We start from the raw sequence: 56,861 nt of genomic DNA on the forward strand, positions 1-56,861 counted from the left end.
ACCCAGGCTTGGGTGGCGCGGTTGAGGGTGTCCAAGGTCAGCCCCGGCTCGCCTTCGAGCATCGCCATCAGACGGCCTTCCACGCGCCCCCAAAAGGCCTCCTGCTTGGCGTTCTGGTACGGTGAATAGGGCAGCGTGGTCTGGTGCAGGACGCCCAGTCGGGCCAATCCGGCGACGGTCTCCTCGGCCAGCATCGCCGCGCCGTTGTCGGTCATCAGGGCACGCGGCAGGCCGCGCTTCATGAACGCCTGCGACAGTCCGTGCACCAGCACCTCGGCGGTCTCGTTGGTGTACCACTGCAGGTGACAGACCAGGCGCGAGCGGTCGTCGATGACGCCGAACAGCAACGGCGTCAGCCAGGTTCCGGACGGCGTGAGCACCTTGCGCGAGCCGTGGTGGAAATCCAGGTGCCACAGCGCGGAGACGTATTCGACCTCGAAGCTGCGCACCTCGCGCTGCTCCAGGCGATCGCGTGCGGCCAACGCGCCGGCGGTGTCGCGCTTGGGGGTGGCGCGGCGAACCATCCCGTGGGCCTTCAAGTAGCGCCGCACGCTCGGATAGGACGGCACCGGGGTGGCGGTGCCGGCGAGGGTCGCGGCCAGGTTGTCGCGATGCAGCTGGGCGGTCCAGCCGGGATGATCGCGGTACTGCGCCTGCAGGGCCTCGCGTGCGGCGGGCAGCACACTCGGGAAGGCCCCGCGGTCGGCGCGCACGCGATTGCGCAGCACCGCCACCGGATCGGCGGCAGCGCGCGCGGCGTAGTACCAGCGCTCGAGGGTCGACACACCGAACCGAACATCCAGGCCGGTGACGGGATGGCGCCAGGTCTTGGCGGCCAGGGTGGCCAAGGCCGCCTGCAAGTCACCGTCCGGCGGCGGGGCGGCGAGTAAGGGACCAATGATCGCAAAGCGCACGCGGGCCCAACGCTCGCGTTGCGGAACCTCGATGGGGATCGACATAGGGGTCTCCCGGCTGCGGCGCCGGGGGTTCCGGCACCTTCGCGATCAGCCTAGCGGGGTGCCCCGGCGCCTTCGAGCTGCATCCTCTGCGTGGCGTCAGCCGCCCTCGTGCAGCCTGCACGAACGACTCGTCAAGGGGCTTAAAAAGCGCAGCAACGCCACCAGGGCGTCCGCGGCATCCCCGAGGAAGCGCTCGAGCAGACTCCCCGGCGCCTGCTGCAGATCCACCGGCGGCACAAAGCCCCCCTGCGCGCCGCACCACAGCGGGGTCTGCGCCAACTGCTCCCGCCACCAAGTCTGCCAGCGCCGCAGGGTGCGGATCGGGACCGCCAGCGTCGCGGCCAAGGCGTCCGCTTGGGGGTGATGCCCGGTATGGCGCACGGAGGCCACCACGACGACCACGCCCAGATAGACCCGCCGGCCCAGGAACCGCACCGAGCGCGGCGTCAGGCGCCGCCGACACTGCGCACAGCAGAAGCTGCGACGCGTCGCGAACGCCGCGCGCCATGGCTCCGGACAGCCGCGGGGTTTACGGGGGTAGTCGGCCTGATGCAGCGTGCCGCCGCAGGCAGGGCAACCGGCCTCTCGGGCGGCCTCGGCGAGATCCTCGTCGATGTGCAGCAACACGGCGAAAAACGTGGGGCTTTCAAGGAAGGCGTGGCACACTGATGGCGTCTCTTTGTCTTCGCAAACAAGAGACTCTCCCGACGGGTGCTGTTGTTCAAGCACCCCGAGGGAGGCCCACCGCTCTCCCTCATACAAGTTGACGATTTAAGAGGAAAAACCCATCAGGGAAGGTGGCCGTACTCACATAGAGACACGGCGGACGGATGCCCAATCGCGGCGGACCTTGCGCCTGTGGCGCTTGGCGAGGTTGCAGGCCCGTTGTGGGTTGTCGGCGGAGGGGATCTCGGCTCTGAGCACGGAGAAAGGGTTCTCACCCCCTGTTCTCTCCCTCTGTCCCCGGCAACATGACGTGTCTCAAGCACGTCGACATCGTCGGGCCGCTGTTCGGGTGTAATGACGAGGGGCGGAAATTCACCCTGGAGAGGAACCATGCCGAGCGTCGCTTGGCCCCTCTGTCGTGAACACCCGCTGATCAACGAGCTCTCTTGGACTGTTGCTCGTGGGCCTGATCGACCAGCGCCCGGGTTGCCGCATAGGCATCTCGGCAGAATGCCGCAAAGCCGGTTTCAAGCTCCGGTCGGGGCCAAACGCCATACGCCGGTCTCGGCGGTCCGAGCGCCGACTGATACTCGGCCAGGGTATCCATGTAGCGCTTGCGGTCCTTCACGTCGATCACCACCGGCAGATGATCCGATCGCAAGAGCGGGAGGTTCGCAACCAGTCGTGCCAAGCGTCCGTTGCCGTCCCAAAAGGGGTGGATGTGCACGAACCCGAGCGAACTTGGTCTCGCCCAGGGTCAGGGTATTGCCCTCGATTGCGGTCGAGCCGTGGGTCCAGAGATCCCGGATCTGATTCAGGAGGGCGGATCTGATGTCCGGATCGAGCCCTCGAAAGGCGTGGAGGTCGGTGATGTTCATGCCAAGCCCCAAATCATCATGAATCTCGCGCCCGGCCACTGTTCCGCCGGCGTCCCTCCCGGCGACACGGGGGAGGAGCCAATCGGGCAGGTGCCTCGATGTCCATGCCGGACCGGACGCCGTCCGCGAGCGCGTCGCCCGACATTGCACCCAGCTAATCGATTGCCCAGTATGCAATAGGTGCCGGCGGTGTGAATCATCAACAGCAAGCGGGTCTGGCCGGACGGGACCATCGTCCAGATGGTCGCCTGGCAACTGCGGGGTCCAACGCCGGACCGCCCAGATGGTTTCAAATATCGCCTGTATGCGGCCGTCATGGTGCGTGCCTCGTCCGTTACGACAATGAGACGGGGAAGGGCGATCACAAGCACGTCGGCGACCTGGAAACCTCATACCGGTTCCGCTCGCTGCAAGCCCTGAGCACGGACTTCCGTACCGACGTGCGCAACCTCGCAGGAGCATCTTAGGGCTAGAGCCATCATCGAGATCCCCGGCCCGAGCGCCTACTTCGACCAAGCGCTGGCCAGCGCGGCACGCGCGGACGCGGGCGGATGGCTGCCGGAGACCGACTATCACCTCGGCTTTGCCGACGCCGCCCACCTATTCGGCGAGCTCACACCGGCGCGCCTTGCGCTGGTGGACGCGCTGAAGCGCCTCGGACCGGTCTCCATCCGTGCGCTCGCCAAGCATCTGAAGCGCAACGACAACAATGTCCACCGCGATGTCACGGCACTGCTCGACCTGCGCTTGTTGGCGCGCGACGATGCTGGTCTGATCCCTGTGCCCTGGGATGCCGTGGAGATTCGTCTGGCGCTAGATGGCGTCAATGCCGCGGCCTGATTTGCTACGTCGGTCTTCCGGATCCAACATGAAGGCTAAAGCGGCGCGCGCCCCTGATGACGCTGAGAGTTAGCACGACGTCCGTGGCGCACGCTCGCTCTTGGCCAAAGGTTAGGCCGTTTTCTGTTTTCATAATTGAGCCCCTAATTCCTGTGACCCCTTATCCCTATTTCCTTTCTGGTTTCAACTCGAACGCCAGCCTTCGCGCTATGCCCCGCGTCTCGGGTAGCAACGGAAGGGCGTAACTACCTTTTGTGATTCGGTATTCGAGGCGCTTTGCCTCATAGTCGTACGACAGGAGGTAGATGACACCTGCGTCAATCGGCTCAAGCTCAACAAACCGCTCGATCCCCTTCGCTCGCGCCTCGGCCAGGAGCGCCCTCAAATTGTGCCCGTATCGTTTCTTTCGAAGCTCTGAAATAGGTATGCCTTTGTGCAGCAAGAATGCCTTCAACGACAACTCGACCGAGCGCCCAAGGAGAAAATAGCCGGGCAGAGACAGCTCTTCCGCTTCTTTTAGTACCAGATCCGCCGCGGCCCAGAATTCCTGAGCATGCTTAAGAAATCCTTCCGGTGTCTCCTTTGGCACGGTCATAGCGTCCAACGACAAACCTAAAGCGAACCAAACCGCGCGCAAGTAGGACCGTGCAGGTTAACGCTGAGACTAGCGCGCGGTTTCGGGTCGCTTTCTTTAGGGTGCGGGTTAGGCATTTCAATTATTTGTTTCTCCGAAAACCATGCTCTGTCCCCGGTATTTCTCACTCTCTTCGCTCTTCAAGCTAAAACAGCCTCTGAACCAACCCATCCCTTTCAGTTTCTAAATCGCCGATTTTTGCTTGTAGCTTTGGTAACTCGCGCTTTGCAGCGCTCCGCTCTTCAATTTTGCGATCTAGCAACACTTTAACATTATCCAACTCGACCATGAGGGAAACCAAAAAAGCGCCTATGAGCAATCCTATAAGCAAAATTCCTCCACCACCGTGGCTGCGGAAAACTAATAAAACTTCCCGAGCTCCAAACAAGGCCGATATCCAACCCAATGCTCCGGCTAATATACCTGCCAGCATGCCGCTAAAAAGAAAATACAAAAAGGTCGCTACTATTATAACTGGCCAGCGCAGGTTTTTACTGATCTTATGCTCCAGAGGAGCGTCCAGTATTCTATGCTGTTCCCGAATCCGTTCCTCCAATACGCGGATTTCTTCGCCTAGCCTCTGAAAACGTCTCCAGTTGCTCTGGGAATTATCTACTGCAAATATTTCTCGATTAAGGTGGCGAACCTTTTGTACAGCTCGCTCTACGGCAGAAAAGCCTTCAGGAATGTGAAAGAGCTCTTGTGGCTTACGGCCGTCACCGACAACCATGCGACTTTCTTCTAACAGGTAATGAAGTAGGTGTTCTAAAGTTCTACTCGATGCATTTTCGTTGCATTCCCATGTATGAAGTGAGTTTTCTTCAGCCTGCAATTTGTGTCTGCGACAGTAATCTCTCATGCGGCTTCTGGGATCCCGCCCATGCCCGATTTTATAAACCGGTTGGTTGGCAAGTTTCCAGGCATAGAGGTAACTCATGGTTCTATGTCCTAATCTTTGACTATATTCAGTCCGACTGAAGCCTTGGATATTGGATAAGCGGCATGGATAAGGGGCCAGGCTCGTTAAAAAAAGCGCTGACGGAGAAATCTATTGAGCCCGGCCCCTTTCTTTTCTACCTAGTTCCTCTTCTAGTTCACCTTGTTGAACTTCAGCGCATGGGAAGTTCAATATCGCGCGATTTTCCGCTCTCTCCGGGAAAATCGTTAAACAACGCGTCAAGTAGAGTCGGCATAACAGCAGACAACTGTCCCGTGCTTCCAGCACTGCGAACCTCTCCTTCAAAGACTTTTTGGACTCTACCGGCGGCAAGCTCTCGGTTGTCCAGGATCTCCAATCGAACAACTCTCGTGAATTCTGTGCGCGATCCTGAGCCCATGCCTACAACTCCGTAGGTAGGCGTGTATGTCGTCGTGCCGGAGTAGGTAGCTAAACTCCCGTAGGTACTTAAAGTACCGTGTGTTTGCGCCGACGAGATGCCGGTTTGGCCGAAGATCGGATACGAGTATGCCACTTCCCGACCGTCATCTATAGCATACTGAAGAAAAACAGCGTATATTGCTTCCTCTATCGAGGACGCGATAAAGCCTCTTGCCACAAGTTCTGAAGCAATACGGTTCTGGTATGTTTGAAACTCTGCACTGCCCTTCTGCCAGTCGAAAGGTACAATGGCGAACGTAACTCCGTTAACAGATTGTGGTAGAGTATGAAATGACGTAACTCTGGACTGCACCATACTGCATCCGACAAGCAGCCCCGCCAGAATATAGACCAAGAATCTCATTGTTTGTCCTTTCGTCCTTCAAAGTCCGAAGTTTCAGCTAATCCGGAACTAGCTGCATGCAGCTAAAGGTGCGGATCAAGCGAATGAATAGGCCGGATCGTCCTCGAAACCCAACGCATTAGTGTAGAACCATCTGTGGAATTCTTCCATTCGTTCGGTTGGTTGCAAGTCAAGTCTGCGGTAGTTGTCATATGCGCGTACCAAGAGCCTTAAGGCTTCCTCCTTTAGATCTGCCTCAATTTTCATTTCGTCAGGCGTGGGCATGTGTTTCGCTGCATTTCGGACGCGGTTCTTCTCCTTAATAAATACCTTCCACTCTAACGGTCGCCGCATTAAAGAATCTTCAAATGGAGCTATAATTGCGTACTCCCATTGCAGTGTTGTCTGCTTGGCGACGCGTTCCAACGATCTGCCGAGAATTTCCTCGGCTGCACCAGCCAACGTCAATACTGAGACATCGCTTCTCCCGTTAAGGAACAATTCCAGTGCTATATCGAGCTGCTCCGCCGCAAGCTCTACTCGGTTGTGAATCGCTGATGCCATGCCGTCGGTTCCTGCGGGAAGATTCGGGTCGGTGAGATCGGGGTCGCGTCTTTCATTCAAGCATTTCACCATTCCTTTTTCTCGACTGTGGCCAACCTCCTTTTACTTTGAGCCCGCGCCGTTCCGTCAACTCCCGAAAGGGAGTCGCTGGATGGCCGTTTCAGACATCTTCCCCGATGACATGCAAGGGCACACCCCCTTGCTGCTTGGCTGCCACACGGAGCTACCCAAGAGTCGAGGTCCAAACCCCAACGGCTGACGGAAGTATTGCGTTCCTGCATCGGCTGCCTCTCGGAATTAGCTCATAGCGATTCGTGTGCGTCAAGCTCACCCAGGTGGGTTAGGGTCTTGGCTGGAGAACGAAGGCGAAGAGACCGCCGTCGCCGACCGGAGCTTCTCCCTCACATTCATGAGTACCTCTCCATAGGTGTTGGGTCCACGCCCGTCTCGGCCGCGGCCCCAGTAGTAATCGTAGAGACTGCTCTCGATGATGCGTTTGTCGCCGGTTTCGAGGAGGGCGCGTGCTGATGCGGGGTGGCTGAGGCAGCGGGTGTAGATGGCGCGGGTCATGTAGATGCGTCGCACCGAGTCCCAGTCGTTGCGGATCTTGCGCTTGTGACGCTTGACGAGTTTGCGGGCTTGCTGCGGGTCGAGTGCAGAGCGGATCTCGGCCCTGAGCGCGGGATCTTCGAACTGCATGGCCAGCACATAGTGCTCGGGGGTCGGCCATTCGGCGTCGTCGAGCGAAAATGCTTGAGGCGAGGCGGCGGAGAGCGGATTCTCCACGTCCGTCATCGAGACGTAAACGCTGTTTTCAGTGCGCATTAAACCGCGTCTCCCTGTGATATGCGCTCTCTGCGCGTTGGCCGATCGTCGGAGAAACCAGCCACTCACGGCGCGGACGCTGTTTAAATCGATGATGCCTTGTCCGCAACTCCAACCATGGTGGTCCGTGGCGCAGAGCGCCGCGGGCATGCGTGACACCGCGGAGCGGGTGTCACGAGCTCCTTGAGTACTGGGTGCCCGGTCTAATGAGCGAGTCCAACAGCTGATTCTAAAATCTTAAACCGCGTGACGCAGAGGACATTTGATGCATCTATGGCTGGCGTCCGCTCAAACCCGGTAAATGACGACCAAAACGCGGTTTAATCCCAATTCAACGCCCCCCCCGTTTGATACTCCGTCACCCGCGTCTCAAAGAAGTTCTTCTCCTTCTTGAGATCAAGCACCTCGGACATCCAGGGGAATGGGTTGGACGCGCCCGGATACTGCTCCGGCAGTCCGATCTGCGCGCAACGCCGGTTGGCGATGAACTGGAGATATTCCTCGAACATGGGAGCGTTGAGCCCGAGCACGCCACGGGGCATGGTGTCGTGGGCGTAGCGGGATTCCATGGTTACTGCATCGCGGATCATCGTGACCAGCTCTTGCTTGAACTCCGGGCTCCAAAGATGCGGGTTCTCGATCTTGATCTGGTTGATCACGTCGATGCCGAAGTTCATGTGCATGGATTCGTCGCGCAGGATGTACTGGAACTGCTCGGCGGTGCCGGTCATCTTGTTGCGCCGGCCCATGCTCAGGACCTGCACGAATCCGACATAGAAGAAGATGCCTTCGAAGATGACGTAGAAGGCGACCAGCTCGCGCAGCAGCTTGCGGTCGTTCTCGGGCGTGCCGGTCTTGAAGTGTGGGTCGGCGAGGTGCTGGGTGAAGGGCAGGGCCCATTCGGCCTTGCGCGCCACTGCGGGGACCTCGCGGTACATGTTGAAGATCTCGCCTTCGTCCAGGCCCAGGCTCTCGACCACGTATTGATAGGCGTGGGTGTGCAACGCTTCCTCGAAGGCTTGGCGCAGCAGGTACTGGCGGCACTCGGGGTTGGAGATGTGGCGATAGACGGCGAGCACCAGGTTGTTGGCGACGAGCGAGTCGGCCGTGGAGAAGAAGCCGAGATTGCGCTTGATGATGGTGCGCTCGTCGTCGGTCAGGCCGTTGGGATCCTTCCAGAGCGCGATGTCCGCGTTCATGTTGATCTCTTGCGGCATCCAGTGGTTGGCGCAGGCGTCGAGATACTTCTGCCAGGCCCACTCGTACTTGAAGGGGACGAGCTGGTTCAGATCGGCGTGGCAGTTGATGATCTTCTTGTCGTCGACGCGCACGCGCCCCGCGCCCATCTCGAGCGACTCGAGACCGGTGGCGCCGCCGACGATGCCGTCGTTCGGGTGCTGCGTCTGCATCCTCGGCTCGGTCGGCAGCAGGGTGTCGCCGATCGGCAGCTCGCTCTGATGGGCGGCGTAGGCCGGGAACGGGTTGGGGTCGACGACGGGGGCCGCGCCGGCAGTTGCCATCAGGTCGGCATTGCTGACCAGGCCATGGCCTGGGCGCACGTGTGCGGTGTCGAGGGTTGCACGGGGTGCGGTCGCCGTCCGTGTGTTCGGCGTCGGGTCGGCCGACCAATCCTCGGCGGTGTCGGTCGGATCAACGACGAAGGACCCCCGGGGGGCGCGGGCGGCGGGTCCGGTCGTGGCGAGTGGATCGTCCCAGTTCAGCATCGTGCGTCTCCTCGATGATTCGGTTGACGGCTTCGGCGTGCGAGCGGTTGCCGAAGGCCGTCAGCCAAGAATGTCGGTGGTCGGTCTGGTGACCTCGTAACCCCTGAGTTTAGGGCTTTCGTCACGGATGTCCAGTGCCTGGACACAAGATATTGTGGGCGATCTCTAAATGCAGGGCCTTATGTTGTGTTGGTGGCTCCGGAGGATTTCAGGCCGCGGACGAGGTGCTGGTCGCTTCGACCCAGAGTCTGAGCGGCGCCGACGCTGTCGTGTCGCTGGGTGGGTCGGTTTCCGCGCGCCGGTTGTTCGTCGCGCCGCCGACGGGGATGTCCGCGGCCTCGGCGACCGGGAGGTAGGCGGCGATCAGGTGGTAGAGATCCGCCGCCGCACTCTTGGCGCGATCGAACGGCAGACGATCGAAGCCGATGAGCGTGGCCTTGACGCGGAGATAGGACTCTGGAATGGCGTAGCGATCGAAGATGGCGCGGGCGTCTTGCTCCAAGGCGGGCAGGTTCTCCTGCAGCGACGCGTCGCACTCGGGCGGCAAGGTGATGTAATCCCAGAGGACATCGGCCGAGTGCTCGCCGCTGCGCACCACGACGAAGGGCGTGCGGGTCTCGCGGCAATGGTGGAACCAGTCGCTGTCGATGAAGCTGTCTTTGGCATCGACGAGCTCGAACGGGGCGTCGGACATGAAGCGTCTCCTGCGTTTCGCCTGAATCTTGAGGACCGCGTAAGGTACACCGACGGGCGTGATTCGTCAGGCTCGCGTCCATGTCCGCATCATTGCGCCATGGCGGCGTGCGGCGTAATCTTTGCGCCCGACGCGCGCGGCCCGGGCCGCCCAACGAATCTGAATACGGATTGCTCGCACTTATGATCAGTAAAATCGAGGTTATCGACGTCGCCTGCATCGGCTGCGGGACCTGTTGGGTCGCCTGCCCCCAAGCGTTCAAAGAGCACGATATCGGGGATGATCTCAAGGCACTCCCGACGGGCGGACTGGGTGACCAGCACATCATGCGTGCCGCTGCCGAGGGCTGTCCTACTTTGGCGATCTCGCTGATCGACGAGGCGGGCGTGGTGCTGTTTCCGAGCGAGGAGGCCAGGGCTGCACTGAGTGCGTCGTCCGACTGGTGAGTCTTAGCTTCGCGCCTCGTGCCGCGACAGGTCTAAGGTGCGCGTTGCGGGATGCTGCGCAGGGCCGATTAGCGAAATAACCGAAACAGGTCGGTCGGGGCTCGCTCTGCTCAGGTGATTTGCGGGTATTAGCATACCGATTGCGTCCGGCTGAGAATCTTGTAGGGGCGACTGAAGTCGCCCCTACATCGCCCCTACATAGCCCCATGTCGCGATAGGTCTGTTTTCGGAAATCACCTCATCCCGCTCGACCGAGAAAACCCTGCCGGGCTGTGCTCAGCCGCTTCGCATCAGCTTCAAGCCGACCTTCAGGATGCGGTCGCCTTCGACCTCGCGCACGACCAGATCGACCGTCTTGAGTTGGAGTCTGTCGCCAACCACCGGGTGAGCGGTGTGCAGCGCGCGTCGAATGAAGGCGTCAAGGGTCAGGGCATGCTCGGGGTCGGGTAGATCCAGCCCGTAGGCGGCCGCGAGATCGCCTACCCGCGCCTCGCCGTTGAGCACGAACTCGCCGAAGAAGACCTGATCCGACAAGCGCTCTGGCGCAGCGCTCGCGACGAAGAGACGATCGAGCTCGGCAAGGTCGGCCGGGTCCGCGATGAGATAGAGATAGTCGTCCGGCTTCAGGTCGGCCAGGTCGAGGACGTCGACCAGGTGTTTCCCGCGCAGAACCGCCACGATGCGCGCGCCCTTGGGGAGCCGCAAGGCGCCACGCCGCTCGACCACGACGGGCGTGTCTTTCGCCAGGCGATAGCCGACCAGTTCAAGCTCGCGCTGGCCGGGGATATCCAGCTCGACACGCTGCACCTGATGACTCGTCGGCGGGACCTCCAGCCCCAGCCGGCGGGCGGACGAGGCGACCGTCCACCCCTGGATCAGCAGCGACACAAGCACCACGAAGAAAACGATGTTGAAGTACATCGACGCCTGATCCATACCGGCCAGAAGCGGGAAGAGCGCCAGGATGATGGGCACAGCCCCGCGCAACCCGACCCAGCCGACGAAGACCTGCTCGCGCCAGGGAAAGCGGAAGGGCAGCAGGCAGAGCCAGACCGCGATCGGGCGGGCGACCAGGGTCAGAACCGCGGCGAACAACAAGGCATCCGAGGCGACGGGCAAGAGCTCCGAGGGCGTCACCAGCAGCCCGAGCATCAGAAACATGCCGATCTGCGACAGCCGGGCGATGCCGTCGTGGAAGCGCTTGATGTATTGGCTCGATTGCAAGGGTCGGTTGCCGACCACCAGGCCGGCGAGATAGATGGCCAGGAAGCCGCTGCCCTGCAGCACCGAGGTGATCCCGAAGATGGTCAAGCCGCCGGCCATGACCGCCAAGGGGTAAAGTCCGGGCGACATCTCCAGTCGATTGATCAGCCGTACCAGACCCAGGCCGCCGAGAATCCCGAAGAGGGCGCCGAGCCCCATCTGACGCACGAACTCCAGCAGCAGTACCAGGCCGATATCGTCGCTGCCGCTGATGATCAGCTCCATCAGCACGATCGTCAGAAAGATGGCCATGGGGTCGTTGCTGCCGGACTCGATCTCGAGCGTGGCGCCGACCCGCTGCTTGAGCTCGAGACCCTGGGAGCGCAGCAGCGAGAAGACCGCGGCTGCATCCGTCGAGCCGACGATCGCGCCCAGCAACAGCCCCTCCATCCAGTGCAGGCCAAGCCACCAAGCCGCGAAGAGCCCCGTCACCGCCGCCGTGATCAGGACGCCGACGGTGGCGAGACCGACCGCCGGCTTGAGCCCGACGCGGAAGTTCCGGAAGGGCGTCACCAAGCCGCCGTCGAAGAGGATGATCGCCAGCGCCAAGCTGCCGAACAGGTGCGCGATCTGGACGTCGTCGAACTGGATCCCGCCCGGTCCCTCCTCGCCGAGCAGCATGCCGATGAACAAGAAGACCAACAGCAGCGGCACGCCGAACCGGCTGGTCACGACGCTCGCCAGGATGCTCGCAAAGAGCACCAGCGAGACGACCAGGATGATTTGGTTGGTCAGGTCCATCGGGTCTCTCGTCCTAAAGCGGCTTGCCCGCGCGGTTTCAAGCGCTGCGCGAGGTCGGTCACGCAGCCGGTTAGGGGAGCGCCGATCACATCAGCGTCTCCCGCGGTACATGGATGTGTGCTGATTTGCCGGGGAAGGCGAATCACCGGCCTCCCCAGCGAATCGATCGGGTCGTCAGCCCCGGATCGAATGGCGCGGGGGCGTCGCGAGGATGCCGCCGAGCAGCCGATGACGCGAGGACCGGCTCATGAGCAGCATCTGCCACATGGCCCACCACCAGCCCATGACGAAACCGAGGGCGATCCCGATGTCGCGGCCGGGTCGGCGGTGATACTGGTCGCCGGCGGTGCGCCGCAGTCCCTGCAGCAAGAGTCGCATGGATTGGCTTGCAGAATGCAAAAGCCAGGCCGGGTATGTGCCGGGCCAGGTCAGTGCCCCGGTATTGTGGCCGCTCGCACCCAAGCCGAAGATCATCCGGCGCAGGTACGGCCGCGCGGTGCGATGAGCCGGGATCAGATGTTGCAGTTTGCAGGCCGGGTTGTACCAGACCTCGGCGATGCGCGCGATGCGCAGGCCGATCTCCACGTCCCCGCCCGAGATCAGGCGTTTGCCGATCCGGTCGTCGAGAAACGGCTGCTCGATCCAGCTGCTTTGCTCCAGCGTGGTGCGACGCAGGACCATGCCGGCCCCTGCGAGCCAATCCCGACGCAGCGGCCGGTCGCCGAGGTCCGTCTCGGCATAGGCCCAGCCGTAACCGGTCGTGTGGGCGGGCGGATCCTCCTCCCAGTCGAGGATGACCCTTCCGCTGAAGGCCCCGCATCCGGGGTGTTCCGACGCGAAGCTCGCGGCTTGATCGATCCAGTCCTCGGCAAGCAGACAGTCGTCGTCGACGAAGGCGACCCAGTCGCGATGCGAGTCGACGACCCCTCGAACGCGCGCAGGCGTCAAGCCTTGGCGTGTCTCCGAAACCCAGCGCAAATCGACGCCGAACAAGGGGCGCAGACGCTCGACAACGGCAGCGGTCTCGTCGGTGCAGTTGTTGTCCACCACCAGGATTCCCCAGTCCACCGATGGCGGGACCTGCTGCTTGCGCAGGGCCTCCAGGGTACGTTCCAGAAGGCGGGCGTTGTTGTAGGTGCAGATCAGGATGTCGAGCGAGGTCCGGTATTGCATCGTCCGTGCTGTGTCCTGTTCTTGAACATTTCGGCGCCGCGGACCCGCGTGTACCGGGGGACCGTTGCGGGTGTTGCTCGACGGGTCGGGTATTGCGGGTCGGCATGACCGGTAATGGCTGCCGTGAATGGATCGAGCGAGTGCCGATCGTACCAAAGACTGGGGGTGTTGCGGATAGGGCTCGCGCGACCGGTTTCGGGGGCGCTCCGGCGCCTTGCACCGCGGGTTTCCGATTGGTCGCGCGGGACCGAACGCCGGGCAGGGCGTCCGGCGCGCACGAGGCGCTCGTCGGTCTCAGTACCAATACCGGTTGTCTTGCCGGTCCCGATAACGCTTTTCCTTTTCGCTCCGGTCGTAAAGATAACCGCCCAGGGCTCCGGCGCCGGCACCGATCAGGGCCCCCTTCCCGGCGTCTCCGCTGAGCGAGCCGATGGCGGCGCCGGTCCCGGCGCCGAGGAGCGCGCCGGATCCGGTGCGCGATGCGGTTGTGGTTCCGCACGCCGTCAGGGCAAGTACGGATGCGAGGGCGAGTGCAATGGTGATAGGTCTCATCGGTCGGGTCCTCCTGTATAGGGCCATCTTGGGGGGCGCCCTTGGAGGCGCCGTGGCCTTCCGATGTCAGTTTAGTCCAAAGGAAGTGCTGATTTGTTCGGGGGTAACCGGCGGAAAAGTGGGCTTTTCCGGTCCCATGCGACCCTCGATTGTTCGGGATGCGGCTTTTGGGTGGGCTGAAGCTCCATCGCCGTCGTCGCAGTGCGCCGTTTCTGCTCGGGCGGATCGGATACAATCGGATGGCTCATCGCCAAGCCCCGGCCATTGCCGGCGCGGCGGCACGGCGGACTGAGCGGAGCGCGAGCGATTGATTCCCATCGAGGGCCGGCTTGCGCAAGTGCTTTCCATTCCCTGCGAGATCTCTTCAACATGCAGTCTCCGATCTCCCAACGCTGGTCTTGGTTGATTCCATTCATGTCGTGGCTGCCCGGGGTCGGGCGCACGGAGATCAAGGCGGACGCGCTCGCCGCCATCATCGGGGCCCTCGTTGTGCTGCCGCAGGCCGTGGCCTTCGCGACGATTGCCGGCATGCCGCCCGAATACGGGCTCTATGCCGGGATGGTGCCCGCGATCATCGCAGCGCTGTTTGGATCGTCGCGCCACCTGGTCTCGGGGCCGACGACGGCGGCCTCGGTCGTCCTGTTTTCGGCCTTGTCGGTGATGGCGCTGCCGGGCTCGCCGGACTATGTGACGCTCGCCTTGACCTTGACCTTCATGGTCGGGCTGATGGAGCTCGCCTTGGGTCTCGCGCGCATGGGGACCTTGGTCAACTTCATCTCGCATTCGGTGGTCGTAGGCTTTACCGCCGGTGCGGCGCTCTTGATCGCCGCCAAGCAGCTCAAGCATTTCTTCGGCATCGAGATGGACAGCGGGGGGCACCTGCACGACATCCTGATCCAGTTCGGTCATCACGTGCTCGAGATCAACCCGGCGACCACGCTGGTGGCCGTCTCGACCCTGCTGATCGGGATCGCCTTCAAGCGCTGGCTGCCGAAGATCCCCTACATGATCGCCGCCATGCTCGGCGGCAGCCTGATCGCCGTTGGACTCGACGCCTGGCTCGGCAACGAGGTGACCGGGATTGCGACCGTCGGGGCCTTGCCGGCGGGCTTCCCGCCGCTGTCGGCCCCGGATCTGACTTTCGATCACATCAAGGAGCTGGCACCCACCGCTCTGGCGGTGACACTGTTTGCGCTCACCGAGGCGGTGTCGATCGGCCGCTCGCTGGCGGCACGCGGCGGCTACCGCATCGACGGCAACCAGGAGTTCATCGGCCAAGGCTTGTCGAATATCGCCGGCTCCTTCTTCTCGGCCTACGTGGCGACCGGCTCCTTCAACCGCAGCGGCGTGAACTATGCCGCCGGCGCGCGCACGCCCTTGGCGGCCATCTTCGCCGGCGTGCTGCTGATCGGAATCGTGCCCGTGGTCGCGCCCTACGCGAGTTATCTGCCGACGGCCGCGATGGCCGGGTTGCTCTTCCTGGTCGCCTGGGGGCTGGTCGATTTCAAGGAGATCGGGCACATCCTCAAGGCGTCCAAACGCGAGACCTCGGTCTTGGCGGTGACCTTCTTCTCTGCGCTCTTCCTGGAGCTCGAGTTCGCCATCTTCGCCGGGGTGCTGCTGTCGTTGGTGCTCTATCTGGATCGCACATCCAAACCGCGGATCGTCAATTTGGCACCGGATCCGCGCCTGCCCAATCGCGCCTTCTCCTGCGAGCCGGATGTCGCCCAATGCCCGCAGCTGCACATCATGCGGATCGACGGCTCGCTCTTTTTCGGCTCGGTCGCGCATGTCGAGAGTGCCTTCGACCGGCTGCGTGCGACGCATCCCGAGCAGAAACATCTCGCGATCCTGGCCGACGGCATCAACTTCGTCGATCTGCAGGGCGGCGAGACCCTGGTGCGCGAGGCCAAGCGCCGTCAGGACGACGGCGGGGGTCTTTATCTGATCAACGTCAAAACCGGCCTCTGGGAGGCGCTCGAGCGCTGCGGATGCATCGACGCGACCGGCGGGCGCAATGTCTTCCAGGCCAAGAACGCGGCCATTCGGGCGATCTACCAGAAGCTGGACAAGTCCATCTGTGCCGAATGTCCGTGGCGAATCTTTACCGAGTGCGGGGCCGGTCAGCGCAAGCTGCCGGCGAGCCCCTGACGGATGTCGAATCCATTGATCCATGTCTTTGCCAGGCGCCGAGCGTCTTGCTAGCGTTCATCGCTTGACCACCATTGCGAGGTTACACAGATGGCACGAATCCTTATCCTCGGGGCGGGCATTTCCGGGCATACGGTTGCCCGCTATCTCGGGAAATGGCTCGGCAAGTCGCATTCGATCACGGTCGTTTCGCCCAAACCGAAATGGAACTGGATCCCGTCCAACATCTGGGTCGGTGTTGGCGAGATGACCGAAAAGCAGGTGACCTTCGAGCTGGCGCCGATCTACAAGAAGCTCGGCGTCGATTTTCGCCAAGCGGGTGCCGTCTCGATCCATCCCGATGGCGGTGCAGAGCACACTGCCCCCTATGTCACGATCGAGTACACGGATCCGGCCCGACTCGGCCAAACCGAGGCGATTGAATACGACTATCTGGTCAACGCGACCGGCCCCAAGTTGAACTTCGGTGCAACCCCGGGTCTCGGGCCGGACGGTGGCTACAGTCTCTCGGTCTGCACCCCGGAGCATGCGAAGGAAGCCAACGAGCATCTGCGGAAGATGATCGGGGAGATGAAGGCAGGCGCAACCAAGACCTTCGTTGTCGGGACCGGCCATGGCATGTGTACCTGCCAAGGGGCTGCCTTCGAATACATCTACAACGTCGATCACGCGCTGCGCGAGTCGGGCGTGCGCGACAAGGCGCGGTTGGTCTGGATCAGCAACGAGTACGAGCTCGGCGACTTCGGGATGGGCGGCGTCCATATCCACCGCGGCGGCTACGTCACCAACGGCAAGGTCTTTGCCGAATCCCTGATGGTCGAGCGCGGCATGGAATGGATTACGCGGGCAGCCGTCTCCAAGGTCGAGCCCGGAAAGATCCATTACGAGATCCTCGACGGCAGTTTTCACGAGATCGATTTCGATTTCGCCATGCTGATCCCGCCGTTTGCCGGGCAACCCTTGAAGGCGTATGACAAATCGGGCGAGGACATCACCGCCAAGATCTTCGCCCCGAACGGCTTCATGAAAGTGGACGGCGATTACGAGCCGAAACCCTACGAGGATTGGGGTCCGCAGGACTGGCCGAAGACCTATCAGACCCCGCTGTACAAGAACATGTTCGCCGTCGGGATCGCCTTTGCGCCCCCGCATTTGATCAGCAAGCCCATGAAGAGCGCCAACGGGACGCCGATCAACCCGACACCGCCACGTACGGGCATGCCGTCCGCGGCGATCGGCAAAGCCGTGGCCACAAGCATTCGGGACATGATCAACGGTGCGGCCGCTCCCACCCAGACGGCGTCCATGGCCGAGATCGGTGCGGCCTGCGTGGCATCGACCGGATCGGACATCTTCAAAGGGACTGCAGCCACCATGACCGTGTTCCCGGTGGTGCCTGATTACGACAAGTACCCGGAATATGGTCGCGACATGGACCTGACCTTCGGCGAGATCGGTCTGGCGGGGCATTGGATGAAATACATCCTGCACCACGTCTTCATCTATCAGGCGAAGCTCAGGCCCGGTTGGTCGATTCTGCCGGATTGAAACAAGCTCAAATCGTCGAGGAACAACGTCCATGACCGCCAAGAACCGAGAGCCCTACCAACAGGCCTATTATCCGCCGGTGCCCACAGGCTTCACCCGTTACATGCGGACGTCGCTGGTGTGGCAGTTCTATCGCTTCATCGTCATCAATCTGAAGATTCTGAAGCTGATGATGAAGGCGCATACGCATTAGAGACCGCGGGTGTCGAGCGCTTGCGCGCTTGGCTCTTATCACGCTCGAGAGCGATTTCGTCCGCTGCGGCCAAAGGCTCGCGGGCGGGCGCGATTTCCATTCGGGCCGGGGTTGGCGCCCGGCCGCGACGGCGTCCTAGGGCGGATCACGTCTTGGGTTCTCCTGGTGCCTCGCCAGACCATACCGCTCGATCTTCGCACTGAGACCGACGCGCGAGAGACCGAGCTGCGCGGCGGTTTGTGATTTGTTCCAGCGATTGCGCTCGAGCGCCTCACCAAGCACGACGATCTCAAGTGCTTCGATGCGCGCCTTGAGGGTTTGGTCTTCGAGTGGCTCCGAAGCCGAGGGTTCGGACCGCGAGGCAGCGACGAGGATGCCGGGATCCAACAAGTCTGCTCCGAGCTCGTCGCCGTCGCACATGACCAGCATCCGCTGGATCTCGTTCTGCAACTCCCGGACGTTTCCCGGCCAATGGTAGCGTTGGAGGCGATCGATCAGATCGTCGCTGAGTCCTGTTACGAGTTTTCCGAATGCTGCCACGGCCGCCTTGAGGTGATGACGGGCGAGCACCGGGATATCGGCCGGTCGCTCGCGCAGCGGGGGCAGGTGCAGGCGCACTGCGGCGAGCCGGTAATAGAGGTCCTCCCGGAAGCGGCCCTCACCGATTTCGGTCTCCAGCGATCGATTAGTGGCTGCGACCACGCGCACGTCGACCCGGCGCCGCCGGTTGCTCCCGAGAGGGCGCACCTCGCCTTCCTGCAGGACGCGCAGCAGCTTGACCTGAAAGGTTCGCGAGACCTCGCCGATCTCGTCGAGAAAGATGGTGCCGCCGTCGGCCTGTTCGAAGAGACCGATCCGGTCGTTCACGGCGCCCGTGAATGCTCCCTTCTTGTGGCCGAACAGCTCGCTCTCGAGGAGCTGATCCGGCATGGCGCCGCAGTTCTCGGCGACGAAGGGCTTGTCGGCACGGTGGCTGTTGTAATGCAGGGCGCGGGCGAACAGCTCTTTGCCGGTGCCGGACTCGCCGGTCAACAGCACGGGGATGTCGTAGGGCGCCACACGCTCGACCAGGTCGCATACCGCATCGAGCGGACCGCCGCGGCTGCGCACGATGGCGTCGAGCCGAAAGGTCCGCTTGAGGCGGGCGCGCTGTTCGGCGAGTCGCTGTTCCAGGGTCGCGGCGGTAAGCCGGGTTTCGAGCGAGAGCAGTGCATGCTCGCGTTGAAGCCGATACAGATGGCAGGCGTTCCCGACGGTCAGCAGGAGCGTGTCCGGGTGCCAGGGCTTGGTGATGTACTGATAGATGCCGGCGCGGTTGATGCCGTCGATGATGTCGCCCGGATCCGTGTAGCCCGAGATGATGATGCGTACGACATCCGGCCAACGCTCCCGGACCCGTGCGAGAAACTCCACCCCGGTGGTCTCGGGCATCCGTTGATCGGTGACGACGACCTGGACCCATTCCTCCGCGAGGATCTCCTCGGCGGCGGAGGCACTGGTCGCCGTCAGCACCTCGAAGGACTCGTCGAGCGTCCGGGTCAGGGTCTCCAGCGACAGCGGCTCGTCGTCGACCAGGAGGACGGTCGGTCGGCTGGGGCTCATGCGGGGGTCTCGGGTGTGGGCATCGCTTGCGTGCGGGATTCGGTCTCGATGGGATATCGCCTGTTTGCCGATTTGAACCGCATAGACAGGATGGGCGCAAGGCTTCGCGCGTCGCGATCGCGCATCATGGATGTCCCGGTGCAGCCGAGCCGGGGGCGTCTCCGGGGCGGACCGCATCCGCCGATGGGCCGTGATCATCGGCTGCGCCGTCGCGCAGGCGGATGTCGCGTCGCGGCAGGCCGATCGGAATGCCGGCGGCCCGCAACCGGTTGTCGATGGCGTTGATGATCTCGCCGCGGATCAGCATCCGGTCCGCCATCGCCGGCAAGAAGAAGCGCACCATCAAATCCAGCCCGCGCTCGCCGAACGCGTGCACCATGACAGTGGGTGCCGGGTCCGTCATCACACGCGGATCCTCCGAGACCACCGCATCGAGGATGCGCAATGCCGTCTCGGTATCGCTGCCGTACTCGATGCTGACCAGAATCTCGCCGCGGTTGATCTGATCGGACAGGGTCCAGTTGATGACCTCGCCGGTGATCAGCTCCTTGTTTGGCACCAGCAGCTCGCGCTGATCCCAGGTGCGGATGGTGGTCGCGCGAATCTCGATGCGGGTGACCACGCCGCTTTGTTCGCCGATGGTGACGGTATCGCCCACCCGCACCGGCCGCTCGAACAGGATGATGAGCCCGCTGATGAAGTTGGCGACGATCTCCTGCAGGCCGAAGCCGATGCCCACGCCGAGCGCCGCGACCAGCCATTGGATTTGTTGCCAGGAGAGCCCGAGGCGCCCGGCGATCATCAGCACGGCGACCGCGGTCATGGCGTAGCCGCTCAGGGCGATGATCGTGTAGCGCCCGCCGGCGCTGATGCCGGTGTTCTTCAGCAGCAGAATCTCGAGCAGGGCCGGCAGGTGACGCACGGCGATGACGGTCACCGTGACGATCACCAGGATGCTGGCCAGATCCGCCAAGGTGATCGGCAAGGAGCGGGCAACACCGTCCACCGTCGTGCCGGTGCTCCACAAGGTGATTCGCTCGAGCACGTTCAGTGCGGGCAGCACGTCGGACCAGAGGATCCAGAGACCCACTCCGGCGCCCACCGCAATCAGTGCGTTCAACAGCTTGCGGGTCTCGCTGTCCAGGGCGACCAAGTCGACCGGCTGATCGTCCGCGGCGGGGTCCGAATCCGGCTTCGGCGACATGCCGCCCTCGCCGGATTCAGCCTCGGCCTTCTGCTGCGCCTCCCGGCGGTTTCGGCGTTCTGCCGCCTGGCGCAGCGCGAGCTGTCGGCGGGTCACCAGCAGCCAGCGCACGATGGATTGATGCAGCACGACCAGGCCGAGCAGCAGCCAGAACTGCTCGAACCAGACATAGAAGAGTGTGGCCGCCGTGTATTGGAATCCGGCAAGCGTCAGCACGGCCGCAGCCAAGGGCACCGAGATGGCCAGTGGATACCAGAGGTAACGCAGCTTCTCGGCGAGGCCCTCGGGCGCGTCGGCGAGTGCGTCCCGGACCACCCCGCGGCGCGGATGCAGGCTGATGGCCAGTAGGATCGCGCTGCCCAGGGTGACGGCGGTCAATGCCAGTCGCCCGAGGGTCGCGGCCTGAACCTCGCCGAGCGGTCCGACCAGTGCGGCGATGAAGCCCAGCGGGATCAGCACCCAGATGGCCGTATCCAGAGCACGCGCCAACCCCTGGATCGTCTTGCTGCGCCATCGAAAGTGCCGCTCCGCCAAGCCGCCCTTCATGCACAGGAGACGGAAGGCGCGCAGGTAATAAAGCCCTGGTGCGATGAGCAAGAGTGCGTCCCCCACCCGATAGGGAAAGGGGTTCGAGGTCGCTGTGTCGATCAGGACCAACCCGAGCACGGCCAGCAGCAACGGCGCCGGTGCCGCCAGCACGAGCGTGAGTCCGATCGCCCGGAGTGTATAGCCGAAGCGGTCTGTACTGGCTCGGAGCAGGGGCGCGGCGGTCGCGCGGATACGCCGTCGCAAACCCCGATCGACGGCGAGCAGCAGGGCGACCGCGAGCAGACCGAGCCACAAGATCCAGGTACCGGCGATACCGGTGCCCAGCGTTTGGAGGACGAGGAGCCAGTTGGAGGGTCGGATCAGATCACCGATGATCTCCGGCAGCGCGGCGAAGCTCTGCTGGGTGATCGGCACATGGCTGCGCATCCACAACAGATGCTCGGCCAGAAACTCTCGGTACTCCAGGGCCAGGGCGTGCAGCTTGTCGGCCGCGAGATCGAGCTCGGCCAGGGCGCGCAGCTGCCGCTCCCCGCCCGTGATCGCGCGCTCCAGCAGGTCGATCCGGCGGGCGACCTGCTCGTCCAACTGTCTCTTCAGTGTCGTTCCGGCTCCCGGTTCCGCGGGTTGAGTGTCGGCGGCGGTGCGGGTCGCTTCGCCGTTGTCCAGTGCGAGCAGCTCCTCGCGCCAGCTCAGGATGGCGAGCGTCGCCTCGGCCGTAGCGTTCGCTCGCTCCGCGGCTTGCCGACGCAGCTCACGCGTATCCGGGAGCCGGTCGCGCTGATCGAGCAGAACGCGGCCCAGGGCTTGGTTCAAGCCTGCGGCGGCGATGCGCTGGCGGTCGTTGGCGAGGTCCTGCGTGAGCACCGTGGTGGCGGACAGGGTCTCCGCGCGGGCCGCCTCCGCCTCTTCGGTGCCATGGTTGATCACGCCGATGGCCTCGGCGAGCGCTGCGTTTGCCTGCGCCAGCTCGCGTACCCGCGGGTGGGCATCGGCGGCGGCCGCCTTCGCGGCCTCGGTGGCGACCAGGACGCGCTCGGACTCGGCGCGACGCAACCGCTCCTCCTCGGCCTGCAGTCGAGCCTGGCGCGCCAGCGCACGGTCCAAGGCGAGCCGTGCCTCGTCGCGCTGTGCCAAGGCCAGCTCACGGCGTGCATCGGCGCCCGCCAGTCGCTGCTCCAGCACCTGCGTCTCGACCTGCAGCAGGCTGCGCTGGCTCTCCAGCAGCCAGCGTCGGGCGCGTGCTTCAAGGCCGTCGGAGCCGATGGCCAGGGCGCCGGCCAGCTCGTCGTCCAGGTCCAGCGTGCGTTGGCGCAGCTCGGCGAGCTCTCGGCGCCAGAGCGGCAGTGCGTCGCGCGTCTCCTCGAGTCCCTGCTCCAGAGCGGTCAGCCGATCTTCCAAGGCCGCAGCGGCTGCCGCTTCTCGGGCCAGCATGCTTTGCACCGCGGCCGGGTCGGTCCCGGCGGGTAGATCGAGCGGTTCCTCGGCGAGCGGTGTGTCAGCACTCAGACGTGCGCGGATGGCTGCGGTCTGCCCCGGTGCCTCTGCAAGCGTCTCGCGCAGGTCGGCCAACGCGCCTTTGGCTTCGGCCAGCGCGGCGAGGTTGTCGAGCACGCGTCGATACTGGCCCGTGAGCCGCTCTCGCGCCTCCTCGGAGAGCTCGGGAGCGCCTTCGATCCGGGCGATGCTTGCGGCGACGTCGTCGCGGTCCAGTCCCGAGCCGGATGACACATCGGCATTCGCGGTAGACGGCGCTGCGGATTGAACCGCAGGAGCACCGATCGCCAGGAGCAGGGTCAGCGCGACTGCACGCAGGTCGGGGCGCCTGACGGTGGGAGTGGGTCGCGCACGGGGTTGTGGGCCGCTGCCGGCCATGACGGACGCGCTTGCGCGAGATGTCGCGGGTCGTTGGGTCATGACGTGCAGAAGCGCCGTCCAGTCGGCTTCGGATCGATGGCGAGCGGCGGCTCACGCGTGTCGAGCCGCACGTCTCGGGTCGCGGGTCCGTCGTTCCGGGCCTGCGTCCCTGCCTGTTAAACCTCCGGGTGATTATCCCGGATCCGGCAGGCGAGCGCCTCTTGAATGCGGCGACACGGCCGTGCACGACAGGCGGGTTGAAACGCCCGTGGATCCTTCAACCTGAAAAGAGTAGTTGAACCGCAAAGGCGCAAAGGACGCAAAGGCTTTCAATGCCTTGCTTCAATGCCGCCATTCACCCAAAGGGTGAACGTCATTCGCATTACAAATTCTTGTTTTTCTTTGCGTCCTTTGCGCCTTTGCGGTTCGAAATGCCGGATTTAGGTTCAGGGCTGGTGAGGCCGATCCGTTGACGCGAGGGTCTCGCTGGAGCGCAAGAAGCTGGATTTATCGCTGTCGCAACGCGGACAGCGCCAGTTGTCGGGGAGGTCGTCGAAGGCGGTGTCGGGCCGCACCTGCCCGATGGGATCTCCCTCGGCAGGGTCGTAGAGGTACCAGCAGATACGGCATTCCATGCGTGAATCGGCGGGCCGTGCGCCGGTATCGACGGGGTCCTCATCCGGTCCGTCGACACCCGTGCTCGGGTTCAACCCAATGCCTCGAGAATCTCCGCCAGCCGGTCGCGGCTGTCGTCGATGTCCTCCTGTGCGGCCAGTGCCGCGATCGGGACATCCGTGACCTCGAGCGTGCTCAGGATGAGACGATCATCCGAGTTGAAGTGTTGTACCCACCAGACCTGCCGAATGCCGCCGGCGACGATCCGGCAGCTGCCGTAGCCGCGCGAGAGGATGGTCGCGCGCCCCCGGCCGAGGCGCTCGTCGAGATAGGCGTGATCCTGCTCCGTCATGGGAAGCAGGGTCAGATTGATGATGTGGGCCGGGGTGCCGGGACGCCATTCGGCGACCTTGGCCTCGATCTCGGCGATCAGCGCCGGGGCGTTCATGACACCGTCCGGGAGATCCCCGACGGGTCCGATCGTCTCGGTCGTGCCGAGAAAGGCGGTGTCCCTCACGAAGCTCGGGATCTCGGCTACCTCGATCAGCTCGCGGCCCGCACCGCTGTCAGATGCGGGGACGTGCAGCCGCCAGACTCCGGCCAGGCGGGTCTCCTGCGCGCGGGTGTCCTCCACACCCTGTTGAATGACACTGACCTCGCCCTCGCCGAGGGTCTGGTCGACAAGCTGGCGATCGAGGGTGTCGAGCGGGCCCAGATCCAGGATATCCGCCGGCTGGCCAACGCGATGCTCTGCGAGCACGTCGTGCAGGCGCCGCAGCAGATCAAGTCCGGCAGCGCAGTCCTCCAGCTCCTCCGGCTCGGGCAGTAGTGGGGCTTGATAAGTCGCCATGCCTTTCGGCATCGAGAGATAGTCGGGGCCTTCCTCGACCACGACGCTGAAGGGCGTACCCGGCATCCGCCGTGTCTCCGTGAGGTCTCTTGGTATCGTCATGCTCGCTCTCCGCGGTGGATCGCCCGGCCGGACAGGCTCGCCAGGAAGCGTTCGTCGCCGATGCGGCAGGCGACCTCCGGTGCCGGTCGGCCGGCTTCGTAGGCGTTCAGTGCAAGGGATGGATGGGGCAGATCATGGGTGTCGACGCTCGAATCGCTGCGCGGCTGCGCGACGACACCGAACTGCGCCAGATACTCCAACGCCATCGCGATCGCCGGGGCGATCCGCGCCTTGACCTCCGGGCGCAGGCTGCCGCCGAAGTCGTCCAGCTCGACCGGCTGCACGCCGATCAGGAGCAGATGCTCCGGGTAGTCGCCGAGCATGGCCGCAAGCGCGAGCACCTCCTGGAAGCCGGTCTGGTGCAGGCTCATCTTCTTGGCGCCGAGGAACCGCGGCACCTCGTCGCCCTCGACCCGCTTCATGGCGCCGGGCGGCAGGCCGTAATCGACCGCGTCGAAAACCACCAGCACATCGGCCGTGCGCACCCGGTCGACCAGATAGATCCCCTGGGTCCCGCCGTCGAGCAGCTGCACGTTGGACGACATCACCCAGTCGCGTTGCATCGCCTCCACCGCGCGCACGCCGAAGCCTTCGTCGGCCCAGAGGAGGTTGCCGATACCCAGGACGAGGATGGCCGGATCGGTTCCCATCGGAGCGGGTCGGATGGAAATCGGTCGGATCGAACCGGGACTCATGGCCGATCATCCTTGAACATCCGCCAGCCGCTGATCATGGTGCTGATCAGGCTTTGGCGCGACATGATGTCCTCGCGGATAGCGGTGTAGACGTGCAGCATGACGAAGATGACGATCACCCACATGCCCCAATGGTGCCACATGCGCACGTCCTGGCTCTGGCCCACGAAGGGGATGACCCACCCGAACATCTCGTCCTGCCAACTGCCGAGACCGGTCTGCTCCGAATAGAGCGCGAATCCGGTGACGATCATCACCAGACCGCCGACGGTAATGATGACCACCATAAAGAGGTGAGCCAGCGGATTGTGGCCGATATACTTGGCCGGCTCCACCTCCTTGAAGGCATACCAGCGAACCTCGTGAATCAGCTCGTGCCAGAAGCGCGCGCGCCAGAAGGGCAGGGTGAACAATTGATGCGAATAGCGGTTACCCGCGAAGGCCCAGTAGATGCGGAAGAGGAAGGCGATCACGAAGACATAGGCTGCGGCGAAATGCGCGAAGCGGATATAGCCCATCGCATAGTGATCACTCGCCTCGCCGGACAATGTCGGGAGCGGGCTCCCGATCAGATAGCCGCTGATGGCCAGGATCGTGATGGAGAGTGCATTGATCCAATGCCAGGCCCGCAAGGGTGCCTGATAGACATAGACCGCGGTCTGTTTGACGTGTGGAAGGCTGGTGTTCATGGCGTTGTCCCGGATGTTGGTCAGGCGGATCTCGGCTGTCGGTGCACCCGGCGCGGAGCGCCTCCCGGCTCGCGACACCGCTCTTGCGGTGTCGCGAGACTGATGTGAGGCTCGGTGTCCGAAGCGACATTTCCCGTCGTGTTCCCCCGAAAATAATCACCTAAAACGCGTCCCCGCCGAGTCCGCATGCTGCGTCGAGACTGAAATAACCCCGAACCCATCAAACGGACTCGAGACGCGTCTTAGCGGACCTTGACCCTGGTGAGCTCCTCCCCGTCCGGACCCATGATGTGCGTTGCGCAGGCCAGGCAAGGATCGAAGCTGTGCAGCGTGCGCAGGATCTCCAGGGGCTCGTCCGCCTTGGCCAGCGGGGTGTTGAGCAGCGACGCCTCGAAGGCCCCGATGTTCCCCGCCGGGTCGCGCGGCGAGCCGTTCCAGGTCGTCGGGACGACTGCCTGATAGTTGTCGATCTTGCCGTCCTTGATGACGATCCAGTGTCCGAGCGCCCCGCGCGGGGCCTCGGTCGTGCCCACACCGCGTGCCTGCTTCGGCCAGGTCTTGGGATCCCAGTTGTCGACATTGGCCGTCGCCGTGTCGCCGGCCTTGATGTTGGCGACCAGCTTGTCCTGGAAATAGCGCATCTTGTGGGCCGCCCAGGACGCCTCCAGCCCGCGTGCGGCGGTGCGACCCAGGGTCGAGAAGATCGCCTCGAGCGGCAGTCCGAGATCGGTCAGCACCTTGTCGACTGGCTCCTTGAACTCCTGGATACCCTTGGCGTAGCCGATGACATAGCGCGCCAGCGGGCCGACCTCCATGGCATGCCCGCGCCAACGCGGTGCCTTGATCCAGGAATACTTGGCCTGCTCGTCGAGCGCCTCGATGCGGGTGCGGGTGCCCACCGCGTTGGGCCCGAGCACGAAGTTGGGCTCGGTGACTCCGTCCCAGGGATGCAGACCGCGGGTCTCGTCCTTGTAGCTGAACCAGGAGTGATCGACGAATTCCTGGATCTCTTCCGGGTTGCGCAGGTCGATCTCGTGGATCTCGTTGAGATTGCCGTTGATGATGGCTCCGCGCGGCAGGAGCAGGTTCTCCGAGGACATGTCGTTGGCATGATCCGGGATGTCGCCGTAGGACATCACCGCCTGACTGCTCAGCCCGCCGCCGTAGGTCCAGTCCTTGTAGAAGGAGGCGATCGCGATCAGGTCCGGGATGTAGACCTTGTCGATGAACTCGATGGTCTGGTCGATGATGCTGCTGACCAGATTCAGCCGCTCCATGTTGATCGCGCCGACCGCGCCCGTGCCGTCGACGTTGATGGCGCAGGGCATCCCGCCGACCAGCCAATTCGGATGCGGATTCTTGCCGCCGTAGACGGTGTGGATCTTGACGATCTCCTTCTGGAAGTCGAGCGCCTCCAGATAGTGGGTCACCGCCATCAGGTTGGCCTCGGGCGGCAATTTGTAGGCCGGACTGCCCCAGTAGCCGTTCATGAAGGGCCCGAGCTGACCCGACTCCACGAAGCGCTTGAGTCGATTCTGCACGTCGCGGAAATAGCCCGGCGATGACTTGGGCCAGTCGCTGATGCTCTGCGCAAGCGCGCTCGTCGCCTTCGGATCGGCACCGAGTGCGGAGACCACGTCCACCCAATCCAGCGCATGCAGGTGATAGAAATGCACCAGGTGGTCGTGCGCCTGGAGCGTGAGCTGCATGATGTTGCGGATGGAGTTGGCGTTCTCCGGGATCGCGATCCCGAGCGCATCCTCGACCGCGCGCACCGAGGTCAGGGCATGAGTGCCGGTGCAGACGCCGCAGATCCGCTCCGTGAAGGCCCAGGCGTCGCGCGGATCGCGACCGCGCAGGATGACCTCGAGCCCGCGCCACATGGTGCCGGTGCTGACGGCGTTGCGGATCACGTTGTTCTCGTCGAGATTCACCTCGCAGCGCAGGTGTCCCTCGATGCGGGTGACCGGGTCGACGACGAGACGTCGCCCGGCGGTATCGAGCTCGAAGCCGTTGGCCGTGACGACGCTCATGCTTGATCATCTCCCTTCTTGTCTTGGGCGTGTTTGTAGACGCTGACGGCCGCATGGGCGGCAATTGCCGCACCCACGCCGGTCGCGACGGCGATGCCGGTGCGATCCGCATTGGCTTCGATGCCGAAGGCGTGGGTATCGGTGACGTGCTGATAGAAGCTGCCCTTGTCCCAGAAGCCGTCCTCGGAGCAGCCGATACAGCCGTGTCCGGACTGGATCGGGAAGGAGACCCCGCCGTTCCAGCGGATCGTCGAGCAGGCGTTGTAGGTGGTCGGTCCCTTGCAGCCCATCTTGTAGAGGCAGTAGCCGCGGCGCGCCGCCTCGTCGTCCCAGGCTTCGACGAACTGGCCGGCGTCGAAGTGCGGTCGGCGATAGCACTTGTCGTGGATGCGTTGCCCGTAGAACATCAGCGGGCGACCCTGGCGGTCGAGCTCCGGCAGACGATCGAAGGTCAGGATATAGGTCAGGACCCCGGTCATGACCTCGGCAATCGGCGGACAGCCCGGCACCTTGATGACCGGCTTGTCGCGGATGACCTCGTGGACCGGGGTGGCGCGCGTCGGGTTGGGACGTGCCGCCTGGACACAGCCCCAGGAGGCGCAGGAGCCCCAGGAGACGACGGCCTTGCAGCTGTCGGCCATCTCCAGAAGCTGCTCGACGAAGGGTCGGCCCCCGACGATACAACTCATCCCGTCCTGATTGAGCGGCGGGTTGCCCTCGACCGCGAGGATGTAATTCCCGGCGTGCTTGTGACGAACCTCCTCCAGGATCGCCTCCGCCTGATGTCCGGCAGCCGCCATGATGACGTCGTCGTAATCCAGCGAGATCATCGAGAGGATCACGTCCGACACCAGCGGATGCGCGGAGCGGATGAAGGACTCGGAGCAGCAGGTGCATTCGAGCCCATGGATCCAGACCACCGGGATGCGCGGCTTGGTCTCCATCGCGTGCGCGATCTTCCCGGCGAAGGCCGGCGCAAGCCCGAGCGCGGTGGCCGTCAGGCTGCAGAACTTGAGGAAGCTGCGGCGCGTGATCCCCCGGCGCCGCATGACCTCGTAATAGGTTTCGGTGGTTGGCATCTGGTTGTCGTCCCCGCGGTTCGTCGGCGCCTGGATGGAGCCGGACGGTCGAGGCGATGTAAGCACATGTGATGCCATCTACCATTCGAATTAGGAAACATGATGTTGCGTTCAAGCGATGCCCGGGGCTCACGCTGAGATGTCAAGTAAGTAAGCGCCGGTCCAGGTTAAATGCAAAGCAGCTTTGCAGGGCTGCTCAAGCCCCGGCGCATGTGCGGTCTTCCGCGTTCAACGCTTTGCGGCCTCGTACCGGATACAGTATTTTCCTCGGATGCTCTCTCGGCCTGACCCGGGAGGCCCGATCGCGGCAACCATTCCTTCGCCCTCCCCATTTTTTCCCCACTTGTTCGCTAGCCTGGATGGAACCTCGTCGGCCGCCGGAGCAGCCGACTCGATCCCTTCGGACTGCTTGAGCCATGACCCGAGAATCCAACGTCCCCACCGAGCCGATCGACCGTCCAAGCGACTCGGATCGAGCCGCCCCGCCTCGCCGACGCCTGCTTCGTGTCGCGCTGATGGCCTTGGTGCTGCTCGGTCTTGCAGCCGGGACGAGCGTTTGGCTGACGAGTCGTCCGGAGACCGGAATAAGCTTCGAGACGGCCGAGGTCGAGCGCGGCGATCTGAGGATCAAGGTCACCGCGACCGGGTCGCTGCAGCCGGTCAATCAGGTGGATGTCGGCACGGAGGTGTCCGGCACCATCGTCCGGGTGGCGGTTGATTTCAACGATCGCGTGGAGACCGGCCAGATCCTCGCCGAGCTGGATCCGGACCAGTCCCGGGCGAAGACCCGCCAGTCGGAGGCGGCTCTGGCGCTGGCTGAGGCCAGTGTGCTGGAGGCTCAGGCGACGGTGACCGAGACCGCGAACAAGCTGCGGCGCACGCGGGACATGATCGAGAAGCGACTGGCCTCGCCCGAGGAGTTGGACAGTGCCGTGGCGAACGCCGAGCGTGCGCTCGCGTCGCTTGCCGTCGCGCGGGCGAAGGTCGCCCAGGCACAGGCGGAGCTCGACGCGAATCGCCGCACCCTCGAGAAGACCGTGATTCGCTCGCCCATCGACGGCATCGTCCTGCTGCGTCAGGTCGAGCCCGGACAGACGGTCGCCGCGTCGCTCCAGACCCCGGTGCTCTTCAACCTGGCCGAGAACCTGGCGCAGATGGAACTCAAGGTGGCCATCGACGAGGCGGACGTGGGCCAGGTGGCGGTCGGTCAGTCCGCCGAGTTCGTCGTCGATGCCTATCCGGACCGTCGGTTTCCGGCGACCATCGCTCAGGTGCGTTTTGCCCCCGAGACCGTGAGCGGCGTGGTGACCTATGCCGCGCTGCTGGACCTGGATAACTCGGACCTCGCCCTGCGTCCCGGTATGACGGCCACGGCCGAGATCCTGGTTCAGGCATCGGATGACGTGGTCCTGGTCCCGAATGCGGCCTTGCGCTTCAATCCGCCACAGGACGCCGTCCCCAAGCGGGGCGCATCCAGCCTGCTCGGCATGCTCATGCCGCGACCGCCCGCGGCCGCGAAGCGTCCCCGCACGCCCGAAGAGCGCTCGGGGAAGGAGGCGCAGGTCTGGATCTCGACCGACGGCGAGCCGACGCGCGTTCCGGTCAAGGTCGGGGAGAGCGACGGGATCATGACGCAGGTCCTGGACGACAGCCTGGCTCCCGGGACACGCGTGCTGGTCGACGTCGAGCGCAAGAAGCCCTGACCATGGCCGACGCGACCTCCGATAGATCCGGCCCTTTGATCGAGCTCCGCCGCGTGACCAAGGTCTACGGGCGCGGCGACGCGGCCGTCCATGCCTTGGCCGGGGTCGACCTGCGCATCGAGCAGGGCGAGTTCGTCGCCGTGATGGGGCCGAGCGGATCGGGCAAATCGACCGCGATGAATATCCTGGGCTGCTTGGACACGCCCAGCTCCGGGTCCTACCGCTTCCGGGGCGTTGCCGTCGAGACGCTCGGTCGCGACCAGCGCGCACTCTTGCGACGCCGTGACCTGGGTTTCGTCTTCCAGGGCTTCAATCTGCTCAACCGGACCTCGGCCCTGGAGAATGTCGAGCTGCCTTTGATCTATCGACGCACCCCGCGCGCGGAGCGCCATGCCTTGGCGCAGCGCGCTTTGGCGCTGGTCGGCCTGAACGGTCGGGAGGGACACACGCCGGGCGAGCTCTCCGGCGGTCAGCAGCAACGCGTCGCCATCGCGCGCGCCATCGTCACGGACCCGCATCTGCTCCTTGCCGACGAGCCGACCGGGAATCTGGATTCGGTCCGCAGTCACGAGATCATGACCCTTTTGGGCGGACTGAACCGCGATCGCGGCATTACGATCCTGATGGTCACGCACGAGCCCGAGATGGCGGCCTACGCGCATCGCGTCGTCCATTTTCTCGACGGCCGCGTGGTCGACGAGAGCGCGCCGGAGCAGAGGTCCTGATGCTCTGGAACACACTCCTGTTGGCCCTGCGCGAGATCCGCCGAAACGTCCTGCGCTCGGTTCTGACCATGCTGGGCATCGTCATCGGCGTGGCGGCGGTCATCGTCATGGTGACCCTCGGCGACGGTGCGACCCGTCAGGTTACGGCCCAGATCGAAAGTCTCGGGACCAACCTGCTGATGATCACCATGGGCCAACGCATGGGGCCGGGATCTGGCTCCAACGCACCGCCCTTCACCTTGGAGGACGTGGCCGCGGTGCAGCGCGAGATCGGCGCCGCGAGTGCCGTGGCCGGCTCGGCGAGTCAGGCCATGACGGCCGTGGTGGGCAACAGCAATTGGTCGACCACGGTGACCGGCAGCGACAACCGCTTCTTCGCGGTGCGTAACTGGACGTTGGACGACGGGCGGCTCTTCACCGAGCCCGAGCAGCGCGCCGGACGGGCGGTGTGCGTGATCGGGGCGACGGTGCGCCGGGAGCTGTTCGGGTACCAGGATCCCATCGGTCAGAAGATCCGACTCAAGCAGATCGCCTGCGAGGTGATCGGGCTTCTCGCAAGCAAGGGTCAGAGCGCCATGGGCTCGGATCAGGACGATCTTGTGGTCATGCCGCTGCGAACCTTCCAGCGGCGTGTCGCGGGCAATCAGGACATCAACCTGATCCAGCTTTCGGTCCGCGAGGGCGACTCCACCGAGCAGGTCAAAGCGGACATCGAGCGGATGATGCGCGAGCGTCGCCACGTCCACCCGGCCGATCAGGACAACTTCTCGGTGCGCGACATGAAGGAGATCGCGACCATGCTGACCGGGACCACGCGGGTGCTGACGGCTCTGCTCAGCGCCGTGGCCGCGGTCAGCCTCTTGGTCGGGGGCATCGGCATCATGAACATCATGCTGGTCTCGGTCACCGAGCGCACCCGCGAGATCGGCATCCGTCTGGCCATCGGGGCGCTCGAGCGCGAGGTCTTGATGCAGTTTCTGGTGGAGGCGGTGGTCCTGTCGTCCCTGGGCGGACTGCTCGGTATCCTGCTTGCGTTGGTCGCCTCCATTGGACTGGCGAGCCTGCTGCAGGTGCCTTTCGTGCTCAACGGCCCCATCATCCTGATCGCCTTCCTGTTCTCGGCCGCGGTGGGAGTCGTCTTCGGTTATTTCCCCGCGCGCCGAGCGGCCAGGCTGGATCCGATCGAGGCGCTGCGGCATGAGTGACCGCCCGAGCGTACGGTGACGTCCCAGCCCCTGTCGCGGGAGCTGCGCGAGTCTCTCGGCGCAGCGGCGAATGAACAGATCCAATAGCGGGAATGAGCGAAGCTGATGGTTGTTGAAACCGAGCAAGTCATCGAGCGCACCAAAAAATGGATCTCCGAGGTCGTGATCGGATGTCGTATGTGTCCCTTCGCGGCAAAAGAGTTCAATCGCGGCTCAATACACTATCGCGTCGAAATCGACTCCGACATGGAAGCCTGTCTTCGGGCATTTCTCGAGGAGTGCCGTCGCCTCGATGAAAACCCGTCGATCGAGACAACGCTGCTGATCCTGCCCGGGGCCTTCCCGGATTTCGACGATTATCTCGAATTGGTCGAAATGGCGGAGGCGCTTCTGGATGCGGAAGGCTACGAAGGCTGCTACCAGGTCGCCGGTTTTCATCCCGAGTATCGGTTTGCAGATGCGCCCGAAGATGACCCTGCAAACTATACGAACAGATCGCTCTATCCGATGTTGCACCTGCTCCGCGAAGAGAGCATCGAACATGTGCTGGACCGATACCCTGATGCGGATGCTATCCCTGAAAGAAACATCGCATTCGCCCGCGAGAAGGGGCTTGAGTCTATGAAGGCGCTGAGGGACGCCTGTTTGTAATTCGTTCACGGCATGACCCGAGGGGAGATCCGAATGAAAAACAACGAGCAAGACAGCCTTCGCCAAGCGGTGCGCGATCGCTACGGCGCAACGGCACGAGCGGCGACGGCGGGAGAGGGGTCCGATTGCTGCGCACCGTCTTCTGCGGGCGGCTGTTGCGCGCCCGTGCCGATCCAATCGATCCTGCTCGGATACAGCGAGGCCGAGACCGCTGCCGTACCCGAGGGTGCGAATCTCGGCTTGGGTTGCGGCAATCCCCAAGCGATCGCCGCGCTGAAGCCGGGCGAAACGGTGTTGGACCTGGGCAGCGGCGCCGGATTCGATTGTTTTCTTGCCTCCCGCCAAGTCGGCGAGACAGGTCGCGTCATCGGCGTCGACATGACACCGGAGATGCTGACCAAGGCGCGCCGCAACGCGGAGGCGCACGCGGAGGCGGTCGGGCATCGCAACGTGGAATTTCGACTCGGCGAGATCGAGAACCTGCCGCTGGCGGATGGCTCGGTCGACGTCATCATCTCGAACTGCGTTATCAACCTGTCTCCGGACAAAGCCCGTGTCTTCGCGGAGGCATTTCGGGTGCTCAAGCCGGGCGGTCGACTGGCCATCTCGGACATCGTCGCGACCGCCGAGCTGCCGGACGACCTGCGGTCGGACCTGTCGCTCTACACCGGGTGCATGGCGGGGGCGGCCCGGATCGAGGTGCTTGAGCAGATGCTCAAGGGCGCGGGATTCGATCAGGTGAGCGTGTCGCCGAAGGACGAGAGCCGAGACTTTATTCGGGACTGGGCCCCGGGAACGCCGGTCACGGACTATCTGGTCTCGGCGAGTATCGAGGCGATCAAACCGGGCTAAACCGCGTCCAGAGCGACATGCGTCGTTTTCATTGCGCGTTTGGCTTCGGAGATATCCTCGATCCCAGTGAGACGCGGTTTAGAATTTAAGATTTTTAATACTTTAAACTGCGCCGGCTCCGACAGTCGTCGGAACCGGCGCGGCCAAGCTACTCCGACAAGTGACACATACCGCACCGGGGGCGGTTTAATTGCGATCGGCGCGAGGGCGGCGAGCTCGCGCGGTCTCTTCAAAGGAGCTTAACCAAGGCCGCAAGCGCAGCAACTTGGCCCAGCATCAGCGGGACCATCCACTTGAGTAGATCGACCTTGGTGCGCTCGATCGCGGCATGGAGGTTGGCAATATCCTTCTGGACCTCGTGACGAAGCTCGGCGATGTCCTTCTGGACCTCCCCTCGCAACTCGGCGATGTCCTTCTGAACCTCGCCCCTTAGCTTGGCGATCTCCTTGTGCATGTCCGCACGAAGCTCGGCGATGTCTTTCTTGAGCTCGCTTCTGACCTGCTCGATTTCCTTTTGGAGCCGCAGCTCGGATTCGCGGACATCCGACCGAAGGGCTACATCGCCGCCTCGCGGCCATTGTTGCTCCAAGGCATCAATGGTATCGACGATGAGGCGAAAGCGCGTCGTATCGTCCGGCGCCTCGGTCAGGCTCTCATAGAGTCTCAGTGCGAGTCCCATGCGGTGCTCCCGATATCGAGTGACCCGGTCGGCGCGATCTTGAGGATCGGGCCTGCCCGGGAGGCGAACTAGCCGCCGTCCGTCGCGGAGAGGCTTGCCGCGGGGCGGAGATTCTCGACGATGTCGAGGTTCTCGAGCTCCGCTGCACGCTCCTGCGAGTAGCCCAAGGCACGATAATCCAGGATGCCGCTCGGCGAATGGCATTCGACGCAGTCGCGACCCACGGATTGAATGCCGTGGTTGACCATGAGCGAGCCCATCTGACGCATCCACTTTGGCTCGACGTTCTTGAGCTTGCCATCGACCAGCGGGTAATCGGTCTTCCATCCACCGCTGACCCCGAAATAAGCCATGAACTCATCCATCATATAGAGCTTGAAGGGCTCCTGGTACATCCGCTGCACGATGGGATCGCGGATCGCCTGCTTCACGGACGCGGCCGTGTCGCCCGTCTCGTAGTAGGTCGCGTAATCGAACGGCAGGATCATGGCGCCGAACGGGCCTTGATTACCCATGTCCTCGTACATCATCGCGTTGAACAGCTTGAAGGGATAGATGCGGCTTTGGCCGTCGTTCATGTGCGCACGCAGATTCTCATCCAGCATCCGGCGCCGCTCGTCCAATTGCTCGGGCGTGAGCTGGGAAAGCGGGTCGGTCGCGGCCTCGACATAGGCGTCCAAGTCGATATCCGGATAGGTCTTCTTCAGCTCGAGCGCCTTCTCGCGCACGGCGGCGACGATCTCCGGATCATCGATCCGGGCGAGTTGCCGCATCAGCGGGTCGTACTCGGTCGAACCGTTGGGATTGTTGCCCAAGGCGTTCGCCAGGAAGGTGCCGTTGCCGTTGAACCAGAGGAAGGTGAACCCCTTGTTGACCTCGCCGGACCGATAGACGTCGGTGGGCGTGAAGATGCCTTCTTCCGCATCCCAGGTCGGGTGCACCCAATCGCGGAGCACGACGTTGTTGTCCTGAAGATCCCTGATATGACAGGTTTCGCAGGCGATCCGATCCAGATGCCCGTTGAGCAACGCCTTGTGCTCGGAACGGTTGTGCGGCGCGATGCTGTGACATGTGACGCACGAGACCTCGACATCCGGTAGATCGTTGGCGACCAGATCGACACCCATCCTGCCGCGCGGGATCTTGTGGCCTTCGGGGACATGGCAATCGGTGCACTGAAGACCCGCCGCGGCATGGACGTCGTCCTGAGGGCTGAAGGGGTTGCCGCGCTTGGCGCCGGTGTGGAGCAGGCGCCGGTGCTGCTTCCCGAGCGCTTGTGCGGCCTCGTTGTGCAGATAAGCATCCCCGCCCATGTTGTGCTGATGACAGTTCAGACAGTTCTTGGTCGTCGCTCGGCCGACGGTGAGGGCGGCGCGCATCGTGCGGTCCTGATTCCAGCGCAGTCCGACATGATCCCGGATCACATACCTCTGGTTCATGTCGTATTCGGTGGAATGACAGATCAAGCAGTCGATACCCTCCTTGGCGACATCGGGCACGTCGCCGATCGGCATCATCTTTTCGGTCGCCGGCTGATAGTTGCCGCCGATATGGCATTGGCCGCAGCCTTCGCTGCGTAATTCAACCTCGCCATGGGTGGACTCTGGTCGACTCTCCACCAGCGCTGCCCAGCCGGTCCAGGAGAAGCTTCCGGGGATCCCGCAGGCCCGATTGATCTTGCCGACCGGGATCGGACGGCTGCCCTCGGCGTTCACCTGGCGTCCGTCGTAGCCGTAGGTCGAGAAGCCGCCGCCTCCATCGCTCTGGAACTTGAAATGGACCGAGTTGACGATGTCGTCGAGTGTGTCGACCTCGGAGGTACGCCCGTCGTGATGCCGGACCTTGATGGTGGCGTGACACTGCAGGCAGGTCTGGGGTCCTTCGTATTGCAGGATACTCGCATCACGAAAATACTTGATATGCGTCGGCTCGTGCTCGCGCATGAAGGACTGCGTGTTCATGAGCATCTCGACCTTGACCCGGCGGGCGAAGGCATTGTCGTCTTGCCCGACGATCGCCTCGGCGGCCGCACGGCGCGCGCTCAGCGAGAGCTCGGTCGCCATCGCTTCGAGCTCGGCCTCGCTGATCGGCTGACTGTTGGCGTAGGTCAAAGGGGCGTTTGATTTGCCCACGTAGGCGTCGAAAACGATCGGATACACCACCTTGTAGAGCACGAACAGGACAAGTAGTCCGACCGCGACCGTCATGAGAAGCCGACGTGCGTTCTTGGGTGTCAGCAGGGTTTTGGCGAATGCGTTCATGGCGTCTCACGCCGGGCCGGAGCCGTGGTCTCGGTGCGGGGCGCATCGGTTTCGCGATGCCAACCGGTGATCATGGCGCGGAGATTCGAAAAGACCGTATCGCCGGTGGTGATGATGTACATGTGTACCAGGAGGAAAAGGGCCAGCAGATAGCTGACGACGACATGCGTCATGGCGACGACCCAAACGCTGCCGAGGCCGAACAGGGTCTCCGGCAGATAGATCGAATAGAGAAAGGCCCAGCCGCTGAGGATGAGGATCGGCATCAGTCCGTACATGACGCCGAGATAGCTGAGCTGTTGAAGTGTGTTGAACTTCATGGCTTCGGTGACGTGGAATGGATGCGGCTCCAGCCGAAAGATTCCGATCATGTAGTAGCGTGTCTGGGCGATCAAATCCCCGATGAGCGTGCGAAACCGGACACGATAGTGGCGCGCATTCTGGCTCCTGGCATTGACGACGACGAAGCCGATCCAGCCGATGGTCAGTAGAATCCCGGCAGTATTGTGGACCACTCGCGCGGTGGCGAAGGGCATCAGCCAATCGGCTCCGGCGTAATGCATGCTGACCCCGGAGGCGATCAAGGTCAGGAACAAGAGCGCATTGATCCAGTGCCAAAGTCGCAGCCAAGCCGGATAGAGATACAGCGATGTCATCATCCTCTCCTGTTTGCCCGACGGACGAGATAGCGACCGACGCCGTGCGCCGCGAGCAGCAGAACCATCAGACCCATGATCGCCAGGCTGAGTCGGTCGAGCGCCGGGCTCTTGCTCATGCCGACCACATAAGCCTCGTTGAAGACGGCCTTGGCGAGCAAGCCGCTGCGGGCGATGTCTTCCTCGGATTGGAAGTGATAAAGCCGCGCGAGGAGCTGCGGGTTCGCTGAGTGACAGCTCACACAATTCTTCTCGCTTTTCTCGGCCGGCAGAACTTCATGATTCGCAAAGTCCGCGACGGGCGTGTGGCATTCGACGCATCGCACCGATGCCCAGTGAGCGTCGCGGTTCGGCAGCCAGTCATGGCTGGTGTTGGTGGGTGCGATCAGCTTCCCATGGCAAGACAGGCAGACCTCGTTGTGGTTCCGTACGATCTGCGCGATCGGCTCCCCGACCGCGGCCGGGCGGAAGCGGTGCGGGTCGTGACAGGAGTGACAGCTGAAGCCCACCGCCTTCGGCGAGTCGGAGACCGCGTGGACGCTGCGCTTGAACTCGGCATCGATGTCGACCCACCCTCGGCTCAGGTTTTGGTCGTCGTCCTCGTGACAGCCGATACAGTCCAGATCGCCCGGAGCGGGCCGGTCCGGATGCGGGTAGCGTCGATAGCTGCGGCGATGACAGTCGATGCAGGCCAGCTCGCCGTGAACCGAGTGCGCTAGCCCCTCGCGATCGATCGACAGATCGACGATCTCGCCGCTTTCGGGATTGCGGTAGGCCAGCGTCGGCATGGCATGACAGCGCAGGCAGCCATGGCGATCCGATGCGGCCTCGGAGTGCTCGACCTCTTCCCCGGCGCGTCCCGGATCCGCGGCAGCCGCTTCGGCGTGCGCGGCGGGGGTGCCGAGCACGATCACGCAGAGCCAAACGGCGAGCAGCAAGCGACCGCAGCGCGTTCCTCCCGTCGACGATGCGAGACGGTCCCTGTCGGTCGGATCCGGATGGTCGAGACGGATCCCGATGGCACTTGCGGCCACACGGTTGCGAGCTGGGTTCATTTCACATCCTGATGGTCGTGATGAGCATGGATTCATCCGTGTCGACGCTCCGTCATGTTGCCGACGAACCGCCCGGTGCTGCGCGGCAGCAGGACAAGCAATCGGTGAATTTCATGACGAATCGAGGGACAGAACCCACGGCCGCCTGCCGGGAAAGTTGGACTGCTCGTTTCGATCTTACGCGTCCTCTTGCTCCGGTTCCAGGCTTCGCCGGGCACCCGTTGCGGCTCGGGTGGACATCGCTGAATCCGAGCGGTCGCGTGAGGATTGGCCGGGGACGGGCGTGGTGATCGGCGCAGAAGGGCCCCGAAGATTCCTCGGTAACGCTCTCGTTTCCGAATAACGACTGGACTAAACTCGGGCTCTGAATCGCAAATCGGATCAGCGCGTCGCCCCGGCCGATACGCCTTCTCCGGACCCACCCGCGTTAAGCGCACATTCGACCGACGAGGAGCCCAGCATGACCACCAGGCACGACGGGGAGACCCGTACTCAAAACCGTCATCTCCTGGATTGGGTGACGGAGTTGGCCGAGCTCTGCCAACCCGACCGCGTCTATTGGTGCGACGGATCTCAAGAGGAGTACGACCGACTCTGCACCGAGATGGTCGATGCCGGTACCTTCGTACGGCTCAATCCCGAGAAGCACCCCAACAGCTTCCTCGCCCGCTCACATCCGAGCGATGTCGCACGGGTGGAGGACCGCACCTTCATCTGCTCGCTGCGCGAGGAGGACGCCGGCCCGACCAACAACTGGCTCGAGCCGCGCAAGGCCAAGATCCTGCTGAAAGGTCTGTTCAGGGACTGCATGCGCGGGCGCACGCTCTACGTTATCCCCTTCAGTATGGGTCCGATCGGCTCGCCGATTGCCCATATCGGCGTGCAGATCACCGACTCGCCCTATGTGGTGGTGAATCAGCGGATCATGACCCGGATGGGCCAGCGGGTGCTGGATACCCTGGGCGATCAGGGTGACTTCGTGCCCTGCGTGCACTCGGTCGGCGCCCCCCTGCAACCCGGCGAGCAGGACGTGCCTTGGCCGTGCGCAGGCAGGATCGAGGACAAGTACATCGCCCACTTCCCCGAGACCCGCGAGATCTGGTCATTCGGCAGTGGCTACGGCGGCAATGCGCTGCTCGGCAAAAAGTGCTTTGCACTGCGCATCGCCTCGGTGATGGCCCGAGACGAGGGCTGGTTGGCCGAGCACATGCTGGTCATGGGGGTCGAGTCGCCCGAGCACGAAAAGCGGTATATCGCCGCGGCCTTCCCGAGCGCTTGCGGCAAGACCAATTTCGCCATGCTGATCCCGCCCAAAGGGTTCGAGGGCTGGAAGATCACCACGGTCGGCGACGACATCGCCTGGATCAAGCCGAATCTCGCCGACGGACGCTTCTATGCGATCAATCCCGAATACGGCCTGTTCGGCGTGGCTCCGGGGACAAACGAGGACTCCAATCCCAACGCCATGGCGGCGCTGCGCGAGAACGCCATCTTCACCAACTGCGCCCTGACCGACGACGGCGCAGTCTGGTGGGAGGGCATGACCAAGGAGCCGCCCGATCATCTGATCGATTGGAAGGGCGGGGACTGGACGCCGGGTTGCGGTCGGCCTGCGGCTCATCCGAATGCCCGTTTCACCGCGCCTGCCTCGTCCTGTCCCTCGATCGATCCGGAATGGGAGAACCCCAAGGGCGTGCCCATCAGTGCCTTCCTGTTCGGCGGCCGGGTAAGTCGGCACTTCCCGCTCGCGTTCCAGAGCTACAACTGGGAGCACGGCGTCTATCTGGCGGCCACCATGGGCTCGGAGGCCACCGCCGCGGCGATCGGTCAGGCGGCCGTGCGGCGCGACCCGATGGCCATGCTGCCCTTTTGCGGCTACAACATGGCGGACTATTGGCGGCATTGGCTGCGGATCGGCCGGCGCTGCGTCTCCACCCCGCCACGGATCTTTCGGGTCAACTGGTTCCGCAAGGACGAGCACGGGCGCTTCATCTGGCCGGGATTCGGCGAAAACATGCGCGTGCTCGAATGGATCGTCAAACGCTGCAACGACGACGGCTCGGCGGTCGAGAGTCCGATCGGCTGGATTCCGGATTACGAGGCATTCAACTGGGAAGGGCTGGATTTCGACCGCGAGCGTTTCTACTCAATCATGAACATCGATCGCGAGGCTGCGCGCCTGGAGACCCACGACCAGGAAGAGCTCTTCACGCGCTTCGGCGACCACATGCCGCGCGAGTTGGAGAGCGAGCGCGAGCTTCAGCTTGCCCGGCTCTTTCACTCCCCGGCGCTCTGGGATCTCGCCAGCACCCGGAAGCCCTGATCGGGTGCCCGGCTGACCTGTCTCGGGGCCGGTCCATTGAACCTCCTCGCCTCCCTCTCGCCCTTGCGGCTGAAGCGATCCGCTTCGGCGGCGAGGCCGGGAGAGCCGCCCGGCATGGCGTCCCGCGCAGTTGCGGCCTTACCTGCGTATCAGATCGCACTCTGGCCCGATGGTTGGGTGCTCGGCGCGAGCGGCGAAGTGACGGTACGCGATACCCACGCGATGGCCGAGGCGCGGCGCTGGTATGCGCTTGCCGATCGTGCTGCAGCGGCGCCGTGCATGGATCGGACGATGCGTCTCTATGGCACCTTTGTGCCGCGTCCGATCGTTGCGCTTGCGGGGCAGAGGTTCCTGTCCGAGTCCGTGGCCTCGGTGGCCTTACAGCTTGTGGCGGGAGATTGGATCACGCAACGGCGGCAGCAGCTTCTCGCGGCGCCCGACGAGGCAATCCGCACGAGACGGCTCGGCTGGACCGGTTCGCGGCACACCGTCGATCTGGACGCCGAGGCGGTCGCCGCCTGCGTGATGCAGGCCATGGCCGATTGTCTGCGGGAAGGTCTGATTCCGACGACGGGCTACGATTTGAAGGTGCGTCCGGACGATGGATTCGGGATTCGCGGCTATCGCTGCGTCGTCACATTGGGTCTGGAAGACGATGCGTGCGGGCGAGTCCGGGAAGCGCTACAGACGGCCTTGGTGCCTTGGAATCGCGCCGTGGTGCGCGACGGCGCGGCCCATCCGCTGGTCCAGATCGAGGTGCGTGGTCGCGGGGAGGCTGCGCGCCGACGGTCTGACTGAAGCGCCTCGGAACGCCGACGTTGCATGTTGGATGACGCTATTGCTCATCCGACCCATTTTCCTGAACCGCGTCCCCTCGACGTCGCAAGAGCCGACCGAGGTCTGATCGACCTCGGCACTCGCACGTGCGCGCCGAGACGCGGTTCAGCTTCAGAGCGTCTTCGCCTGCTCGGCCAAATAGATCCAGGTATCGATGACGGTATCCGGATTGAGCGAGATGCTGGTGATGCCCTGCTTGAGCAGCCAGTCGGCGAAGTCCTTGTGGTCCGACGGGCCTTGACCGCAGATGCCGACATATTTGCCTTGGGCGCGGCAGGCGGCGATCGACATCGAGAGCATCTTCTTCACCGCCGGGTCGCGCTCGTCGAAGCTCTCGGCGACCAGGCTTGAGTCGCGATCCAGGCCCAAGGTGAGCTGGGTCATGTCGTTGGAGCCGATCGAGAAGCCGTCGAAATACTCGAGGAACTCATCGGCCAGCACCGCGTTGGAGGGCAACTCGCACATCATGATGAGCCGCAGGTCGTTCTTGCCGCGTTCCAGACCCTGCTCGGCAAGGGCCTCGACGACCGCTTTGGCCTGTTTAAGCGTCCGCACGAAGGGGATCATGATCTCGACATTGGTCAGACCCATGTCGTTGCGCACGCGTTTGAGCGCCTCGCATTCGAGCTCGAAGCATTCCTTGAAATTCGGTGCGACATAGCGCCCGGCACCGCGGAACCCGATCATGGGGTTCTCTTCCTCGGGCTCGTAGCGGGTCCCGCCGACCAGGTTGGCGTATTCGTTGGACTTGAAGTCCGACATGCGCACGATGACGGTGTTGGGCGCGAAGGCCGCGGCCAGGGTCGAGATGCCTTCGGCGAGCTTGGCGATATAGAACTCGCGCGGGCTTGAGTAGGCGGCGATGCGCGGTGCGATCTGGGCCTTGAGGTCCGCCGGGAGCTGTTCGAATTCGAGCAGCGCCTTCGGGTGGATTCCGATCATGTTGTTGATGATGAACTCCAGACGCGCCAGACCGATGCCGGCGTTCGGTGTCGCCGCGAAGGCGAAGGCGCGATCCGGGTTGCCGACGTTCATCATGATCTTGACCGGGATCTCGGGCATGGCCGAGAGCTCGACGGTCTTGTAGTCGAACGCCAGCTTGCCGTCGTAGATGAGACCCGTGTCGCCCTCGGCGCAGCTGACGGTGACGAGCTGGCCGTCCTTCACCACATCGGTCGCGTTGTTGCAGCCGACCACAGCCGGCACGCCCAGCTCGCGGGCGATGATGGCGGCGTGACAGGTGCGCCCGCCGCGGTTGGTGACGATGGCCGCCGCACGCTTCATCACCGGTTCCCAGTCCGGGTCGGTCATGTCGGTGATGAGGACGTCGCCGGCCTCGACACGGTGCATGTCGGCGATGCTCGAGACGATCTTGGCCGCGCCGGCGCCGATGCGGCTGCCGATGCTGCGCCCGGTGGTGAGCACCGGACCCTTTTCACGCAGCACATAGCGCTCGATCACGTTGCCCGAGCGGCTCTGCACGGTCTCGGGACGCGCCTGCACGACATAGAGCTTGCCGTCGTTGCCGTCCTTCGCCCACTCGATGTCCATCGGACGGCCGTAGTGCTGCTCGATCAGCACGGCCTGGCGCGCGAGCTGCTCGATCTCGGCATCCGTGATGCTGAACAGCAGGCGATCGGCCTCCGGGACGTCCTCGGTGCGCACCGGGCTCTTGGTGCCCGCCGCACCCTCGTAGACCATGCGGATCGCCTTGTCGCCGACGCTGCGACGCAGGATCGCGGGACGGCCGGCGGCGAGTGTGGGCTTATGGACGTAGAACTCGTCCGGGTTGACCGCGCCCTGCACGACCATCTCGCCGAGCCCGTAGCTCGAGGTGATGAAGACGGCGTCGCGGAAACCCGATTCGGTATCCAGGGTAAACATGACGCCGGAGGCGGCCAAATCGCTGCGCACCATGCGCTGGATGCCGGCCGAGAGGGCGACATTGCGGTGCTCGAAGCCCTGATGCACGCGGTAGGAGATGGCCCGGTCGTTGAACAGGGAGGCGAAGACCTCCTTGATCCGGTGCTTGATGTTGTCCAGACCCTCGACGTTGAGGAAGGTCTCCTGCTGACCGGCGAAGGAGGCGTCGGGCAGATCCTCGGCGGTGGCCGAGGAGCGCACGGCCCAAGAGACCGCGGCGGTGCCGGCCTCGGCGGTCAGACGGGCGAAGGCGTCGTCGATCGCCGCCTCCAGTGCCGCCGGAAAGGGTTGCTCCATGACCCAGCCGCGGATGCGCGGACCGGCTTGGGAGAGCGCCGTGACGTCGTCGACGTCCAGCGCGTCGAGGACCGTTTGGATGCGCTCGTCCAGTCCGTCTTTGGCGAGAAACTCTCGGTAGGCATCGGCGGTCGTCGCGAATCCGCCCGGCACCTGAACACCCACGTCGGTGAGGTTCTGGATCATTTCGCCGAGCGACGCGTTTTTGCCGCCGACGACGGGGACGTCGTCCATTCCGAGCTCGCTCAGCCAGCGGACATAGTCGGTCATCTTGATCGTTCTCCAATTGCGGGGGATGTCGGGCGGGACCGGGCGGAACCGCGGGCTAAACCGGGCGGAACCGGGCGGAACCGGGTGGTGCCGTTGTGCCGCGCGTGCGCGACGGTCGGGCCGGGCGACGCATCGTATCGGACATGTAAACCGACGCGCGCGAAGGCTCTTGTAAGCGCTCCGACGTAACTCGGCAATATAACCTACTTCGAAAATGGTCGCCTTCGGGTCAAGTCAATCTTGAGCATTGAATAATAGGCCTAAGGTGGCCCTCGTCGGTGGGGCGCGCCCGGTCTGCCGGGTGCCCCGTTCGTGTTGATGGCGGTCGAAAACCAATCGCCGCCAGTGCGTTTGACCTCAATCGCCGCTCCGTGGCCGGTAACTGTCCGGGATCAGGATGGTCGGCGTGCGTTGGGTCGCGTCTTTGTCCGGAAAATCCAGGGTGTAATGCAGCCCGCGACTCTCGCGCCGGCGCAGCGCCGATTGGATGATCAGGTCCGCGACCTCCAGGAGGTTGCGCAGCTCGATCAGGTCGTTACTGACCCGGAATTTGCTGTAGTACTCGATGACCTCCTGTTGCAGCAGGTCCGCACGCCGTTTGGCGCGGCGCAGGCGTTTGTTGGTGCGAACGATGCCGACATAGTCCCACATGAAGCGGCGCAGCTCGTCCCAGTTGTGCGTGACCACGACCTCTTCGTCCGGCTCGGTGACCCGGCTCTCGTCCCAGGGCTGAACCTCCGGCGGATGCGGGACTTCGTTCATCAGGCTTGCGATGTCGTTGGCTGCAAGCTCCGAGTACACGAGACACTCCAAGAGCGAGTTGCTTGCCATCCGGTTTGCGCCGTGCAGGCCGGTGTAGGCGGTCTCGCCGCTCGCGTAGAGGCCGGGCAGATCCGTGCGAGCCCGGCCATCGACCATGACGCCGCCGCAGGTGTAATGCGCCGCCGGCACCACCGGGATCGGGTCCGTCGTGATGTCGATGCCCAGCTCCAGGCAGCGTTGATGGATGGTCGGAAAATGCTCGATGACGAAATCCGCCGGCCGGTGCGAGATGTCCAGGTAGACGCAGGCGGTGCCGAGTCGCTTCATCTCATGGTCGATCGCGCGCGCCACGATGTCGCGCGGGGCGAGCTCCGCACGCGGATCGAACCGAGGCATGAAACGCTCACCGTCGGGCAGCAGCAGACGCCCGCCTTCTCCGCGCAACGCTTCCGTAATCAGGTAGGAGCGCGCCTCCGGATGATAGAGACAGGTCGGGTGAAACTGCATGAACTCCATATTCGCGACCCGACATCCGGCACGCCAGGCCATCGCGATGCCGTCGCCGGTGGAGACATCCGGATTGCTGGTATAGAGATAGACTTTGTTCGCCCCCCCGGTCGCCAAGACAACAAAGCGTGCGAGGTAGACTTCGACCTGCCCCGTGCCCAAGTCCAGGATATAGGCGCCGAGACAGCGATGGTCCTTCTTGCCGGGGCGATGCTTGGACGTGATGAGGTCGACGGCGATGTGCTGCTCGAAGAGGGTCACGTTCGCCCTGGACCGGACCTGTGTTTCCAGCGTCGTCGCGACCGCACGCCCGGTCGCGTCGGCGGCGTGAATGACGCGCCGATGGGTGTGACCGCCTTCGCGGGTGAGGTGGTAGCCGCCTGTCGATGCGCTGGCCTCGTCGCGTGTAAACTCGACACCCTGATCGAGCAGCCAGCGGATGTTGTCCGGGCCATGCTCGACGATCTGCTTGACGACCCGACGGTCGCAGAGTCCGGCGCCCGCCTTGAGCGTGTCCTGCACGTGCGAGTCGATCGAGTCCGTCGCATCCAGAACGGCCGAGATCCCGCCTTGCGCGTAGAGCGTGCTGCCTTCCCTGAGCTCGCGCTTGGAGATCACGGCGACCGAGAGGTCCTCGTGTAGTCGCAGCGCGAGGCTGAGTCCGGCTGCGCCGCTGCCGAGGATCAGGACGTCGTAGCGGTGGGGTGTGGCTGGCATGGTCGGGGCCTTCGCTGGGGGTCGCTGGGGTTGAGGTTCGGCACCGGCTCGACGCCCGTCCTCGACCGTGCTCGGTAGAGTTGGGCGATTGGGGCGGTTCGCCGTAAACTCACCCATTTCATGGCCGGGATCAAGGTTTGTCGCTTTATTTAGGGGGCCTCGGCCGCACGTGAGGGGGCTCACGAACTTCCGAATCGGGGAATTGTCCATGCCAACGGAATTGCTGGTCAGCAGCGCCAAGGCTCGCCTCCATGTCTGAGCGCACCGCCGATCAGGTGCTTGTGGCGCGTGCCCAGAACGGAGACAAGCGCGCGTTCGACCTCCTGGTGTTGAAGTATCAGCAAAAGGTGGCGAATCTGATCTCCCGTTATATCCGTGATCCGAGCGAGGTGATGGACGTCAGTCAGGATGCCTTTCTGAAGGCATACCGCGCGCTCCCGGCGTTTCGCGGCGAGAGTGCTTTTTACACCTGGCTCTACCGCATCGCGGTGAATACGGTGAAGAATCACCTTGTGGCTCAGGGACGTCGCCCTCCGGGTGACGATGTCGAGGCCGAGGTCGCCGAGCAGATGGACATGGGCGTTCGTCTTCGCGATTCGGGTACGCCCGAGCGTCTGGCCCTGACCGACGAGATCGCGCAGACCGTGCAGCGCGCCCTTGACGACCTCCCCGACGACCTGCGTACGGCCATCGTCCTGCGCGAGCTCGAGGGCATGAGCTACGAGGAGATCGCAACCGCGATGGCGTGCCCGATCGGAACCGTACGCTCGCGGATCTTTCGTGCCAGGGACGCAATCGACAAGCGGTTGAGGCCGCTCCTCGAACCATGACGGCTCTCAGGCGTCAAATCGACATCGAGCGGTCCGCGGTATGCAGGTCCGGATCCGTTCCGCGGCGCAACCGCCCGGCCGGGGATGACGACATGATCCCGCGGCGCCGGCCATCCAACACACGAATTCTCAGCCCAGGCATGCAGCAATGAGCGACGAGCTACGACAACGCATTTCCGAGCTTCAGGACGGCGCGCTCGATTCCGCCGGCACCGCGCGCCTCGTCGATGCGGTGACGCGCGATCCCGACCTGCGGGGCACGTGGGAGCGCTATCACGCGATCGGTTCGGCGATTCGCGGCGAGTCCGTACAACGATCGTATCGCGGGGTTGCCGATGCGGTTCGCGAGCGGATCGCCCATGAGCCCGTTGTCTTCGCCCCGCGCGGGCGCAATGTCGAGCGATCAAAACCCAAGCGGCCGATAGCAGGCATCGCGCTTGCGGCCGCAGCCGCCTTCCTTGCCGTTTTCGTGGCCCCAAGCCTCTTTGACGGTGTGGGCTCGCTCCCGAATGTTCCCGCCACGGCGCCGACCTTTGCCGCGCAGCCGGCTGCCGTCGTGATACCCGCGAAGCGGTGGGATCTGGACCACCCCGAGCTGGCCAACAAGCTGGATCTCTACCTCGTGACCCACCAAGAGACCGCCCCGACGACCGGGGCCAAGGGCATGCTGCCTTATGCGACATTCGTCGGCTATGAAGCGGGCCGTTAACCCGCGTTTCCCGGCCCGGCTGGGCATGTTTCTCGTGCTGTCGCTGTTGGTCCAGGCAAGCCTTGCCGACGAGGTGACCGAGCGTGCGAGCGACCTCCTTCAGCGCATGGCCGAGGCATTGAGGTCGCTCAACTACGAGGGGACGCTGGTCTACTCTCACGACAACCGACTCGAGGCACTGCACCTGGTGCACCGCTTCGAGGAGGGACAGGTCCAAGAGCGGTTGCTGTCCCTGAGCGGTCCCGTCAAGGCCGTCACCCGCGAGCGCGATCGGGTGATGTGCGTGCTGCCCGACGGGCATCCGATTTCGGTCAAACGCCCGTCCGGAGCGGGCGGACTCTTGAACACCGACGGAATCTCCCCGGAGCTGCTCGGCGACTACTATCGCATCGAGATCCAAGGGATGGCGCGGGTCGCCGGGCGCGATACGGAGGTGGTCGGGATCATCCCGCGCGATGATTTGAGGTACGGGTACCGGTTTTACGTCGATCGGGAGACCTTCCTTCCGCTGAAGTCCGATCTGATCGACAGCAACGGCTCGTCGCTCGAGCAGCTGATGTTCACCGCCATCACGGTCGATGCGGATGCCCCGACCGCGCCTGCGAGGGTGGAGGCGGCCGGTCTGCGGGGCGCTCCGGCGGCTCGGGTCGAGGGCCGCTGGCGTTTCGACGAGCGACCGCCGGGCTTCCAATTGGTGAGCCACGGCGTGATGGACCACCCGAGCGGCGCGGTGGTGGAGCACTTCCTCTTCACCGATCGTCTCTCCGCCTATTCCGTTTATATCGAGGACGATACCCGCGACGGGCTGAGCGGAGCGACCCATATCGGTGCCGTGCATGCGGCCGGTCGGCAGGTCGACGGCTACCAGATTACCGCTGTCGGGGAGGTTCCGTCCGCAACCGTCGAAGCGGCCGTGCTCGGCGCTCGACCTGTCGAGAACCCGCCGGAGTAACCCGCCGATGATCGAAGAATCAGGTGTCGTGGTCTCGATCGACGGTCCCAATGCCCGGGTCCGGATCGAGCGGCGTACGGTTTGCGGGGGGTGCGCGGCGCACGGCGCCTGCGGGACATCGCTGATCGAACGCTACTTCGGGCGCGGCTCGATTCATGTCGAAGCCTTGAACCAAGCGCAGGCGTCGGTCGGCGAGCGGGTCATGCTCGGGATCTCCGAGCAGGGTCTCCTTTCGGCGTCATTTGCGGTTTACTTCGCGCCGCTGGCGGGCCTTCTCGGCGGTGCGCTTGCGGGAGAAGCCCTTGCCGGTTTCTCCGAAGGAGGTTACGGCGATGCGGCAGCGCTGCTCGGTGCCGCGCTCGGCTTCGCTCTGGCGTTGCTCTGGCTGCGCGGCTACAGTGCGCGGTCACGGAGTCGTCCGGAGCAGCAAGCGGTGGTCTGTCGCATCGAGCGGGGCGTGCCGGTCGGGATTCCGACGGCGCCCTGATTCGGGTCGTCGCCGATCCGAGTCATCGACGCGACCTTTCCGAGCAGCAGCCCGGCGGGCCGAGCCTTTCATGCGGCCAAGGAGGCGTCGGCAGCCTCCGAACGCGATCACGCGACATCCGCGCCGCCGCGCTCGTCGCGGCCGCCCGATCGAACCCCTTCATCTCGGAGCATCCATGCGTCCCATCCCGATCTTCTCCTTCGCCCTCGCGGCATTGGTCTGCGGCGCGCTCATGCCCGGTCTTGCGGCCAGCCGGATGCTTCCCGACTTCGTGGATCTCGTCGCCGAGAACGGCCCCTCGGTGGTCAATATCAGCACCAAGCAGGCGCCGATCGCGGCCACGCAGTTGCCCGAGTTTTCCGTTCCCGATCTCCCGGAAGACAGCCCCCTTCAGGATTTCTTCCGGCATTTCTTCGGCGAAGACGGCGCCCTTCCGGACGATAGCCTGCAATCGCGCTCGCTCGGCTCCGGGTTCATCATCTCGGCCGACGGATCCGTGCTGACCAACGCCCACGTCGTCGAGGGTGCGGAGGAGATCATCGTGCGCACCAGTGATCGGCGCGAGTTCGTGGCGACCTTGGTCGGCACGGATAAACGCAGCGACATCGCGCTCCTGAAGATCGATGGCGAGGGGCTCCCGGCCGTCAAGATCGGCGCAGCCCAGGACCTCAAAGTCGGCGAATGGGTGTTGGCGATCGGTTCGCCCTTCGGGTTCGAGTCGTCCGCCACCGCGGGGATCGTGAGCGCCAAAGGTCGCAGTCTCCCGAGCGAAAACTACATTCCCTTCATCCAGACCGACGTGGCGATCAATCCGGGCAACTCGGGCGGGCCCCTGTTCAACCTCGACGGCGAGGTGGTCGGCGTCAACAGTCAGATCTACAGCCGCACGGGCGGTTTCATGGGGCTCTCGTTCGCGATCCCGATCGACGTCGTGATGGACGTGGTCGATCAGCTCCAGACCAAGGGCCGAGTCAGCCGCGGTTGGTTGGGAGTCTTGATTCAGGACGTGACCCGGGAGCTTGCCGAATCCTTCGGGATGAAGCAGCCGCGAGGGGCATTGGTCGCACAGGTCTTGCCGGGTAGTCCGGCCGAGGCGGCGAAGGTACGGCCGGGCGATATCATCGTGACCTACAACGGGCGGGACATCCCGACCTCGAGCGCCCTTCCGCCCATGGTGGGAATAACGCCGGTCGGCGAGCGTGTGCGGCTGCAAGTGCTCAGAATCGGCGAGCTCGTCGATCTCGAAGTGGAGATCGACGAGCTACCGGAAGACGATCAGATCCTGGCTGGCCCCAGCGCGCCGGAGAAGGTGTCCGCGAACCGGATAGGCCTCTTCGCGAGCGAGATCACGCCGGAGCAGCGCGAGCAGTTGGCCGTCGCCGCAGGCGGGGTGCTGGTCGAAGGAGTCGAACCCGGACCCGCGGAGCAGGCCGGGCTGATCTCGGGCGACGTGATCCTGATGCTCGACAACCAGCCGGTGCAGGATCTGGCGGGTTTCAATCGGATCCTGGATGCGATCCAGTCAGGTCGGTCCGTTGCGGTTCTGGTCCAGCGGGGCGACGGACGCATGTTTCATGCGATACGGGTGCCCTGAGGGCATCGGGGCGTCGACCGAACAGGGTTCGGGCGTTCCCTTCAGCGAAGGCGCCCGATCGACGCTTGGAGTCCGGCTCGGCGATCACCCTCCAGACGGAGCAAGTCTCCATTTGCCGTCCGCTGCAAGAGGATCGGCGTTCCATGTTCCGAGGATCCGGTCGGGCTATTGTTCAGGCTCGAGCTCGGGCTCGATTGCCGGTCCGAGCAGGATCGCGATCGGGCGCGTATGCGGGCTCGCGTCCAACGCAATGATCAGTGCGGCCGTGAGCGGCACCGCCAGGAACATGCCGACCGTACCGAACATCCATCCCCAGAACAGCAACGCGATGAAGACGGCCAGCGTCGAGATGCCCAGCCCTTTGCCCATGATCCGGGGCTCCAGGACATTCCCGATCACGGTATTGATGACGAGATAACCCACCGCGACCCAGATAGCGGTCGACACATCCGCCTGCACCAGCGCGAGCAGGACCGCGGGGATCATCATGACGATGTTGCCGACGACGGGGATGAAGTTCAGGAAGAACGCCAGCACCGCCCAGAGCACAGCGAAGTCGATGCCGAGAAACCACAGCCAGAGCCACACGCACACGGCCGTACCGAGACTGGTCAGGCTTTTGATCAGCATGTAACGCTTGATCGCGTCCAACAGGCGTTTCAGGCGCGCGTTGCCTGCCTCCGTCATCCGGAAGGCGACCTTCAGCTTGGCGGGCAGCGTATTGGCTTCGAGCAGGATGAAGACGACGGCAAGCAGCACCAAGAGGCCGGTCGCGAAGAAACCGCTGGCGTTGGACAAGAGATAGCGAACAGCGAACGCAACCTTGTTGGGGTCCAAGAGATCCGGGATCGCCTCGCGCGAGCCACCGACGCCGACGCCTTCCATCCATCCCCCGAGCTGCTCGCTCAGCAGCATGAAACGCTCCTGATAGGTTGGCAGGCTGTCCCTGAAGCCCTCCAGCGCACCTGTGGTGACGAGAGCCAAGAGACTGCCGACGTCGAGCAGTATAAAGATGATGACCGCCAGCGCGCCCCACTTCGGCACGCCGCGCCGCCGCATCCATTTGAGCGCAGGAGTGGCGATGATCGCAATGAAGACCGCCAGCAGAAGCGGCACGAGGATCGGGGCCGCAATCTTCATGAGTCCGATCACGAGCGCGAAGGCGCCCGCGACGAGCAGGCCGCGCGCAGGTGGACTAAAACCGCTCAGTGCATTCGTCATCTCGTCGGATCCTTAGGTGAATCGCTTCGGTCGATAGCGTCTTGATCCTGCCTCTCCAACGAGGCCGGCCAGGGCGATGTGCATTGTCCGTTTTTGGCCGCGACAATCTTAACCCGGGTTTCCCGCGTCGCGTCATGACGCCCGAGCACACACGGCCGAGTCCATCGACGGGTGATGGCATCCGGTCTCGCAGGGTCCATAATCGACTCGCGCGAGGAGAAAACATCATGACAACAGACGAGGAGCAGATCGAAGCGCTATGAGCATCATCAAGACAGCACTGACAGCCGGGATTGCGAGCCTGGTTCTGAGCGGACCTGCATTCGCAGTAGACATGGGCGACATGATGAATCCATCCAAATGGATGGGCGGCAACAAGGACCGCCGCGGGGAGGGTGACTACCCGCCGCCGCAGGGCTACCCCCAAGGCTATCCACAGGGCTCACCCGGTTACGGTGGTGCGCCGGGATACGGCGCTGCACCCGGCTACGGAGCTCCGCAATCTGGGTATGGCGGCGCACCCGGCCAAGGCTACGGGCCTCCGCCCGGTTACACGGATCCGCAAATGGGCGGTGCTTCGATGCAGCAGATGCCCCCGCAGGGATACGGTGGCGCGCCGGGCTACGGCCAGGGCCCCGGGTACGGAGCAGGTACCGCAGAAGGCTATCCGCCCGCTCCCGCCTACGGTCAGGGCTACGCGCCCGGTTACGGCCAAGGCTATGACCAAGGCTACGCGCCACCCCCCGGCGTCGGGCAGGGTTACGGACCGGGCTACGGGCAGGGTTATGGGCCCGAATACGGGCCCGGCTACGGTCCCGGTGAAGAGGATCGCGGCGGAAGCGGCATGAACCCGATGAAGATGATGCCGAACCCGATGCAAATGTTTAACAGCAACAAGGACTGAGAAAGGACCGGGCGGCACGTGCCGCCCAGGTTCGCCGCTTTGACCATACGGGGAATTGCGGAGCAGACCTAAAGCGATTTCCGGGAACAAGCATTCCAACTACGTATGCCTGCAAATTCTGTAGCGGCGACCTCAGTCGCCCCTAACGGGAGGTTGTTCCTTCCTCGGACATCACCTGAGCCCTTCGATACGGCGCACGACGGACCACATCAAACCCCGCCGAGCCATTTCCCGATCATGAAGCTGCCGGCGGCGACGCTGGCGCAGAGCGTGATTCCCCAGAGCGTATCCACGATCACGACCTTGACGGGCCAGTTGGGGAGCGTGGCCATGTTGGTCAGCTCGTAGGTGATGTAGGTGAAAAAGCCGAAAAGTGCACCGTTGAGCAGGGCACGGCCCAACGAGTCCTGCGCGAGCGCGGGTGCGACGGCAAAGTAGAGGATGCCGGTGATGTAGATGAGATAGAAGCTCAATGCCGCCGGCCAGTTCACTGTCGGGCTCAGAACATGGGCGAGGTTGTCGCGATAGAAGGTCTTTGCGACGACACCCAACCAGAGCAGATCGATGGCAAAGAAGACCGGGACGGTCAGAAGATAGAGCTTGGCATAAAAGAGGGCTTGCATGATGGATCCTCTGCTGATCGATGGTCCGGCCGATGCGCGTTGCCATCTGATTTTGGCACACGGGGCAGGGCAGGGCGCCGACTCTTCCTTCATGAGCGCGGTTGCACATGGCTTGGCCGCCGCCGGGTTGCGTGTCGTTCGCTTCTCGTTTCCCTATATGGTGGTAAGCGAGGTGGAGGGACGTAGGCGCCCCCCCGACCGTGAGCCGATCCTGATCGAGACCTGGCTGCGGGTCATTGCCGAGCAGCGGGCTGCCCATGGTGCGAGGCAACGCCTGCTGATCGGCGGCAAGTCGATGGGCGGACGTATCGCCAGCCTGATTGCGGACGAGGCTGGTGTCGATGGCCTGGTCTGTCTGGGGTATCCCTTTCATCCGCCGGGTCGCCCGGAGCGCACGCGTGTCGCGCATCTATCCGGGCTGCACACGCCGACGCTCATCTGCCAAGGCGAGCGCGATCCCTTCGGGAGTCGGGAGGAGGTTGCCGACTATGCCCTGAGCCCGTCGATCGAGATCGTCTGGATCCCGGACGGAGAGCACGGCTTCAAGCCGCGTCGGGGATCCGGGTCAACGCTTGAGCAGAATCTGATCACGGCGACAGAAGCCGTCCTCTCGTTCGCGGCGCGCCTCGAATAGCCTTCGGTTTCGTGCTTCCAGCCTATCCGGTGAGGGCGGCAAAGACCGCCGGCAGGCGCTCTGGAAGGCGCTCGACATGGTCGACGATGGAATACTGGTTCTCGCCGAAGATCCGGGCCACATAGCGGTCGGCCTGGGGGTCGAGCGTCAGGCAGTAGCTGTGGATGCCCTGCATGCGCAGCTCTTCGACTGCCTTCTTGGTGTCGTGGCGCAGGTACTGGGGATCGCGCTCGTCGATGTCCGCCGGCTCCCCGTCGGTGATCACCAGGACCAGACGCTTTTGGGCCGGTTGGCGGGTCAGATGCCAGCCGGCGTGGCGCAGTGCCGCGCCCATGCGGGTCGAGAGTCCGCCCTTCATGCCGGCCATGCGTGATTTGGCGTTGTCGTCGTAGGCTTGATCGAAGTCCTTGAACCGGAAGTACTGAACATCGTGTCGGCCGTCCGAGGCGAAGCCATGCACGGCGAAGCGGTCGCCGATGCCGTCGATCGCCCAGGCCAGCAGTCCGGTGGCCTCGCGGGTGAGGCTCAGGATACTCGGCGCCGTTGCGTAGTCCGGGTCGTCCTTCTTGACCCCGACCTTCTCGTTGGTCGACTCGGAAAGGTCCATGAGCACCACGATGGCGAGATCGCGGACATGCCGCGTGATGCGGATGTTGATCCGCGGATCCGGCATGGTGCCGCGGCGCACGTCGATCATGGCCCGCACGGCGGCGTTCAGATCCAGCTCCTCGCCCTCCTCGTAGCCGCGACGGCGCACGATGCCCTGCGGCTGGAGTGCGTCGATCAGGCGGCGGATGCGGCTCGCAACCGGCTTGTATTTGACGAGGATCTCGTCCATCAGCGCCGGGTCGCCGCGGCCTTGACGACGCTCGATGACGGTCGCCCAGTCCGGGCGGAAGAGTTGGACCTGATAGTCCCACTCCTGATAGTGGTAGGGATCCGAAACGGGCTCCTTGCCCTCCATCGCGTTGAAGGAGATGCCCTCGTCTTCGTAGGGGAAGAACTCGGTGGCGCAGACCCAGATCTCCTGCGCGTCGTCGCCGGCGGTCTCGACATCGACCTCGTTGGCCATCTCCATCGCCGAGACGTACTTGCGCACCTGTTGCTGCGAGGCGGGCAGATAGTCGAGGCCGCGGCTCAGGAAGAGGTTCTCGCCGCAGTCCCAAACATAGCGATTGTCGTCGCGATAGGGGATCGGCCAGTTTTCCAGGATGCGCAGGTTGGGGAGCGCGACGGTCTTGATCGCCTGATTGTAGAAGGTGACGCCGGCGTCCCAACTGATGCGGTTGTCGTGCGGGCGCTCGGCGAGCGCCGAGCGGAAGGCGACGGCGGTGTCGTCGATCAGTGCGAGTCCGTCGACATAATCCGGATCCAGCAAGGCGCGCGACTGGCGCAGCATCAGATCCATCATGGGATGCAGGTCGACGGCGTCGTCCATGGGACCGAGCTGAGCCGTGAAGAATGACAGCCAGAGCTTTCTGAGCCCCGGAAAATCCCGGATCGCCAGCGCCTCGATGCGCGCGTCCTCGAACATCTCGATCAGCTTCATCTGAGCGGGCATCAGCTGCTCGGCGCTGATGGCACTGGTGCCGTAGACCATGTGGGCCGCGCAGTGAGCGGCGGCGGCGCGGTAGGTCTCGAGCCCGGAGATGCCGCGGAAGCTGTCGAAGGCATCCGGCAGGTGGATCTGGAAATCCTCGATGAAGGGCCGCAAACCCTGGCGCGACTCGTAGTCGCCCGAGGTCGGGCGCATGAAGAATGAGCGCGCCCAGAGCGCACGCAGATAGAAGTTGAGCTTGCGCTGATTGTCGACGAACAGGGTACCGCGTCGCTCCTTCTGCAGGACGGCGCGCGAGGACTCGGTTTGAAGGCCGAAATAGGCCATCTGACCGTCGAGATCGCGCGCATGGGCCTGAGCGCCCCAGAGCGCCCAGCGGCGCAGACCGCCGAGCGTGAGCTTGGAAAGCAGCTCGTCCATGTTTTCCATCATCGGGCGCAGGCCGCGCGGCGACTTGCCCGACAACTGATGCAGCAGGTTGAGATACCCGCGCAGCACCTCCGCATCCCCGAGTCGGCTCGCGGCCAGCGGCATGCTGGACATGATCATCGCCACCACCGTACCGGAGGTGTGGGACGCGAGCTTCATCAGCGCACTCACCACCTCGGGGATGATGTCCTCGCCGACTTCCTTGGCGACCCGCGGCATTTCCTGCACATAGGTCAGGACCAGATCGGCGCCCTTATTCAGGCCACACATCGCCTTGATCCCGGTGAGGTAATGCTCCAGCCCGCGTGGCGACATGACGCGGGCGGCTTCGTGATAGCTCGCTTCCAGCGCCTGGGTGTGCGGGTGATCCGCGTCGGCCTTGAGGCAGGAGAGGTATTCGGTGAAGTCGATGCTCATGGCTCTATCCCGGATCGAAGGTTGTCACACCCGGTGACGGGCTATCAATGCTGGTACTAATTTGGTACTAATCGCTACTAAATTAGTAGTTCGTGCGAAGGATACCTCGCTCCATGAAAATCCCGATGTCGCCACCCGATACGGACGCCCTTTTGCTGTCCATTGTCGAGACAGGCGGCAGCGCACGCCTTGCCAAACTGCTTCGCAATCCCTCGGGACCTGCCCCGGACGGGCGT

Annotated in this window: 51 protein-coding genes (1 of these 51 running past the window's edge); 21 read left to right on the top strand and 30 right to left on the bottom strand. The window is 63.8% G+C overall.

The features are described 5' to 3' along the window. The 3 genes from BLV04_RS04170 to BLV04_RS04180 form a co-directional block, all read right to left on the bottom strand. On the bottom strand, positions 1–959 hold a 959-nt coding region (locus BLV04_RS04170), incomplete at its 3' end, for a DDE-type integrase/transposase/recombinase (protein WP_093028469.1). Between the two features lie 96 nt (positions 960–1,055). Then, on the bottom strand, positions 1,056–1,586 hold the full coding sequence (locus BLV04_RS04175) for a hypothetical protein (RefSeq protein ID WP_245731704.1): 531 nt from the start codon (positions 1,584–1,586) through the stop codon (positions 1,056–1,058). A gap of 472 nt (positions 1,587–2,058) precedes the next feature. Then, positions 2,059–2,352, bottom strand: a complete 294-nt coding sequence (locus BLV04_RS04180) for a Fic family protein (protein WP_217633654.1) — start codon at positions 2,350–2,352, stop codon at positions 2,059–2,061. A 342-nt stretch (positions 2,353–2,694) separates the two neighbouring features. Between BLV04_RS04180 and BLV04_RS25470 the strand changes: the two genes are divergently transcribed. After that, on the top strand, positions 2,695–2,970 hold the full coding sequence (locus tag BLV04_RS25470) for a toxin-antitoxin system TumE family protein (RefSeq protein WP_245731705.1): 276 nt from the start codon (positions 2,695–2,697) through the stop codon (positions 2,968–2,970). Positions 2,971–3,058: 88 nt separating this feature from the next. Beyond that, complete coding sequence (locus BLV04_RS25475; protein WP_443080477.1) at positions 3,059–3,343, top strand: HVO_A0114 family putative DNA-binding protein; 285 nt, start codon at positions 3,059–3,061, stop codon at positions 3,341–3,343. 166 nt (positions 3,344–3,509) lie between these two features. Here BLV04_RS25475 and BLV04_RS04195 read toward each other — a convergent pair whose 3' ends face one another. The 7 genes from BLV04_RS04195 to BLV04_RS04225 form a co-directional block, all read right to left on the bottom strand. Continuing rightward, complete coding sequence (locus BLV04_RS04195; RefSeq protein ID WP_093028475.1) at positions 3,510–3,938, bottom strand: hypothetical protein; 429 nt, start codon at positions 3,936–3,938, stop codon at positions 3,510–3,512. Positions 3,939–4,122: 184 nt separating this feature from the next. Continuing rightward, positions 4,123–4,914, bottom strand: a complete 792-nt coding sequence (locus BLV04_RS04200) for a GIY-YIG nuclease family protein (protein WP_093028477.1) — start codon at positions 4,912–4,914, stop codon at positions 4,123–4,125. Between the two features lie 172 nt (positions 4,915–5,086). Then, a complete protein-coding gene (locus BLV04_RS04205; protein WP_093028479.1) occupies positions 5,087–5,719 on the bottom strand; it encodes a DUF4136 domain-containing protein in 633 nt (210 codons plus the stop codon). 75 nt (positions 5,720–5,794) lie between these two features. Next, complete coding sequence (locus BLV04_RS04210; RefSeq protein ID WP_139191857.1) at positions 5,795–6,322, bottom strand: hypothetical protein; 528 nt, start codon at positions 6,320–6,322, stop codon at positions 5,795–5,797. A 267-nt stretch (positions 6,323–6,589) separates the two neighbouring features. Next, on the bottom strand, positions 6,590–7,087 hold the full coding sequence (ybiA, locus tag BLV04_RS04215) for a riboflavin biosynthesis intermediates N-glycosidase (RefSeq protein WP_093028482.1): 498 nt from the start codon (positions 7,085–7,087) through the stop codon (positions 6,590–6,592). Positions 7,088–7,407: 320 nt separating this feature from the next. Continuing rightward, on the bottom strand, positions 7,408–8,811 hold the full coding sequence (locus tag BLV04_RS04220; RefSeq protein WP_175534494.1) for a ribonucleotide-diphosphate reductase subunit beta: 1,404 nt from the start codon (positions 8,809–8,811) through the stop codon (positions 7,408–7,410). A gap of 208 nt (positions 8,812–9,019) precedes the next feature. Continuing rightward, on the bottom strand, positions 9,020–9,505 hold the full coding sequence (locus BLV04_RS04225; protein WP_093028484.1) for a hypothetical protein: 486 nt from the start codon (positions 9,503–9,505) through the stop codon (positions 9,020–9,022). 182 nt (positions 9,506–9,687) lie between these two features. Between BLV04_RS04225 and BLV04_RS04230 the strand changes: the two genes are divergently transcribed. Next, the gene (locus tag BLV04_RS04230; protein WP_093028486.1) at positions 9,688–9,951 is read left to right on the top strand and encodes a ferredoxin; all 264 of its coding nucleotides are present in this window, start codon (positions 9,688–9,690) and stop codon (positions 9,949–9,951) included. 276 nt (positions 9,952–10,227) lie between these two features. On the opposite strand, the gene BLV04_RS04235 is transcribed toward BLV04_RS04230, so the two are convergent. The 3 genes from BLV04_RS04235 to BLV04_RS04245 form a co-directional block, all read right to left on the bottom strand. Continuing rightward, positions 10,228–11,955, bottom strand: a complete 1,728-nt coding sequence (locus BLV04_RS04235; protein ID WP_093028488.1) for a potassium/proton antiporter — start codon at positions 11,953–11,955, stop codon at positions 10,228–10,230. Positions 11,956–12,129: 174 nt separating this feature from the next. Further along, positions 12,130–13,128, bottom strand: a complete 999-nt coding sequence (locus tag BLV04_RS04240) for a glycosyltransferase (protein ID WP_093028490.1) — start codon at positions 13,126–13,128, stop codon at positions 12,130–12,132. A 294-nt stretch (positions 13,129–13,422) separates the two neighbouring features. Next, positions 13,423–13,680 (bottom strand): YMGG-like glycine zipper-containing protein, encoded by a 258-nt coding sequence (locus tag BLV04_RS04245; protein WP_093028492.1) that lies wholly within the window; start codon positions 13,678–13,680, stop codon positions 13,423–13,425. Between the two features lie 369 nt (positions 13,681–14,049). On the opposite strand from BLV04_RS04245, the gene BLV04_RS04250 reads away from it, so the two are divergent. From BLV04_RS04250 to BLV04_RS24805, 3 genes are all read left to right on the top strand, one after another. Further along, positions 14,050–15,831, top strand: a complete 1,782-nt coding sequence (locus BLV04_RS04250) for a SulP family inorganic anion transporter (RefSeq protein WP_093028494.1) — start codon at positions 14,050–14,052, stop codon at positions 15,829–15,831. A gap of 90 nt (positions 15,832–15,921) precedes the next feature. Next, positions 15,922–17,379 (top strand): NAD(P)/FAD-dependent oxidoreductase, encoded by a 1,458-nt coding sequence (locus BLV04_RS04255; protein WP_093028496.1) that lies wholly within the window; start codon positions 15,922–15,924, stop codon positions 17,377–17,379. 31 nt (positions 17,380–17,410) lie between these two features. Next, entirely contained in the window at positions 17,411–17,572 is a 162-nt protein-coding gene (locus BLV04_RS24805; protein WP_175534495.1) for a hypothetical protein, read from the top strand. Between the two features lie 135 nt (positions 17,573–17,707). Here BLV04_RS24805 and BLV04_RS04260 read toward each other — a convergent pair whose 3' ends face one another. The 8 genes from BLV04_RS04260 to BLV04_RS04295 form a co-directional block, all read right to left on the bottom strand. Then, the gene (locus BLV04_RS04260; protein ID WP_093028498.1) at positions 17,708–19,174 is read right to left on the bottom strand and encodes a sigma-54-dependent transcriptional regulator; all 1,467 of its coding nucleotides are present in this window, start codon (positions 19,172–19,174) and stop codon (positions 17,708–17,710) included. A 124-nt stretch (positions 19,175–19,298) separates the two neighbouring features. Continuing rightward, a complete protein-coding gene (locus BLV04_RS04265) occupies positions 19,299–22,841 on the bottom strand; it encodes a mechanosensitive ion channel domain-containing protein (RefSeq protein WP_093028500.1) in 3,543 nt (1,180 codons plus the stop codon). 386 nt (positions 22,842–23,227) lie between these two features. Beyond that, positions 23,228–23,491 carry a rubredoxin gene (locus BLV04_RS04270; protein WP_245731707.1) on the bottom strand — a complete coding sequence of 88 codons (264 nt, stop codon included), beginning with the start codon at positions 23,489–23,491 and terminating at the stop codon, positions 23,228–23,230. Then, positions 23,488–24,348 carry a hydrogenase expression/formation protein gene (locus BLV04_RS04275; RefSeq protein ID WP_245731708.1) on the bottom strand — a complete coding sequence of 287 codons (861 nt, stop codon included), beginning with the start codon at positions 24,346–24,348 and terminating at the stop codon, positions 23,488–23,490. The genes BLV04_RS04270 and BLV04_RS04275 overlap by 4 nt, the downstream gene beginning before the upstream one ends. Then, on the bottom strand, positions 24,345–24,998 hold the full coding sequence (locus BLV04_RS04280) for a HyaD/HybD family hydrogenase maturation endopeptidase (protein ID WP_093028973.1): 654 nt from the start codon (positions 24,996–24,998) through the stop codon (positions 24,345–24,347). The genes BLV04_RS04275 and BLV04_RS04280 overlap by 4 nt, the downstream gene beginning before the upstream one ends. Before the next feature lie 41 nt (positions 24,999–25,039). Beyond that, positions 25,040–25,732, bottom strand: a complete 693-nt coding sequence (cybH, locus tag BLV04_RS04285) for a Ni/Fe-hydrogenase, b-type cytochrome subunit (protein ID WP_093028975.1) — start codon at positions 25,730–25,732, stop codon at positions 25,040–25,042. Positions 25,733–25,974: 242 nt separating this feature from the next. Then, entirely contained in the window at positions 25,975–27,765 is a 1,791-nt protein-coding gene (locus tag BLV04_RS04290; protein WP_093028504.1) for a nickel-dependent hydrogenase large subunit, read from the bottom strand. Then, positions 27,762–28,844 (bottom strand): hydrogenase small subunit, encoded by a 1,083-nt coding sequence (locus tag BLV04_RS04295; RefSeq protein ID WP_093028506.1) that lies wholly within the window; start codon positions 28,842–28,844, stop codon positions 27,762–27,764. Before BLV04_RS04295 ends, BLV04_RS04290 begins: the two co-directional genes overlap by 4 nt. A 416-nt stretch (positions 28,845–29,260) precedes the next feature. Here BLV04_RS04295 and BLV04_RS04300 point away from each other — a divergent pair, with 416 nt between their 5' ends. The 5 genes from BLV04_RS04300 to BLV04_RS04320 all read left to right on the top strand — a co-directional run bounded on the left by BLV04_RS04300 (position 29,261) and on the right by BLV04_RS04320 (position 33,980). Beyond that, positions 29,261–30,547, top strand: coding sequence for an efflux RND transporter periplasmic adaptor subunit (locus BLV04_RS04300; protein ID WP_245731709.1), 1,287 nt, complete (start codon positions 29,261–29,263; stop codon positions 30,545–30,547). Positions 30,548–30,600: 53 nt separating this feature from the next. Beyond that, the gene (locus BLV04_RS04305; RefSeq protein WP_371828629.1) at positions 30,601–31,272 is read left to right on the top strand and encodes an ABC transporter ATP-binding protein; all 672 of its coding nucleotides are present in this window, start codon (positions 30,601–30,603) and stop codon (positions 31,270–31,272) included. Next, entirely contained in the window at positions 31,272–32,477 is a 1,206-nt protein-coding gene (locus BLV04_RS04310) for an ABC transporter permease (RefSeq protein WP_093028510.1), read from the top strand. The genes BLV04_RS04305 and BLV04_RS04310 overlap by 1 nt, the downstream gene beginning before the upstream one ends. A 105-nt stretch (positions 32,478–32,582) precedes the next feature. Continuing rightward, a complete protein-coding gene (locus tag BLV04_RS04315; protein ID WP_093028512.1) occupies positions 32,583–33,128 on the top strand; it encodes a DUF1415 domain-containing protein in 546 nt (181 codons plus the stop codon). Positions 33,129–33,161: 33 nt separating this feature from the next. Then, positions 33,162–33,980 carry an arsenite methyltransferase gene (locus BLV04_RS04320; RefSeq protein ID WP_093028514.1) on the top strand — a complete coding sequence of 273 codons (819 nt, stop codon included), beginning with the start codon at positions 33,162–33,164 and terminating at the stop codon, positions 33,978–33,980. Between the two features lie 229 nt (positions 33,981–34,209). Here the strand turns inward: BLV04_RS04320 and BLV04_RS04325 are convergent, their stop codons facing one another. From BLV04_RS04325 to BLV04_RS04340, 4 genes are all read right to left on the bottom strand, one after another. Further along, positions 34,210–34,659, bottom strand: a complete 450-nt coding sequence (locus tag BLV04_RS04325) for a coiled-coil domain-containing protein (protein ID WP_093028516.1) — start codon at positions 34,657–34,659, stop codon at positions 34,210–34,212. A gap of 68 nt (positions 34,660–34,727) precedes the next feature. Beyond that, complete coding sequence (locus BLV04_RS04330; protein WP_093028518.1) at positions 34,728–36,920, bottom strand: cytochrome c3 family protein; 2,193 nt, start codon at positions 36,918–36,920, stop codon at positions 34,728–34,730. After that, the gene (locus BLV04_RS04335) at positions 36,917–37,576 is read right to left on the bottom strand and encodes a cytochrome b/b6 domain-containing protein (RefSeq protein WP_093028520.1); all 660 of its coding nucleotides are present in this window, start codon (positions 37,574–37,576) and stop codon (positions 36,917–36,919) included. The genes BLV04_RS04330 and BLV04_RS04335 overlap by 4 nt, the downstream gene beginning before the upstream one ends. Further along, positions 37,576–38,631: a cytochrome c3 family protein gene (locus BLV04_RS04340; protein WP_175534496.1), complete on the bottom strand. Its 1,056-nt coding sequence runs from the start codon at positions 38,629–38,631 to the stop codon at positions 37,576–37,578. The genes BLV04_RS04335 and BLV04_RS04340 overlap by 1 nt, the downstream gene beginning before the upstream one ends. 460 nt (positions 38,632–39,091) lie before the next feature. Here BLV04_RS04340 and BLV04_RS04345 point away from each other — a divergent pair, with 460 nt between their 5' ends. Both BLV04_RS04345 and BLV04_RS04350 read left to right on the top strand, forming a co-directional pair. Further along, complete coding sequence (locus BLV04_RS04345) at positions 39,092–40,954, top strand: phosphoenolpyruvate carboxykinase (GTP) (protein WP_093028522.1); 1,863 nt, start codon at positions 39,092–39,094, stop codon at positions 40,952–40,954. Positions 40,955–41,068: 114 nt separating this feature from the next. Continuing rightward, positions 41,069–41,752, top strand: a complete 684-nt coding sequence (locus tag BLV04_RS04350; RefSeq protein ID WP_093028524.1) for a hypothetical protein — start codon at positions 41,069–41,071, stop codon at positions 41,750–41,752. Positions 41,753–41,902: 150 nt separating this feature from the next. On the opposite strand, the gene ppsA is transcribed toward BLV04_RS04350, so the two are convergent. Beyond that, on the bottom strand, positions 41,903–44,281 hold the full coding sequence (gene ppsA, locus BLV04_RS04355; protein ID WP_093028526.1) for a phosphoenolpyruvate synthase: 2,379 nt from the start codon (positions 44,279–44,281) through the stop codon (positions 41,903–41,905). A gap of 357 nt (positions 44,282–44,638) precedes the next feature. Beyond that, positions 44,639–46,267, bottom strand: coding sequence for an L-aspartate oxidase (nadB, locus tag BLV04_RS04360; protein WP_093028528.1), 1,629 nt, complete (start codon positions 46,265–46,267; stop codon positions 44,639–44,641). A gap of 251 nt (positions 46,268–46,518) precedes the next feature. On the opposite strand from nadB, the gene rpoE reads away from it, so the two are divergent. The 5 genes from rpoE to BLV04_RS04385 all read left to right on the top strand — a co-directional run bounded on the left by rpoE (position 46,519) and on the right by BLV04_RS04385 (position 50,839). Continuing rightward, entirely contained in the window at positions 46,519–47,097 is a 579-nt protein-coding gene (gene rpoE, locus BLV04_RS04365; protein WP_093028530.1) for an RNA polymerase sigma factor RpoE, read from the top strand. 148 nt (positions 47,098–47,245) lie between these two features. Further along, positions 47,246–47,806 (top strand): sigma-E factor negative regulatory protein, encoded by a 561-nt coding sequence (locus tag BLV04_RS04370; protein WP_093028979.1) that lies wholly within the window; start codon positions 47,246–47,248, stop codon positions 47,804–47,806. Continuing rightward, positions 47,790–48,758 (top strand): MucB/RseB C-terminal domain-containing protein, encoded by a 969-nt coding sequence (locus tag BLV04_RS04375; protein WP_245731711.1) that lies wholly within the window; start codon positions 47,790–47,792, stop codon positions 48,756–48,758. The genes BLV04_RS04370 and BLV04_RS04375 overlap by 17 nt, the downstream gene beginning before the upstream one ends. Positions 48,759–48,765: 7 nt before the next feature. Beyond that, a complete protein-coding gene (locus BLV04_RS04380; RefSeq protein WP_093028534.1) occupies positions 48,766–49,245 on the top strand; it encodes a SoxR reducing system RseC family protein in 480 nt (159 codons plus the stop codon). 175 nt (positions 49,246–49,420) lie between these two features. Further along, on the top strand, positions 49,421–50,839 hold the full coding sequence (locus tag BLV04_RS04385) for a DegQ family serine endoprotease (RefSeq protein WP_093028536.1): 1,419 nt from the start codon (positions 49,421–49,423) through the stop codon (positions 50,837–50,839). Positions 50,840–51,004: 165 nt separating this feature from the next. Here BLV04_RS04385 and BLV04_RS04390 read toward each other — a convergent pair whose 3' ends face one another. After that, a complete protein-coding gene (locus BLV04_RS04390; protein ID WP_093028538.1) occupies positions 51,005–52,060 on the bottom strand; it encodes an AI-2E family transporter in 1,056 nt (351 codons plus the stop codon). A gap of 259 nt (positions 52,061–52,319) precedes the next feature. Here BLV04_RS04390 and BLV04_RS04395 point away from each other — a divergent pair, with 259 nt between their 5' ends. Continuing rightward, a complete protein-coding gene (locus tag BLV04_RS04395) occupies positions 52,320–52,964 on the top strand; it encodes a hypothetical protein (RefSeq protein ID WP_093028540.1) in 645 nt (214 codons plus the stop codon). 209 nt (positions 52,965–53,173) lie between these two features. Here the strand turns inward: BLV04_RS04395 and BLV04_RS04400 are convergent, their stop codons facing one another. Then, a complete protein-coding gene (locus BLV04_RS04400; protein WP_093028542.1) occupies positions 53,174–53,587 on the bottom strand; it encodes a DUF2177 family protein in 414 nt (137 codons plus the stop codon). On the opposite strand from BLV04_RS04400, the gene BLV04_RS04405 reads away from it, so the two are divergent. After that, the gene (locus BLV04_RS04405) at positions 53,586–54,221 is read left to right on the top strand and encodes an alpha/beta family hydrolase (protein WP_245731712.1); all 636 of its coding nucleotides are present in this window, start codon (positions 53,586–53,588) and stop codon (positions 54,219–54,221) included. The two genes, BLV04_RS04400 and BLV04_RS04405, sit on opposite strands and share 2 nt — an antisense overlap. Before the next feature lie 22 nt (positions 54,222–54,243). On the opposite strand, the gene BLV04_RS04410 is transcribed toward BLV04_RS04405, so the two are convergent. Continuing rightward, positions 54,244–56,625: a nitric oxide reductase activation protein NorD gene (locus tag BLV04_RS04410; RefSeq protein WP_093028546.1), complete on the bottom strand. Its 2,382-nt coding sequence runs from the start codon at positions 56,623–56,625 to the stop codon at positions 54,244–54,246. Positions 56,626–56,738: 113 nt separating this feature from the next. Between BLV04_RS04410 and BLV04_RS04415 the strand changes: the two genes are divergently transcribed. Further along, on the top strand, positions 56,739–56,861 hold the beginning of the coding sequence (locus BLV04_RS04415; protein ID WP_093028548.1) for a Fic family protein. Its footprint extends 1,263 nt past the window's final position; only the first 123 of its 1,386 coding nucleotides appear in the window; its start codon is at positions 56,739–56,741; the stop codon falls past the right edge of the window.

The organism is Thiocapsa roseopersicina, assembly GCF_900106925.1.
In the GTDB taxonomy this organism is placed as follows: domain Bacteria; phylum Pseudomonadota; class Gammaproteobacteria; order Chromatiales; family Chromatiaceae; genus Thiocapsa; species Thiocapsa roseopersicina.

What these genes read in the sequence shown, in the direction of transcription:
- BLV04_RS04205 (WP_093028479.1), bottom strand. Translation starts at nt 5,719, where the DNA reads ATGAGATTCTTGGTCTATATTCTGGCGGGGCTGCTTGTCGGATGCAGT.
- BLV04_RS04340 (WP_175534496.1), bottom strand. Translation starts at nt 38,631, where the DNA reads ATGAACCCAGCTCGCAACCGTGTGGCCGCAAGTGCCATCGGGATCCGT.
- BLV04_RS04385 (WP_093028536.1), top strand. Translation starts at nt 49,421, where the DNA reads ATGCGTCCCATCCCGATCTTCTCCTTCGCCCTCGCGGCATTGGTCTGC.
- BLV04_RS04345 (WP_093028522.1), top strand. Translation starts at nt 39,092, where the DNA reads ATGACCACCAGGCACGACGGGGAGACCCGTACTCAAAACCGTCATCTC.
- BLV04_RS04315 (WP_093028512.1), top strand. Translation starts at nt 32,583, where the DNA reads ATGGTTGTTGAAACCGAGCAAGTCATCGAGCGCACCAAAAAATGGATC.
- BLV04_RS04245 (WP_093028492.1), bottom strand. Translation starts at nt 13,680, where the DNA reads ATGAGACCTATCACCATTGCACTCGCCCTCGCATCCGTACTTGCCCTG.
- BLV04_RS04335 (WP_093028520.1), bottom strand. Translation starts at nt 37,576, where the DNA reads ATGACATCGCTGTATCTCTATCCGGCTTGGCTGCGACTTTGGCACTGG.
- ppsA (WP_093028526.1), bottom strand. Translation starts at nt 44,281, where the DNA reads ATGACCGACTATGTCCGCTGGCTGAGCGAGCTCGGAATGGACGACGTC.
- BLV04_RS04325 (WP_093028516.1), bottom strand. Translation starts at nt 34,659, where the DNA reads ATGGGACTCGCACTGAGACTCTATGAGAGCCTGACCGAGGCGCCGGAC.
- BLV04_RS04310 (WP_093028510.1), top strand. Translation starts at nt 31,272, where the DNA reads ATGCTCTGGAACACACTCCTGTTGGCCCTGCGCGAGATCCGCCGAAAC.
- BLV04_RS04290 (WP_093028504.1), bottom strand. Translation starts at nt 27,765, where the DNA reads ATGAGCGTCGTCACGGCCAACGGCTTCGAGCTCGATACCGCCGGGCGA.
- BLV04_RS04275 (WP_245731708.1), bottom strand. Translation starts at nt 24,348, where the DNA reads ATGACGATACCAAGAGACCTCACGGAGACACGGCGGATGCCGGGTACG.
- rpoE (WP_093028530.1), top strand. Translation starts at nt 46,519, where the DNA reads ATGTCTGAGCGCACCGCCGATCAGGTGCTTGTGGCGCGTGCCCAGAAC.
- BLV04_RS04195 (WP_093028475.1), bottom strand. Translation starts at nt 3,938, where the DNA reads ATGACCGTGCCAAAGGAGACACCGGAAGGATTTCTTAAGCATGCTCAG.
- cybH (WP_093028975.1), bottom strand. Translation starts at nt 25,732, where the DNA reads ATGAACACCAGCCTTCCACACGTCAAACAGACCGCGGTCTATGTCTAT.
- BLV04_RS04375 (WP_245731711.1), top strand. Translation starts at nt 47,790, where the DNA reads ATGAAGCGGGCCGTTAACCCGCGTTTCCCGGCCCGGCTGGGCATGTTT.
- BLV04_RS24805 (WP_175534495.1), top strand. Translation starts at nt 17,411, where the DNA reads ATGACCGCCAAGAACCGAGAGCCCTACCAACAGGCCTATTATCCGCCG.
- BLV04_RS04260 (WP_093028498.1), bottom strand. Translation starts at nt 19,174, where the DNA reads ATGAGCCCCAGCCGACCGACCGTCCTCCTGGTCGACGACGAGCCGCTG.
- BLV04_RS04240 (WP_093028490.1), bottom strand. Translation starts at nt 13,128, where the DNA reads ATGCAATACCGGACCTCGCTCGACATCCTGATCTGCACCTACAACAAC.
- BLV04_RS04250 (WP_093028494.1), top strand. Translation starts at nt 14,050, where the DNA reads ATGCAGTCTCCGATCTCCCAACGCTGGTCTTGGTTGATTCCATTCATG.
- BLV04_RS04280 (WP_093028973.1), bottom strand. Translation starts at nt 24,998, where the DNA reads ATGGGAACCGATCCGGCCATCCTCGTCCTGGGTATCGGCAACCTCCTC.
- BLV04_RS04225 (WP_093028484.1), bottom strand. Translation starts at nt 9,505, where the DNA reads ATGTCCGACGCCCCGTTCGAGCTCGTCGATGCCAAAGACAGCTTCATC.
- BLV04_RS04330 (WP_093028518.1), bottom strand. Translation starts at nt 36,920, where the DNA reads ATGAACGCATTCGCCAAAACCCTGCTGACACCCAAGAACGCACGTCGG.
- BLV04_RS04255 (WP_093028496.1), top strand. Translation starts at nt 15,922, where the DNA reads ATGGCACGAATCCTTATCCTCGGGGCGGGCATTTCCGGGCATACGGTT.
- BLV04_RS04395 (WP_093028540.1), top strand. Translation starts at nt 52,320, where the DNA reads ATGAGCATCATCAAGACAGCACTGACAGCCGGGATTGCGAGCCTGGTT.
- BLV04_RS04410 (WP_093028546.1), bottom strand. Translation starts at nt 56,625, where the DNA reads ATGAGCATCGACTTCACCGAATACCTCTCCTGCCTCAAGGCCGACGCG.
- BLV04_RS04220 (WP_175534494.1), bottom strand. Translation starts at nt 8,811, where the DNA reads ATGCTGAACTGGGACGATCCACTCGCCACGACCGGACCCGCCGCCCGC.
- BLV04_RS04390 (WP_093028538.1), bottom strand. Translation starts at nt 52,060, where the DNA reads ATGACGAATGCACTGAGCGGTTTTAGTCCACCTGCGCGCGGCCTGCTC.
- BLV04_RS04370 (WP_093028979.1), top strand. Translation starts at nt 47,246, where the DNA reads ATGAGCGACGAGCTACGACAACGCATTTCCGAGCTTCAGGACGGCGCG.
- ybiA (WP_093028482.1), bottom strand. Translation starts at nt 7,087, where the DNA reads ATGCGCACTGAAAACAGCGTTTACGTCTCGATGACGGACGTGGAGAAT.
- BLV04_RS04200 (WP_093028477.1), bottom strand. Translation starts at nt 4,914, where the DNA reads ATGAGTTACCTCTATGCCTGGAAACTTGCCAACCAACCGGTTTATAAA.
- BLV04_RS04235 (WP_093028488.1), bottom strand. Translation starts at nt 11,955, where the DNA reads ATGGACCTGACCAACCAAATCATCCTGGTCGTCTCGCTGGTGCTCTTT.
- BLV04_RS04300 (WP_245731709.1), top strand. Translation starts at nt 29,261, where the DNA reads ATGACCCGAGAATCCAACGTCCCCACCGAGCCGATCGACCGTCCAAGC.
- nadB (WP_093028528.1), bottom strand. Translation starts at nt 46,267, where the DNA reads ATGCCAGCCACACCCCACCGCTACGACGTCCTGATCCTCGGCAGCGGC.
- BLV04_RS04230 (WP_093028486.1), top strand. Translation starts at nt 9,688, where the DNA reads ATGATCAGTAAAATCGAGGTTATCGACGTCGCCTGCATCGGCTGCGGG.
- BLV04_RS04320 (WP_093028514.1), top strand. Translation starts at nt 33,162, where the DNA reads ATGAAAAACAACGAGCAAGACAGCCTTCGCCAAGCGGTGCGCGATCGC.
- BLV04_RS04295 (WP_093028506.1), bottom strand. Translation starts at nt 28,844, where the DNA reads ATGCCAACCACCGAAACCTATTACGAGGTCATGCGGCGCCGGGGGATC.
- BLV04_RS04400 (WP_093028542.1), bottom strand. Translation starts at nt 53,587, where the DNA reads ATGCAAGCCCTCTTTTATGCCAAGCTCTATCTTCTGACCGTCCCGGTC.
- BLV04_RS04405 (WP_245731712.1), top strand. Translation starts at nt 53,586, where the DNA reads ATGATGGATCCTCTGCTGATCGATGGTCCGGCCGATGCGCGTTGCCAT.
- BLV04_RS04350 (WP_093028524.1), top strand. Translation starts at nt 41,069, where the DNA reads ATGGCGTCCCGCGCAGTTGCGGCCTTACCTGCGTATCAGATCGCACTC.
- BLV04_RS04265 (WP_093028500.1), bottom strand. Translation starts at nt 22,841, where the DNA reads ATGACCCAACGACCCGCGACATCTCGCGCAAGCGCGTCCGTCATGGCC.
- BLV04_RS04380 (WP_093028534.1), top strand. Translation starts at nt 48,766, where the DNA reads ATGATCGAAGAATCAGGTGTCGTGGTCTCGATCGACGGTCCCAATGCC.